This is a genomic window from Streptomyces chisholmiae, from assembly GCF_031845445.1.
Classification (GTDB): domain Bacteria; phylum Actinomycetota; class Actinomycetes; order Streptomycetales; family Streptomycetaceae; genus Streptomyces; species Streptomyces chisholmiae.
Map to the genome: position 1 here is coordinate 1 of NZ_JAVREO010000031.1, position 44,513 is coordinate 44,513.

General features: G+C 71.9%; 45 protein-coding genes and 2 pseudogenes. 28 read left to right on the top strand and 19 right to left on the bottom strand.

Annotated elements, in window-relative coordinates:
- The 5 genes from RM844_RS30825 to RM844_RS30845 all read right to left on the bottom strand — a co-directional run.
- A partial coding sequence (locus RM844_RS30825) for a helix-turn-helix domain-containing protein (protein ID WP_311670740.1) occupies positions 1-484 on the bottom strand: 484 nt, incomplete at its 3' end.
- Positions 481-804 (bottom strand): hypothetical protein, encoded by a 324-nt coding sequence (locus RM844_RS30830; protein WP_311670741.1) that lies wholly within the window; start codon positions 802-804, stop codon positions 481-483. The genes RM844_RS30830 and RM844_RS30825, both read right to left, overlap by 4 nt.
- Positions 804-1,262: an NUDIX domain-containing protein gene (locus RM844_RS30835; protein ID WP_311670742.1), complete on the bottom strand. Its 459-nt coding sequence runs from the start codon at positions 1,260-1,262 to the stop codon at positions 804-806. The genes RM844_RS30830 and RM844_RS30835 overlap by 1 nt, the downstream gene beginning before the upstream one ends.
- Before the next feature lie 30 nt (positions 1,263-1,292).
- Entirely contained in the window at positions 1,293-1,721 is a 429-nt protein-coding gene (locus RM844_RS30840; protein WP_311670743.1) for a DUF7848 domain-containing protein, read from the bottom strand.
- Positions 1,722-1,873: 152 nt separating this feature from the next.
- On the bottom strand, positions 1,874-2,395 hold the full coding sequence (locus RM844_RS30845; RefSeq protein ID WP_311670744.1) for an ATP-binding protein: 522 nt from the start codon (positions 2,393-2,395) through the stop codon (positions 1,874-1,876).
- A gap of 229 nt (positions 2,396-2,624) precedes the next feature.
- Between RM844_RS30845 and RM844_RS30850 the strand changes: the two genes are divergently transcribed.
- The 5 genes and pseudogenes from RM844_RS30850 (at position 2,625) to RM844_RS30870 (ending at position 5,064) form a co-directional block, all read left to right on the top strand.
- A complete protein-coding gene (locus RM844_RS30850) occupies positions 2,625-3,479 on the top strand; it encodes a helix-turn-helix domain-containing protein (RefSeq protein ID WP_311670745.1) in 855 nt (284 codons plus the stop codon).
- Positions 3,480-3,491: 12 nt separating this feature from the next.
- Positions 3,492-3,704: a DUF397 domain-containing protein gene (locus RM844_RS30855; RefSeq protein WP_311670781.1), complete on the top strand. Its 213-nt coding sequence runs from the start codon at positions 3,492-3,494 to the stop codon at positions 3,702-3,704.
- Positions 3,705-3,787: 83 nt separating this feature from the next.
- On the top strand, positions 3,788-4,138 hold the full coding sequence (locus RM844_RS30860) for a hypothetical protein (protein WP_311670746.1): 351 nt from the start codon (positions 3,788-3,790) through the stop codon (positions 4,136-4,138).
- A gap of 52 nt (positions 4,139-4,190) precedes the next feature.
- A pseudogene (locus RM844_RS30865) lies at positions 4,191-4,672 on the top strand (hypothetical protein).
- A 125-nt stretch (positions 4,673-4,797) separates the two neighbouring features.
- Complete coding sequence (locus RM844_RS30870; RefSeq protein ID WP_311670747.1) at positions 4,798-5,064, top strand: hypothetical protein; 267 nt, start codon at positions 4,798-4,800, stop codon at positions 5,062-5,064.
- A 156-nt stretch (positions 5,065-5,220) separates the two neighbouring features.
- On the opposite strand, the gene RM844_RS30875 is transcribed toward RM844_RS30870, so the two are convergent.
- A complete protein-coding gene (locus RM844_RS30875) occupies positions 5,221-6,057 on the bottom strand; it encodes an enoyl-CoA hydratase/isomerase family protein (RefSeq protein ID WP_311670748.1) in 837 nt (278 codons plus the stop codon).
- A gap of 130 nt (positions 6,058-6,187) precedes the next feature.
- On the opposite strand from RM844_RS30875, the gene RM844_RS30880 reads away from it, so the two are divergent.
- From RM844_RS30880 to RM844_RS30905, 6 genes are all read left to right on the top strand, one after another.
- Positions 6,188-6,556 (top strand): winged helix-turn-helix transcriptional regulator, encoded by a 369-nt coding sequence (locus tag RM844_RS30880; protein ID WP_311670749.1) that lies wholly within the window; start codon positions 6,188-6,190, stop codon positions 6,554-6,556.
- Positions 6,557-6,655: 99 nt separating this feature from the next.
- Entirely contained in the window at positions 6,656-7,627 is a 972-nt protein-coding gene (locus RM844_RS30885) for an ABC transporter ATP-binding protein (RefSeq protein ID WP_311670750.1), read from the top strand.
- Positions 7,627-8,391 (top strand): ABC transporter permease, encoded by a 765-nt coding sequence (locus tag RM844_RS30890; protein WP_311670751.1) that lies wholly within the window; start codon positions 7,627-7,629, stop codon positions 8,389-8,391. The genes RM844_RS30885 and RM844_RS30890 overlap by 1 nt, the downstream gene beginning before the upstream one ends.
- Positions 8,392-8,499: 108 nt before the next feature.
- Complete coding sequence (locus RM844_RS30895; protein ID WP_311670752.1) at positions 8,500-9,753, top strand: sensor histidine kinase; 1,254 nt, start codon at positions 8,500-8,502, stop codon at positions 9,751-9,753.
- Positions 9,750-10,370, top strand: a complete 621-nt coding sequence (locus RM844_RS30900; RefSeq protein ID WP_311670753.1) for a response regulator transcription factor — start codon at positions 9,750-9,752, stop codon at positions 10,368-10,370. Before RM844_RS30895 ends, RM844_RS30900 begins: the two co-directional genes overlap by 4 nt.
- Before the next feature lie 121 nt (positions 10,371-10,491).
- Entirely contained in the window at positions 10,492-11,355 is an 864-nt protein-coding gene (locus tag RM844_RS30905; RefSeq protein ID WP_311670754.1) for an aminoglycoside phosphotransferase family protein, read from the top strand.
- 92 nt (positions 11,356-11,447) lie between these two features.
- On the opposite strand, the gene RM844_RS30910 is transcribed toward RM844_RS30905, so the two are convergent.
- The 6 genes from RM844_RS30910 to RM844_RS30935 all read right to left on the bottom strand — a co-directional run bounded on the left by RM844_RS30910 (position 11,448) and on the right by RM844_RS30935 (position 16,082).
- The gene (locus RM844_RS30910) at positions 11,448-12,272 is read right to left on the bottom strand and encodes a hypothetical protein (protein ID WP_311670755.1); all 825 of its coding nucleotides are present in this window, start codon (positions 12,270-12,272) and stop codon (positions 11,448-11,450) included.
- 161 nt (positions 12,273-12,433) lie between these two features.
- Positions 12,434-12,889 (bottom strand): NUDIX domain-containing protein, encoded by a 456-nt coding sequence (locus RM844_RS30915; RefSeq protein ID WP_311670756.1) that lies wholly within the window; start codon positions 12,887-12,889, stop codon positions 12,434-12,436.
- A 296-nt stretch (positions 12,890-13,185) separates the two neighbouring features.
- Positions 13,186-14,031: a helix-turn-helix domain-containing protein gene (locus tag RM844_RS30920; protein ID WP_311670757.1), complete on the bottom strand. Its 846-nt coding sequence runs from the start codon at positions 14,029-14,031 to the stop codon at positions 13,186-13,188.
- Positions 14,031-14,561, bottom strand: a complete 531-nt coding sequence (locus tag RM844_RS33660) for a DUF6879 family protein (RefSeq protein ID WP_394814635.1) — start codon at positions 14,559-14,561, stop codon at positions 14,031-14,033. Before RM844_RS33660 ends, RM844_RS30920 begins: the two co-directional genes overlap by 1 nt.
- Entirely contained in the window at positions 14,527-14,793 is a 267-nt protein-coding gene (locus RM844_RS30930; protein WP_311670759.1) for a hypothetical protein, read from the bottom strand. The genes RM844_RS33660 and RM844_RS30930 overlap by 35 nt, the downstream gene beginning before the upstream one ends.
- Before the next feature lie 176 nt (positions 14,794-14,969).
- The gene (locus RM844_RS30935; protein WP_311670760.1) at positions 14,970-16,082 is read right to left on the bottom strand and encodes a LacI family DNA-binding transcriptional regulator; all 1,113 of its coding nucleotides are present in this window, start codon (positions 16,080-16,082) and stop codon (positions 14,970-14,972) included.
- Positions 16,083-16,220: 138 nt separating this feature from the next.
- On the opposite strand from RM844_RS30935, the gene RM844_RS30940 reads away from it, so the two are divergent.
- The 3 genes from RM844_RS30940 to RM844_RS30950 all read left to right on the top strand — a co-directional run bounded on the left by RM844_RS30940 (position 16,221) and on the right by RM844_RS30950 (position 19,235).
- Entirely contained in the window at positions 16,221-17,099 is an 879-nt protein-coding gene (locus RM844_RS30940) for an ABC transporter permease (RefSeq protein WP_311670761.1), read from the top strand.
- 154 nt (positions 17,100-17,253) lie between these two features.
- Positions 17,254-18,291, top strand: a complete 1,038-nt coding sequence (locus RM844_RS30945; protein WP_311670762.1) for an ABC transporter substrate-binding protein — start codon at positions 17,254-17,256, stop codon at positions 18,289-18,291.
- Positions 18,292-18,470: 179 nt separating this feature from the next.
- Positions 18,471-19,235: an ABC transporter ATP-binding protein gene (locus tag RM844_RS30950; RefSeq protein ID WP_311670782.1), complete on the top strand. Its 765-nt coding sequence runs from the start codon at positions 18,471-18,473 to the stop codon at positions 19,233-19,235.
- A gap of 76 nt (positions 19,236-19,311) precedes the next feature.
- On the opposite strand, the gene RM844_RS30955 is transcribed toward RM844_RS30950, so the two are convergent.
- Positions 19,312-20,403 carry an endo-1,4-beta-xylanase gene (locus tag RM844_RS30955; RefSeq protein WP_311670763.1) on the bottom strand — a complete coding sequence of 364 codons (1,092 nt, stop codon included), beginning with the start codon at positions 20,401-20,403 and terminating at the stop codon, positions 19,312-19,314.
- 148 nt (positions 20,404-20,551) lie between these two features.
- On the opposite strand from RM844_RS30955, the gene RM844_RS30960 reads away from it, so the two are divergent.
- The 6 genes from RM844_RS30960 to RM844_RS30985 all read left to right on the top strand — a co-directional run bounded on the left by RM844_RS30960 (position 20,552) and on the right by RM844_RS30985 (position 28,227).
- Positions 20,552-21,568, top strand: a complete 1,017-nt coding sequence (locus RM844_RS30960; protein ID WP_311670764.1) for a LacI family DNA-binding transcriptional regulator — start codon at positions 20,552-20,554, stop codon at positions 21,566-21,568.
- 181 nt (positions 21,569-21,749) lie between these two features.
- Entirely contained in the window at positions 21,750-23,054 is a 1,305-nt protein-coding gene (locus RM844_RS30965) for an ABC transporter substrate-binding protein (RefSeq protein WP_311670765.1), read from the top strand.
- 10 nt (positions 23,055-23,064) lie between these two features.
- On the top strand, positions 23,065-23,967 hold the full coding sequence (locus tag RM844_RS30970) for a carbohydrate ABC transporter permease (protein WP_311670766.1): 903 nt from the start codon (positions 23,065-23,067) through the stop codon (positions 23,965-23,967).
- A complete protein-coding gene (locus RM844_RS30975) occupies positions 23,964-24,863 on the top strand; it encodes a carbohydrate ABC transporter permease (RefSeq protein WP_394814636.1) in 900 nt (299 codons plus the stop codon). The genes RM844_RS30970 and RM844_RS30975 overlap by 4 nt, the downstream gene beginning before the upstream one ends.
- A gap of 56 nt (positions 24,864-24,919) precedes the next feature.
- Complete coding sequence (locus RM844_RS30980) at positions 24,920-27,211, top strand: beta-xylosidase/alpha-l-arabinosidase (RefSeq protein ID WP_311670767.1); 2,292 nt, start codon at positions 24,920-24,922, stop codon at positions 27,209-27,211.
- A 104-nt stretch (positions 27,212-27,315) separates the two neighbouring features.
- Entirely contained in the window at positions 27,316-28,227 is a 912-nt protein-coding gene (locus tag RM844_RS30985) for an oxidoreductase (RefSeq protein WP_311670768.1), read from the top strand.
- Between the two features lie 18 nt (positions 28,228-28,245).
- On the opposite strand, the gene RM844_RS30990 is transcribed toward RM844_RS30985, so the two are convergent.
- The gene (locus RM844_RS30990) at positions 28,246-29,241 is read right to left on the bottom strand and encodes an ArsR/SmtB family transcription factor (RefSeq protein WP_311670769.1); all 996 of its coding nucleotides are present in this window, start codon (positions 29,239-29,241) and stop codon (positions 28,246-28,248) included.
- 584 nt (positions 29,242-29,825) lie between these two features.
- Here RM844_RS30990 and RM844_RS30995 point away from each other — a divergent pair.
- The 4 genes from RM844_RS30995 to RM844_RS31010 all read left to right on the top strand — a co-directional run bounded on the left by RM844_RS30995 (position 29,826) and on the right by RM844_RS31010 (position 33,050).
- A complete protein-coding gene (locus RM844_RS30995) occupies positions 29,826-30,464 on the top strand; it encodes a DUF4178 domain-containing protein (protein WP_311670770.1) in 639 nt (212 codons plus the stop codon).
- Positions 30,461-30,892: a DUF4247 domain-containing protein gene (locus tag RM844_RS31000; protein WP_311670771.1), complete on the top strand. Its 432-nt coding sequence runs from the start codon at positions 30,461-30,463 to the stop codon at positions 30,890-30,892. Before RM844_RS30995 ends, RM844_RS31000 begins: the two co-directional genes overlap by 4 nt.
- 170 nt (positions 30,893-31,062) lie before the next feature.
- Positions 31,063-31,500, top strand: coding sequence for a DUF350 domain-containing protein (locus tag RM844_RS31005; RefSeq protein WP_311670772.1), 438 nt, complete (start codon positions 31,063-31,065; stop codon positions 31,498-31,500).
- The gene (locus tag RM844_RS31010) at positions 31,497-33,050 is read left to right on the top strand and encodes a polyamine aminopropyltransferase (RefSeq protein WP_311670773.1); all 1,554 of its coding nucleotides are present in this window, start codon (positions 31,497-31,499) and stop codon (positions 33,048-33,050) included. Before RM844_RS31005 ends, RM844_RS31010 begins: the two co-directional genes overlap by 4 nt.
- 36 nt (positions 33,051-33,086) lie before the next feature.
- Here the strand turns inward: RM844_RS31010 and RM844_RS33665 are convergent, their stop codons facing one another.
- Positions 33,087-34,118, bottom strand: a complete 1,032-nt coding sequence (locus RM844_RS33665; protein ID WP_394814637.1) for an RtcB family protein — start codon at positions 34,116-34,118, stop codon at positions 33,087-33,089.
- A gap of 390 nt (positions 34,119-34,508) precedes the next feature.
- Positions 34,509-35,312, bottom strand: a pseudogene (locus RM844_RS31020) (RtcB family protein); the annotation flags it as partial.
- 416 nt (positions 35,313-35,728) lie between these two features.
- Between RM844_RS31020 and RM844_RS31025 the strand changes: the two are divergent.
- Genes RM844_RS31025 through RM844_RS31040 form a run of 4 tightly spaced genes read left to right on the top strand, consistent with a single transcriptional unit; the run spans position 35,729 to position 41,092 of the window.
- A complete protein-coding gene (locus RM844_RS31025; RefSeq protein ID WP_311670774.1) occupies positions 35,729-36,379 on the top strand; it encodes a DUF6879 family protein in 651 nt (216 codons plus the stop codon).
- Complete coding sequence (locus RM844_RS31030) at positions 36,315-38,843, top strand: ATP-binding protein (RefSeq protein ID WP_311670775.1); 2,529 nt, start codon at positions 36,315-36,317, stop codon at positions 38,841-38,843. Before RM844_RS31025 ends, RM844_RS31030 begins: the two co-directional genes overlap by 65 nt.
- Before the next feature lie 54 nt (positions 38,844-38,897).
- Positions 38,898-39,632 (top strand): response regulator transcription factor, encoded by a 735-nt coding sequence (locus tag RM844_RS31035; protein WP_311670776.1) that lies wholly within the window; start codon positions 38,898-38,900, stop codon positions 39,630-39,632.
- The gene (locus tag RM844_RS31040) at positions 39,629-41,092 is read left to right on the top strand and encodes a sensor histidine kinase (RefSeq protein ID WP_311670777.1); all 1,464 of its coding nucleotides are present in this window, start codon (positions 39,629-39,631) and stop codon (positions 41,090-41,092) included. Before RM844_RS31035 ends, RM844_RS31040 begins: the two co-directional genes overlap by 4 nt.
- Before the next feature lie 124 nt (positions 41,093-41,216).
- Here the strand turns inward: RM844_RS31040 and RM844_RS31045 are convergent, their stop codons facing one another.
- Genes RM844_RS31045 through RM844_RS31055 form a run of 3 tightly spaced genes read right to left on the bottom strand, consistent with a single transcriptional unit; the run spans position 41,217 to position 44,301 of the window.
- Positions 41,217-42,731, bottom strand: a complete 1,515-nt coding sequence (locus RM844_RS31045) for a CotH kinase family protein (RefSeq protein WP_311670778.1) — start codon at positions 42,729-42,731, stop codon at positions 41,217-41,219.
- A 2-nt stretch (positions 42,732-42,733) separates the two neighbouring features.
- Positions 42,734-43,420 carry a DUF4956 domain-containing protein gene (locus RM844_RS31050; RefSeq protein WP_311670779.1) on the bottom strand — a complete coding sequence of 229 codons (687 nt, stop codon included), beginning with the start codon at positions 43,418-43,420 and terminating at the stop codon, positions 42,734-42,736.
- 53 nt (positions 43,421-43,473) lie between these two features.
- Positions 43,474-44,301 carry a polyphosphate polymerase domain-containing protein gene (locus RM844_RS31055; protein ID WP_311670780.1) on the bottom strand — a complete coding sequence of 276 codons (828 nt, stop codon included), beginning with the start codon at positions 44,299-44,301 and terminating at the stop codon, positions 43,474-43,476.
- Positions 44,302-44,513 lie beyond the last annotated feature (212 nt).

The window sequence follows — 44,513 nt, forward strand, 5'->3', positions numbered from 1 at the left end:
CGGTTCGGGTGCGGTGGAGGACGGCTTCGTCGAGGAGGAGTTCGGTGGGGGGTGGGCTTGGGGTGGGTGGGGGTGGTGGGGCGTTGGGGGTGAGTGCGGCGTTGTATTCGGGGGTGCGGAGGGGGTGGGGGATGTGGTGGTTGGTGTAGTGGCGGTGGGTGGTGGCTTGTTGGTGGCAGGCGGTGAGGCGGGTGTGGTGGTCGGGGGTGTGGTCGGTGAGCCAGGTGTCGGGTGGGGTGTTGAGGAGGTGGGTGAGGTGGTCGAGTTGGTGGTGGTGTTGGTAGAGGTGGAGGAGGGCGGGGAGGTGGCGTTGGTGGGTGTGGATGGTGCCGGTTTCGATGCGGCTGAGGGTGGCGGTGGAGATGCCGGCGTGGGGGGCGACTTGGTCGAGGCGGAGGTGGCGGGTTCTGCGGAGGGTGCGGAGGTGGGCGCCGATGACGAGGGCGCTGGCGGGTGTGCGGGTCGAGGTGCGGGTGGTTGTCATGGGGTCCAGCGGTGTCCGATGAGGGTGCGGGGTCGGTAGCCGGCGGCGGCGGTGGTGGTTTGGTGGGGGTAGAGGTGCTCGGCGAAGCCGGTGGCGTGGGTGTAGTCCCAGGTCATGGCGTGGAGTTGGGCCAGGCAGGCGCCGCAGGCGTAGAGGGGTGCGTGGGCGCCGTCGGTGCTGAGCGCGCCGATCCAGGTGACCGGGGCGATCTGGTGGCCGCAGTAGAACCAGCAGGCGCCCAGCACCCAGTCACCGGCGGCCCGCCCTGGGTGGGGGAGGTCGAGTTCCCACCCCTGGTCAGGTCCGGTGGTGTGGTTCATCAGAGGAAGGCGGCCTCGGGCCGGTCGGCGTTGATCAGCAGCGGGAGGCGTCGGCGTTGTCCGGCGGCGATGATCGCGTACTGGTACAGGCCGGGCGGTTCGTGGAGTTCCCGCATCGGCACCCAGCTGGCCCCCTCGGCGGGATCGACGCCGGGTACGTCGGGGAGGATGTCGCCGTCCAGGACGTAGGTCAGGCCGTTGAGGGTGCCGTGTTCGTCGGTGGTCGGGGTGCACAGGAAGTACTCGGTCAACGCCCGCTCGCAGCCGGTCTGTTCACGCAACAGTTCGCGGGCGGCCAGGATCAGGCACCGCCCGGGGGTGACCTGCCCGTGCGGCAGGACCCACCCCTCGCCCCCGTCGTCCTTCCGCCCCCGCACCATCAGCATGTGGTTGGTGTGGGTACTGGCCAGGATGTGGAACGTGACGGGCAACGCGGCCCGCAGAATCTTCGTGTGCATCACGCAACGCCTTTCGTTAAGAAGGGATAGCTAGTTCAAGGTGGCGGGCAACAGCCCGGACAGCGCGGTCAGCAGACACATCAACCCGACGAACGCCGGCCCCGCCGCCTGGTCGAGGAAGGCCGCGACCGGCCCCGCCGCCGCCTGCCCTTCGGCCTCCGGGTCGGCGTCCGGCCGCCGCACCACCCGCCAGTGCCGCTCGATCCGCGACAGGAACCGCGTGTGCTCTGGCAGCTGTTGGGTGTGCTGCAACGCCCACACCGCAACGGGCAACGGATCGTTGTCGAACAACGGAGACGCGGCGCCGCAGCCCAGACACTCCACGCCATAGATCGCCTCCGGCGCACCCACACCCCGCTCCTCACACAACACCCAGTCCGCGCCCTTGACGATCGAGACCCGTTCCACCGCATCGGCAAGCTGCGACGGGGGTTGCCGTATCTGGTTTCGTGTAGGCATTCCGTTCTCCTGACAAATCGCAAACCGGCTACGGGTCTTGCCTACGCCTCGGGGCGGAGTTGGTCCGCGCGGAGACCGACAACCCCACGTGCGGGGCACCGTCCGATACGAGGGTCATCAGCTGTGCGGAGGTGATGAGTTCGCGTCGCTCGTCATCCCGTGAACCGAAGACGAGGACAAACCCAGCCCCGCTTTTGACCAACCGAATCCGTAACCCCGGTGTCGCGCCAGGTCTCCCGGTCAACAGCTCTCCCCTGGTGGCGGACTTCCTGTTCGTAGACATGCGAGGGCGGCATCGGAACGTCAAGGCTGAAGTGCACCCGTTTCCCGCCGCCGCACGTGGGGCTGAACCCCCAGGAGGCGGAGAGCGCCCTCACCAGGGCAAGACCGCGCCCGGATTCGTCCCCCAGGCCAGGGGTGGCCAGCTTCAGCGAACCTGCCCCCCGGTCGGTGACCCCCACGGTGAGCAGGCCGTCGGATACGTCCACTTCGACCAGGCAGCGTTGCGACTCCGGTGAATGGAGAACCGAATTCGTCACCAGCTCCGAGGTCAGGAGTTCGGCGATGCCGGCGATATCCTCGCCACAACTCCAGGCAAGTACGGCCTCGCGAACCGCCTTTCGAGCCTTGCCCGGCGATTCGATGCCTGCCGGGAAGTGGAATGTGCGACTCATGATTAGCACGCGTGCCCCCTTCCAGGACCACGAGCCCCGCAGCGCGCCTCGACCCGCGACCGGGCACGCCGAGTTGACCACCCGCCACTCTGCGTGGACGAGTGGCTACAAGGTAATGCTGCGCGCACTCATCCCGCAAGTCCTCATCTTGCACATGTGCAGATCTGGGAGGCTGGTGGCTGTGACTCGTTGGACACGGCAGACTGGAGAAGGACAAGTGGGAGGACGGATGGCCAGCACGTTCCGGAGCCGACGGCTCGGGGCTGATCTGCGAAATCTGCGTGACAGCGCCAAGTTCAGCTCGGAGTGGGTCGCGCAGGAGATGGGCTTCTCGCGCCCGAAGCTCAACCGGATCGAGGGCGGCGAGGTCCGTGTCTCGCAGAACGATCTGAAGGCGCTGCTGCACCTGTACAAGGTGGAAGACGAGCGGGTGATCAACGCCTACCTTGTCGAGGCCCGGGAGGCGTTCAAGCCGGGCTGGTGGCGGGCTTACCAGGACGCCATCCCGCGCTCGTACGCGGACTTCATCACGCTGGAGGCCCAGGCCACCGAGATCAAGAACTGGGAACCAATCCTGATTCCCGGTCTGCTTCAGACCGAGACGTACACCAGGGCGGTGATCCAGGCCAACCCGGCGATCCTGCCGCCGACCGACATGGACGAGTTGGTGAAGGTCCTGCGCGAGCGACAGGCCATCCTGCGCCGTGAGCTACCGGACCAGCCGCCCCGACTCTGGGCGATCGTCGGCGAGTCGGCCGTGCGTCAGGCGGTGGGTGGCGTCGAGGTGATGCGTGCGCAACTCACTCATCTGGGCGAACTCACCGAGCACCCGCACATCGTTCTCCAGGTCCTGCCGCACGGCGCCGGTGCCCATGCGGGACTCACCGGCGCTTTCGTGGTGTTCGGCCTCCCACGGAACCCCGACGTGGTCAGCGTGGAGAACATGACCGGAACGCTCTACATGGACCAGCCGGGGGAACGCCAAAGCTACAGCGACGCGTTCGACCATCTCAGGGCAGCGGCCCTGAACCCGGCGGACTCCCTCGCGCTCATCCAGCGCGCGGCGAAGGAAATGCAGGAATAGGAAGGCGAATTGATGATACCCGGAGACGGTATCGGGCAGTGGCGGAAGAGCAGCTACAGCGGAGGAAACGGTAACTGTCTGGAGGTCGCGCCGCTCGCCGGCGACGGCGGCCGGGCGGTGCGCGACTCGAAGGCCCCCGCAGGGCCCGTGTTGATGTTCAGCAACTCCCAGTGGGCAGCGCTCGTTGGGCTGGCCAAAGGCCAGGAGGCCGGGTCGGACAGCTGAGACGTGTTGTCGGGCTCCGGCGCTTACGCCGGGGTCCGGTCCTCCTGCTGGACCACGGAGATCTCGGCACACGAGGAGTTCGCATGACGGACGAGCCAGGGCGCGTCTTTCGGGACGCGTGGATCGCTGGTGTGAAGGAACACTTCCCGGGGGAGCCGAAGCCCGGCTACGTCGCGCCGTGGGAGGACATGCCCGACTGGGAGCGGGAGGCCGCGGCGGCGGTGTACCAGCAGATCCGGCAGTTCGTGGAGATCAGCGCGGGTGGTGCCACGAAGCTGACCCGGGAACAGAAGGGCAGGTTCGTGGCGATCTGCTGGACCGCGCAGATCCACCGGCACTTCGAGGCGCCGAAGCCGAGCTATGTCGCGGACTGGGACGCGCTCCCGGAATGGCAACGGGCGACCGACATCGGCATCTTCGAAGCGATCGAGTAACGCGGCCGGGGCCGTGCCGGTCCGCCCGGCATGAACGAGGGAGGGAACACCCATGGCAACGCTGGCCGTGACGGGGCACATGGATCTGACGGAGTCCACGGTGGTGCTGGTGCGTGCGGCGCTGCGGGGGCTGTTGGCCGGGCACGAGCCGGGCGATCTGGTGGGGGTGTCCTGCATCGCCGCGGGGGCGGACTCCCTCTTCGCGGAGGCGGTGTTGGCGGTGGGGGGTCGGCTCGTCGTGGTGGTGCCCGGCCGGGACTACCGGGAGCGGAAGGTCAAGCCGCAGGACGCGGCGCGGTACGACCGGCTGGTCGAGGCCGCCGCCGAGGTGTACACCGTGCCGGTTGACCGGGCCGGCCGGGAGGGCTACGAGGCCGCCGCCGGGAACTCCTGGCCCGGGCCGACCAGTTGGTCGCCGTCTGGGACGGCGTCCCGTCCACCGGCAGGGGCGGCACCGCCGACACCGTCACCGCCGCCCGCACCCCCGGCATCCCGGTACACGTCATCTGGCCCGAAGGCGCCGCCCGACAGTGACCCCCAGCGGACCGGCCGCCGCCGGCCAGCACACGGCGTGCGACCGAGCCCACCCCTCCCGTCGCCCCTGGGCGGCGGCAGCGGTGACGGTCGCCTGCCCGGTCCGGTACGAGAGAGGAGTTCGCATGAACGCGGAGGAAGCCCGGCAGGTGGATGCCGTGTTGCGGCGTCTGGGGCTCCCTGGCGTGGTGGCGCCGGAAGATCCGGCGGACCCGGGGGGCGAGTGGCGGGTGTACGACCAGGCCGACCCCGAGACGCGCACGGAGACCACGGCTGACGCGCTGGTGGGCCTCGCCACGGCGTATCCGGGGGAAGCGCCCCCGTCCGGGTCGGCGCGGGGCGATCAGCGGGGCCCTACCCGTGGCTTCGTGCTGCCGCCCACGGACGGCTGACCGGGCGGGACCAGCCCGCCAGTCAGGCCGCCGGCCGGAACTCCTGGCCCGAGCCGCCCCGTTGGTCGCCGGCCAAGACAGGGCCCCGGCCACCGGCAGGGCCGGCACCGCCTGCACCGCCGTCACCGCCGGCCGGCACCGGCGACCGGTGCCGACTCATCGGGGCACGGCGCCGCGCATCAGGCCCTCAAGGTCACGTTCGCCCGCGGGCGTCTGCGCCCCGTCGCGCAGTCCTTGGGCTATCAGTCGCTGGACGGCGGGCAACGCGATCTGCGTGGCCCACGCCTCGTCCTCTCGGCGAAGTCCGTCTGTGAGGTCGTCGGCGGGCAACGCGCGCTTGGCCGCTTCGACGACGCCATCGGGCAGGGCGGCGATATCGCGGGCGACACGGTCGACATACGCGTCGAGTTGGTCGGCCGGCAGCGCCCTGTTGATCCAGCCGTAGGACGCCGCGGTCTCGGCGTCGAAGAGGTCGGCGGTGAGGACCACCTCCAGCGCGCGGTTGCGGCCCACGCGGTCGCGGAGGTACTGCGTTCCGCCGCCGCCGGGGACGATGCCCATGAGCGCCTCGATCTGGCCGATTCCGGCGGTCTCGGCCGCGGCGAATGCCATGTCCGCCGCGGCGACGAACTCCGCCCCGCCACCGCGGGCCTTCCCGGCGAGTTTGACGATGGTCACCTGGGGCTGGTGGCGGAGCAGCTCGCCCACGGCCTGGAACACGTTGAGGTCCGCCGGCGCCGACGCGGCGAGCTGCCGCAGATCGTCCATCCGCTCCGCGATGCCCATGTCCACGTGGGCGAGGAAGAACTCGGGGTCGGCGCTGGAGAAGACGATCACCCGGACCGAGGAGTCGCCCCGCAGGGCGTCCAGCGCCGTGCGCAGCTCGCGCATCATCGTCACGTCGAGCACGTTCACCGGCGGGTTGTCGAGGACGATCCGGGCGACGCCGTCCGCGCTGCTCACGTGCAGCGTCGAGTAGACAGGGGTGGTCAAGGGACTCTCCATCAGTTACCGATAGATGTGTAGGTTCGCTCTGCATACCTACCGTCGGCGACGCCCCTGGCACCGTCAAGAACGCACTCTGGGAGAACCAAGGAACATGAGGGATACCGGCCCGCACGGAATGACCGAGGGAACATCCGTTACCTTCCGGGCGAACTGCCCCAGTCGGCCGATCCTCGACCAGATAGCCGACAAGTGGTCGATGATGGTCATGGCGCTGTTGGAACGGCCCATGCGGTTCAACGAGTTGAAGCGCCGTCTGGAAGGCGTGACGCAACGCGTCCTCACGCAGACGCTGCGCCGCCTGGAGCGCAACGGAATGATCGAGCGGAAGGTACTGCCGACCTCACCGGTCGGCGTCGAGTACTCGCTCACGGCGTTGGGTGAGTCCCTGCGCGAGCCGTTCGGGCAGTTGTACCGCTGGACCGTCGAGCACAGCGAGGAGATCCAGAACTGCCAGCGGGCGTACGACAGCAGGACCGCCCCCTAGCCGGTGTCGGGGTCCACCGATCGGTGGATGCGGGTATCAACCGAGGTCAGAGCGGTACGGTCGATGTGGCGGGGCGCGGTGCGCTCGTAGCGTCGCGGGGTGACCGCATTGGAAGTACGACATCTGCACAAGCGCTACGGTCGGCACGTCGCCGTCGAGGACGTCTCCTTCACCGTCGAGGAGGGGGAGATCTTCGGCATCATCGGGCCCAACGGGGCCGGTAAGACGACGACCGTCGAGAGCATCGCCGGCCTGCGCACGCCCGACTCGGGGTCGATCTCCGTGTTGGGGCTGGACCCGATCAGGGACCGGGCGGAGGTGCGTGAGCGGCTCGGCGTGCAGTTGCAGGAGAGCGGCTTCCCGGACGCGATCAGGGTCAGCGAAGCCCTGGAGCTGTACGGCTCCTTCTACCGGAACCCGGCCGACTGGCGCGAGCTGGTGGAACTGCTCGGGCTGACCGAGAAGCGCGACACGCGCTACCAGGCGCTCTCGGGCGGGCAGAAGCAGCGGCTGTCGATCGCGCTCGCCCTGGTCGGCAGTCCGCGGGTCGCGATCCTCGACGAGCTGACGACGGGGCTGGACCCGCAGGCCAGGCGCGACACCTGGAGCCTCATCGAGCGGGTGCGGGACACGGGGGTCACGATCCTCCTGGTCACGCACTTCATGGACGAGGCGGAGCGGCTCTGCGACCGGATCGCCGTGATCGACGGTGGCCGGGTCGCCGCGGTGGACACGCCCGAGGGGTTGATCGCGCGGTCGAGTCCGGTGCGGCAGGTCAGGTTCCGGCTGAGTCAGCCGCTGGACCAGCGGGTCCTGACCGAGTTGCCCGACGTGATCGATGTCGAGATCGTCAAGGGCCGCTGGCTGGTCACCGGCCGGGGACAGCTGCTGAGCAGCGTGGCGGGGGCCCTGGCCAGGGCACGGGTGGTGGCGGAGGACCTCCGCGTGGACCAACACAACCTCGACGACGCGTTCGTGGCCTTCACGGGGCGCGCCCCGGAGTCCGCGGCGTCCCCGGAACCCCAGGCAGCTCCGGAGTCCCCGGAAGCCTCCGAGCGGAGGGACGACTGATGGGTGCGCTTCTGAAGATGGTCAAGGTCGAGACGAGGCTGTTCCTCCGCGACCCCGGCTCCGTCACCTTCGGTGTGCTGTTCCCGGCGGGGCTCCTGCTCGGGCTGGGCGCCGTCCCGGCGCTCAGGGAGCCGTCGCCGGAGACCGGCGACCTGCGGTCCATCGACGTCTGGGCGCCGACCGCGTTGGTGTTCGGGATGGTGATGATCGCCGTGCAGCACATCCCGGCGGTGATCGCCACCTACCGGGAACGCGGCATCCTGCGCCGGCTTTCGACCACTCCCGCGCATCCGCGGAACGTCCTGCTGGCACAGATGATCGTCGCGTTCGCCTCGGTGGTGGTCGCCGCGGTCCTCATGGTCTGCTGCGCGTGGGCGGTGCTGGACATCGCGCCGCCCGAGCGGCCCGTGCGGTTCGTCGTCGCCTTCCTCGTCGGCTACGCGGCGCTGCTGGGGATCGGCATGATCTCCGCGGCCGTGGCCCGCACGAGCGGTGCCGCGAACCAGATCGGCACCCTGCTGTTCGTCGCGCTGATGTTCTTCGGCGGGGCGTTCCTGCCGCGTTTCCTCATGCCCGACGTGCTGCGCTGGGTCGGCGACTTCGTACCGCCCGGGCTACAGACGCTCACCTCGGCGTGGTCAGCCGAGGCGGGTGAGCTGACCGCCACCGCCGCTGGCCAGCCCTTCTGGGCGCAGATTGCCATAATGGCGGGTATCGCGGTCGTCGCGAGCGCGGTCGCGACGAAGCTCTTCCGCTGGGAGTAGATGCCGATGACGCGGGATGCCTGGGCCGGTGTGCGCCCGAGTTCCGGGACGCCCGCGTCCGCCGGCGCGGAAGGCGCGGAGGGCGCTGGGGTCCCGCACCGCCCCCGGTTGGCCTGGAAAGAGGTCGGGCGGCGGGACTGGGACCTGTTGCAGTTGGTCACTCCGTGGCTGCTGCTGACCGTCTCGACGGCGATCTACTTCGCGTGGGTCCTCCCCCGCTCCGGTGAACGCTTCTGGCCCGCGGGCGCGTCCGTCCTGGGGCTGGTCGCGGTCTCGGTGCTGTGGGTGCTGTTCGGCCACACGCTGCCCGCCAGGAGGCGGACACCGCGGCCCGGGTCGGCGGGCGTCTTCCTCGTCGGGCTGCTGGCGCTGTGCGTCCTCCTCATGACGTACTCCGACACCTTCCTCGTCTTCACCATCGCGGGCTTCTTCCACGCCTGCCTGCTCCGGCCGTGGCCGTTGGGGGTGCTCGGGGTGCTGGCCACCTCCGTGGCCCTGAACGGCGCGACGATGGGCGTGTGGGCCGACCCGGCGCCGGACAAGCTCGCGGGGTTCCTGCTGATCGTCACCGTTCAGACCGCGGCGATCGGGGCGGGCGTCCTGCTGACGGCGCGCAGCGAGCCGGAGGAACGCCGGCGCGAGGAACTCGTCGCGCGCCTGGAGGCGGCGCTGCACGAGAACGCCGGGCTGCACGCGCAACTGGTCGCCCAGGCACGGGAGTCCGGGGTGCAGGACGAGCGGCAGCGGTTGGCCGGCGAGATCCACGACACGCTGGCCCAGGGGCTCGCCGGCATCATCACCCAGCTCCAGGCGGCGGAGCGGTCCGCGCGGCTGCGCGGCGAGACGGACGAGCACGTCACGCGGGCGCTGCGGCTCGCGCGCAGCAGCCTGACCGAGGCCAGGCGGTCCGTGCGGGCGCTCGCTCCCCGGGAGCTGGGGCGGGCGCACCTCCCCGACGCGCTGCGCACGTTGACCGAGCGGTGGGCGGCGGACCAGGGGATCAGCGCGCGGGTGGAGGTCACCGGCCCCCGGGAGCCGCTGAGCCCGGCGATCGAGGTGTCGCTCTTCCGGGTGGCGCAGGAGTCGCTGACCAACGTGGCGAAGCACGCGGCGGCTTCCCGCGTCGGGGTCACGCTGTCGTACGCGGGCCCCGAGGTGCTGTTGGACGTACGGGACGACGGGCGCGGGTTCGTGGAGGGAGTCGGCACCGGCTTCGGCCTGACGAGCATGCGCCAGCGCGTCAGAGGGGTCGGCGGTCACGTGGCGGTGCAGAGCGCGCCGGGTGAGGGGACATCCGTCAGTGCGCGCGTTCCGGCGATCGCCCCCGGGGGCACGCGAGCGAAGGGGGAGACCGACCGGTGATCCGACTCGTCATCGTCGACGACCATCCGATCGTGCGGGGCGGTCTGCGCGACACCTTCGCGGACGCCGAGGACATCGTCGTGGTCGGTGAGGCCGGGGACGGCGCCGAGGGCATCGAGCGTGCCCGGTCACTGGCCGCGGACGTCGTGCTCATGGACCTGCGGATGCCCACGATGGACGGCGTCGCCGCGACCGCTGCCCTGCGCGAACGGGCCCCGGACGTACGCGTGTTGGTCCTGACCACCTTCGACAGCGAGAGCGACGTGCTGCCGGCGATCGAGGCGGGGGCCATCGGGTACCTGCTGAAGGACGCGCTGCCCGACGAGCTGACGCACGCCGTCCGCGCGGCCGCCCGGGGCGAGTCGGTGCTGGCGCCGTCGGTGACACAGCACCTCATGGGGCAGGTGCGGCGGCCCGGCGCGGGCACGCTGACCGACCGGGAGAAGCAGGTGCTGCAACTGGTCGCGAACGGCAGCTCGAACCGGGAGGCCGCCGCGGCGCTGTTCATCGGCGAAGCGAGTATCAAGACCCATCTGCAACACATCTACGGCAAGCTCGGCGTGCGCGACCGGGCCTCGGCGGTGGCCGAGGGCTACCGCCGTCGCCTGCTCACCTGACGCCTACCTGCCGGCCGCCTGGCTGGCCGACGGGCTGGGCGCGCGGCCGGCGCGCGGCCGACGCGCGTCCGGCGCGGTAATGCGGGAGACCGGGCGGCGGCCGGTGTGCCACGTTGGGCGCATGGAGATGCCCCACGTCACGCGGGCGACGGCGGCCGCGACCTCGGTCGCCGCGTCGCAAGGCCTGCCGGTCAGCGACGCCGTCGTCCTGCACAACTCGAACAAGCTGGCGCTGCGGCTCACGCCGGGCGACGTCTTCGCCCGCGTCGCCCCGGTGGGAGAGGAGGTCGCGCGGTTCGAGATCGAGCTGGCCCAGCGGCTCGCCGAGGTGGGAGCGCCGGTCTGCCCCCTGGAACCCCGGGTGCCGCCACGGGTGTTCACCCGCGACGGCTTCGCGGTGACGCTGTGGACCTACTGCGAGCCGGTGACGCCACACCTCTCACCGGCCGACTACGCCAGGGCGTTGGAGCTGCTGCACGCCGGCATGCGCGAGGTCGATCTGCCGAGCCCCCGGTTCACCGACCGGATCACGGAAGCGGAGGAGATCGTCGCCGACCCGGCGCGCTCGCCGGAACTCGCCCACGCGGAACGGGACTTCCTCGGCGGCAGACTGGCCGGCCTGCGCCGGGAGATCGAGGAGCGCGGCGCCCCGGAGCAGCTGCTCCACGGCGAACCGCACCCGGGCAACGTGCTCGGCACCCGCGACGGCCCGCTCTTCATCGACCTGGAGACGTGCTGCCGCGGCCCCGTCGAGTTCGACCTCGCCCACGTCCCCGAGGCGGTCCCCGCGCACTACCCGGACATCGACCAGGGGCTGCTGGACGCCTGCCGCCAACTCGTCCTCGCGATGGTCGCGGCCTGGCGCTGGGACCGCGACGACGCCTTCCCGAACGGGCGGCGCTTCGGAGACGAGCTGCTGCGCGCGCTGCACGACGGCCCACCCTGGCCGACCCTCGACGCGCTGACCAGGCGACTGGGGCGGTAACCGACGCCGAAGGCGGGCAGGACGCGGCGATCGACCGTCCGGGGGCCCGGCCGCGGCCGGGCGTGCCGGAGAGCCGTGCGGAAGACAACCGGCTACGCGGTCAGACCGGGGTCGAAGTAGTCCGGTGCTCGGAACAAGCCGGTGAATGTCCCGGGGCCGTGTCGGCCATCCAGCCATGCCCCCAGCGTCGTTGTGTCACCACTGATGATGGCGGTGAGTAATCGTGTGTGACATTCGTGTTCCTCCCCCGGTGCGAACTCCCCGAGGAAGTGCGTGTACCGGCGGTTGACGCCCGTTTCGTAGTCGCGGAGGGCTGCGGCATATCGCGTCCTCTCCACGCTCTCCGGGATGTCCACCACGCGACTGCTGTCCTCTTCGGTCAGCGTCCCCGTCATATCCCGGAAGGCGAGTGCGCCGAGCACGTCCGCAGGTTCCGTGATGCCGAAGAGCGCGGCCGTCCGCCGGGTGATGAGACGTGCTTCCCGGTCGCACGCGCCTTCCATGATGATTCCCAGATTGCGCGTGTGACGGCTTCCGCTCTCGTCGGCAGCTGAGTATGACTGTCCGGTCGCACGGCGGTAGTTGATTCCGTACTGCGTACGGACGGGTGCCCCCGCCACTTCCACGTACCGCCGACGCGATCCGTAGTGGAGACAGTCATGGGCGTACGCGCGCAACAGGTCGAGAAGGGCCAACGCCGGGCTTTCGGGACTCCGGAGTTCCATGGGGCCTTGCATGGTGATGATGGCGACCATCTGAAGGTGCCGGTACCCCTGGTCGGGATGGTGGAATCCGCCGAAAGCACCAGCCCGCGAGGAATCACAACCGACCAGGACGCGGCCGAACGGCAGCATCTGCGACAGCCCGTAGCCCGCATATCGCTGCTTGGCGCACTCGACGCCAGACAGCAGGGGCACGGTGTCGATTCCGTCAGCCGTCCATCGACTGAGTGTTTCCGGGAGCGAACGGAACACGTGAGCGGGATGTTGTCCAGTGAGCGAGGAGGCGTCGGCGCGCAAGGCGGCCAGGGCAGCCAGTGCTCGCACACCCGTGACGGACTCGTTCGGGGTAAGTCCCGTCAGGCCAGAGGAGCCTGCTTGATGAGCTGGATGTGGGACTCCTGCATCCCATCCGGGAGTGTGTCCGGCCGGAACCACTTCGCCTCCAGAATCTCGAAGCCGTCAATCTTGAGATCTCCACCCACGTGCAGCGCCTCGTACGCGATTTCCACTCGGAGTTTGTAGCCGCTGGCCACCTGAACAAGTCGCCCCGGCACCACGTCAAGGCCGGTTTCCTCCCGCACCTCACGCACGATGGTCAGCGGGAACTCCTCGCCCTTGACCGCATATCCGGTGGGCAGACCCCAGGGGCGATCCGCAGGCCACATACGGTGTTTGAGGAGCAGCACTTCCCCTGCCTCATTCCGCACCACCCCGGTGACGCCCACCATGAATTTCGCGTGTGCGATCCAGAGGACACGCCACTGCAGCGGACCACGAATGAGCTTCCACAGGCGGGCAACGATCCGTTTCATACACACCTTCATGGTCGGGCAAGCATCAGGAGACTCGCGGTAGCTGGTTCAACGGGAGACGTGGGGAGTGGGTCACGCCTTGGTCCGCCGACACGAAGTCACGAGTCACCGTCGACGGCAGCGGCAGCGGCAGCGGCAGCGGCAGGTGAAGGCAACGCGGTCAGGCCGGGGTGGAAGCAGCTGATGAAAGGCTCACGGCTCGCTCACACCGACTCCTCCGCGTCGCCTCGCCCACGACAACGCTAAGCGCCTTCGGGCCGCGTCCCCCAGCCGATTGCGCCGGATTGCGGGCGAGTTCAGGTGAGCGAGTCCCGCGCCTCCCGGATCAGGGCGCGCGCCTGTTCACCGTAGACGGCCATCCCGGCGAGCCTGGTGTAGGTGTCCGCGTATGCCCTGACCTCACTGGGCTGCGTCAACGTCAGGTAGCCCGACACCAGCTCCACATTGACTTGCGTGTTGTCATAGATCCAGAAGTTCTCGACCGGCAGTTGCGGCCGTTGCCGGGCAACCGGGACGACACCGATGCTGACGTTTGGCAAAGAACTCAAGGTGACCAGATGCCCTAGCTGTTCTTCCTGCGCTTCGGGATTGCTGAGCGTGTTTCTCAGCACTGGCTCTTCGATCAGGAAAGCGAACACCCGCTGCCCCTCACGTAGCACTCGGGTGCGCTCCATTCGGGCCGCCACCGCGCCGGCAACGTCATCCACCGTCATCCGCTGTCGTTGGATCGCCCGTAGCACATCCTCGGTGTACTGGTGGGTCTGGAGGAGTCCGGGGAGGGCCCACACGCTGTACGAGCGGAAACGTCGCGTGCGCTGGTACAGCGGCAGCCGCTCCTCTTGGGACCGTTTGAGTCCCGCCCGTTCCAACCGGCGCCAAGTCAGCCATGCCCCCTCCGCGACCCGAAGCGAGGCGATCAGATCAGCGGCCTGGTCCTCGGCACCACACGCGCGGCACCACGACCGGATGTCTTCCTCGCTCGGTTGCGTCTTCGCGGTCGAGATGCGAGACACCTTGGAGGGATGCCAACCACACAGGGCGGCGAGATCCTTACCGTCCAGTCCGGCGTCCCTGACCAACTCGCGCAGGCGGTTGGCCAGGACCCGCCTGGCCTCGCGGACGCTCGACGATGCTGACTGCACTAGATCGGCTTGTACTCCTCGTGCGGCGTCGCCCGCTCCCAGACCGCGCTGAACGCGACACCGCACCAACCGGCCAAAGCCGGGTCGGCAACGTACTCACGCTCCAGGAGTACACCGTCCCCGCTGAAGTGGTGGAAAAGCACCAACTCGCCGTCGAATACCCAGTAGTCCACCGCAGGCACCGCGAGGTCCTTGGCCTGGCGTCGCGGTAGCCAACGGACATCCTCACCGGCGGCGACATTGGTCGTCGCGTAGTCGTACTCCCATCGGACGTACTCGGTCAGCGGCTCCGAGACCACACGGGCGCGACGGACCGAGACCCCGCGTGAAACGGCTGCCTGTACTACGTCGTGCCATCCCTCCCACCAGTTCACGCGGTTGTCCGACGTGAACGTGCGACGCCCCGCGCGCCATGCGAGGAAGTCGGGGTCGGTACTCGCGTACTGATCCCGAACCTCCAGGTGGAACGCGGTTCGCCGCGCACGAGACAACGGCTCACGTGCCGGAGGCCTCATCGGCACCACCCCCATCCGCTCTGGGAATGTACTTGATCATTACCTTGGGCAACCGAACGATCGCTTCGTGGTCCGGGATGTCCGTGCCGTGACCGGGAATCGAACCAGCATCCTGGCACGCCTTCACCTCCTCTTCGGAAGCCCGGTAGGACTGGATCAGCAGGTCGCCACTGTCCTCGTCCAGCCAGATGGTAGGTGAGTCGTCCTTGCCGGTGTTCGGGATGATCCCCAGGAAGCGCAGGCGCACGATCTCTCCCCGTGTCGCTCCGATGGCAGCCGATGACCTGAGAGTCACCCGCCAGGACCACCCGGTCAAGAGTCCCTGAGTTGGATCAATCGTGATGGGTGGCCGATGGAGGCGGTGCGTCAACCCCCGGCGCCCAACCTCCCAGCCGGGGCGCCCCTCCGCGCTCCCCCGGCAGTTCACGGGCGCCGACCGGCCGCCCCGCCCGGTGGGCGGGTGCCGGCGGCCGGGGGGCAGGAGGCGCGGAGGAGGACCTGGCCCGGGACGCAGATGTCGCCGGTGTGGGGGGCCGTGGCGTCCAGCGCGAGATCGGCCGCCCGGCGGCCGATCTCGGCCAACGGGAAGTGCACGGTGGTGAGTTGCGGGGTGACGTCGGCGGCGGTCGCGATGTCGTTGAAGCCGGTGACGGCGATGTCCCGGCCGGGGTCGATCCCGCCGTCCCGCAGCGCGGTCATCGCGCCGACCGCCATGAAGTCGTTGCCCGCGCAGAGCACGTCCACGTCGGCGATCCGGCCGGACTCGACCAGGCGCCGGGTGGCGCGGTAGCCGCCCGCGCGGTCGAAGGTGTCGCTGGCCACCACGGTGATCTCGCCGCCCCGGGAGGCCAGCCCGCGCCGCAGGCCCTCCGTGCGCTCGGCGACCGTCGCGAGGCTGGCGGCGCCGGTGACGACCGCGGCCCGTCGGTAGCCCCGGTCGGCGACGGCGGCGCCCAGCTCGCGGGCGCCGGTTGCGTTGTCGGGGCGCACCGCGCCGACCCCGCCGACCGGCTGGCTGAGGAACAGCGCCCGGCCGCCGGCCTCCGTGAACTGCCGCAGCTCGGCGAGGAGTTCCCCGGTGTGCGGGTTCCCCTCGATGCGGCTGCCGCAGACCAGGATGGCGCGCGGCCGCTGGCCGCGTATGGTGCGCACCGAGGTCAGCTCCCGTGCGCTGTCCCGCGCGGTGATCGCGATGGTGACGATCACACCGTGGTCGTGGGCGGAGGCGGCGACGCCCTCGGCGATGGCCGAGAAGTACGGGTCGTCGATGGTGCTGACCAGCAGGGCCAGCACCGGCGCGGTGCCGCGCGCCATGGCCTGCGCGGAGAGGTCGGTGCGGTAGTTCAACTCCCGGGCCGCGCGCAGCACCCGCTCCCGGTGGTCCTGCCCGACCCTGCGAGCGCTGTCGTTGAGCACCCGGGAGGCCGTGGCCAGGGAGACCCCGGCGCGGGCGGCCACATCCGTGAGCGTCGGGTTGCCGCTGGAGGCGCGCGCCCTCGGCTTCCGCCTGTCCTGACCGGTCCGCTGCAAGGGCATTGACCCTCCACCTACGCCAACTTAACATCACCGAAACGGGAAAGCGCTATCCCACGTTCTGCCAGCCCCACCGGGAAAGCGCTGTCCGAGCATAGCGAGGCTTCCCCCATCGTCCCCGAAGTGCGACGTGAGGTCCGCGTGACTCAAGCAACCCGACAGCAGGCCACGGCCCCACCAACCGGCCAGAACCCCCGGGACTCCCAGGACTTCCAGGGCTCCGACCGGACCCGGTGGCGCGGACGTCGCCCCCGACGCGGCCTCGTGGTGGCGGCCCTCTACCCGGCCACCTTCCTCACCCTGCTGGTGGTGGCGTGGTTCCTGGTCACCGCCACCGGCCTGGTCGAGCCCTATGTCATCCCCTCCCCCGGCGACACCTGGCAGGCGTTCGTCGACTACCCCGACTACCTCTGGACGCACACCCTGGTGACCACCCGCGAAACGCTCGTCGGGTTCCTGATCGCCGCGCTGGTCGGAGTCCTGGTCGCCGTCCTGATGGTGTATTCGGCCACGTTGGAGAAAACGTTCTACCCGCTGATCCTCTTCGCCCAGGTCATCCCGAAGATCGCGATCGCGCCGCTGTTCGTGGTGTGGCTCGGCTTCGGTGACGGCCCGAAGATCCTGGTCGCGGTGCTGATGGCGTTCTTCCCCGTGGTGATCTCCGGCATCAGCGGCCTGCGTTCGGTCGATCCGGAACTCCTGGAGCTGACCTCCACCATGGGCGCGTCCCGGGTGCGGACCTTCCTCAAGGTGCGCCTTCCGGCGGCGCTGCCCGAGCTGCTGTCGGGCCTCAAGGTGGCCGCCACGCTGGCGGTGACCGGCGCGGTGGTCGGCGAGTTCGTCGGCGCCAACTCCGGTCTCGGCTACGTGATCCTCCAGGCCAACGGCAACATCGACACGGCCATGCTGTTCGCCGCGCTGATCATCATGTCCGCCCTCGGGGTGCTGCTCTTCGCGGTCATCCAGGTCGCGGAGATGTTCCTCATCCCCTGGCACGCCTCGCGCCGCAACCGCGGCTGAGGCACGGCCGGCGCGCCCGGCGGCGCGCACCCCATCCCGGCCCGCCCCCACCCGCGCAGCGCCACCCGCACCACCTCGGCCCATTCCGCGCACACCGAACGGCACGTCCGCGCACGCCCCCCAGCACATCCCGCATCGAAGCGAAGGATGACGCATGCCCAGTCGCACGTCCGCCCGACCGGCGCGCTCCACCCTCACCGCCCTCGTCGCCGGGGCCGGTGCCCTGGCCCTGGCCGCCTGCGGAGGCGGCGGCGGGGAGCCGGCGGCCGGCGAGGGTGACCAGGTCACCCTCCAACTCAACTGGTATCCCTACGGCGAGCACGCCCCCTTCTACTACGGCGTGGCGGAGGGCATCTTCGAGGAGCACGGCATCGCCCTCAGCATCGAGGCCGGGCAGGGCTCGGCGCGCACCGTGCAGGCCGTCGGCCAGCGGGACTTCGACTTCGGCTGGGCGGACACCCCGGCGGTGCTGGCCAACGTCGACGCGGGCGTGGACGTCCGGTCGGTGGGCGCCTTCCTCCAGTCCACGCCGTCGGCGGTGCAGGTGTTCAGCGAGACCGGCATCGAGGAGCCGGCGGACCTGCGGGGCCGGACGATCGCGGTCTCCGCCGGGGACGCGGTCTCGCTCACCTTCCCGCTGTACCTGAACGCGGTCGGGCTCGCCGAGGGCGACCTCGAACAGCAGAACCTGGACTCCGCGGGGAAGAACGCGGCGATGCTCAGCGGGCAAGTCGACGGCCTGATCGGCTTCGCCCACGACCAGGGGCCCACCATCGCCGACCGGAGCGGCAAGGAGATCACCTACCTGCGGTACACCGACGCCGGGCTGAACTTCTTCAGCAACGGCCTGATCGCGCACTCCGCCACCATCGCGGACGACCCGGACCTGGTGCAGCGGATGGTGGACGCCACCTCGGAGGCGTTCGCGGCGGCCCAGGAGTCGCCCGACGCGGCGGTCGCCGCCATGGACAGCGGGGACCCGCAGCTGCCGAGCGCGGAGGTGCTGCTCGCCCAGTGGGAGGCGACCATCCCGCTGCTCAGCACGGAGAACAGCGCCGGCCAGCCGCCGGGGCACACCACCGAGGCGGACTGGCGGGGCACCATCGAGGTGCTGGCCGAGGCGGGGCTGATCGAGGAGCCGCGGGAGACGGACGTCTACTTCGACGGGTCGTTCACGACGGGGGGTGCGTGACCGTGCTCGCCCGAGCCGCCCGCTCCGTCCGGGCCGCGCGGACCGCCAGGACGGCCGCGCGGGCCGAGGCGGCCGCGCAGGCCGCGGAGGCGCAGGCCGCGCGGCGCCCGAAGCCCGCGCGCGGCGCCGAGGTCGCGGAGGCCGCCGGCAGCGACGGCCGGCCGGCGGCGGCCGGCCCGATGGTCGAGCTGCGCGGCGTCGACGTCACCTTCGCGACCAGGGCCCGCCCGGTGCACGCGCTCAGCGGCATCGAACTCAGCATCGCGCCCGGCGAGTTCCTCAGCATCGCCGGGCCGTCCGGGTGCGGTAAGTCGACCCTGCTGCGGGTGGTCGCCGGGCTCACCGCGCCGAGCGCCGGCGCGGTGACGCTCCGCGGCACCCCGGTGCGCGGGCCGCGCCGGGACGTCGGCTTCGTCTTCCAGCGCGCCGCGCTGCTGGAGTGGCGGACCGCGCGCGGCAACATCCTCTTCCAGGCCGAGATGCGCGGCCTGCCGAAGGCGTGGGCCCGGCGGCGGGCCGACGAGCTGATCGAGATGACCGGCCTGACCGGCTTCGAGAACGCCATGCCCTACGAGCTCTCCGGCGGCATGCAGCAGCGGGTGTCGCTCTGCCGGGCGCTGCTGCACGAGCCGGACGTGCTGCTGATGGACGAGCCGTTCGGCGCGCTGGACGCGCTGACCAGGGAGCAGATGAACCGGGAGCTGCGGCGGGTCTGGGAGGCCACCGGCATGACGGTGGTGCTGGTCACCCACTCGGTGGCGGAGGCCGTGTACCTGGCGTCCCGGTCGGTGGTGATGGGGCCGCGCCCGGGGCGGGTGGTCGAGGAGTTCGCCATCGACCTGCCGGCCCGGCGGGACTACGCGCGCACCCTGGAGAGCGCCGAGTTCCAGCGGGTGACCGGCCGCATCCGGGAGCTGCTGGGCGCCAGCGGCGCCGCCGACTGACGGCCGGGCGGCCCGGCCCCGGCACAGGGAGGGATGCCGCGGGGCCGGGCCGCCGGGTGGGGGGCGGTGGCCGGGGTCAGCTGGCGCCGAAGCCCTCCATGATGCCGGTGTAGGCCGGCTTGGGCTGGTAGTTGTCGTCCCAGGGCAGCGCCGCGCCCTGGCCGGGGAAGGTGCCGGGCACCCAGGAGTCGGCGTCGCCGAAGCCCCAGACGGTGACGCCGGTGCAGCCGGTCACGGCCACGCAGGCGCCGATCACGTCCCGGTACTGCTGGGCCTGCCGGTCCAGCTTGGCCTGGTCGGCCGGCATGTCCATCCGGACGTCCAGCTCGGTGATGACGACCTCAAGGCCGAGGTCGGCGAACCGCTGGAGGTTGGCCTGGATGTCGGAGGCCGAGTACTGGTCCAGGATCAGGTGCGACTGGAAGCCGACGCAGTCGATCGGCACGCCCTCGCTGAGCAGCTGGGAGACCCGCTGGTACAGCGCGTCGCTCTTGGCGCCGGTGTGCTCGGTGCTGTAGTCGTTGATGCACAGCTTGGCGCTGGGGTCGGCCGCCTCCGCGTAGTGGAAGGCGTCGGCGATGTAGTCCTCGCCGAGGGTGTTCAGGAAGACGGACTGGCGCAGCGAGCCGTCGTCGTTGAACACCTCGTTGACCACGTCCCAGTAGGCGATCTCGCCGGCGTACCGGCCGGCCACGTTGTTGATGTGGTCCTGGATCACCTGGTCGAGCTGGTCGGCGTTGAAGCCGCCGTTGGCGACCCAGCTCGGGAGCTGGCTGTGCCAGACCAGGGTGTGGCCCCAGACCTGCTGGTCGTTGGCCGCGGCGAAGTCCATCAGCCGGTCGGCGGCGGCGAAGTTGTACTGCCCCTGCGACGGCTGGATGGCGTCCCACTTCATCACGTTCTCCGCGGTGACGCTGGAGAACTCGGAGGACGCGATGCCGGTGTAGGTGCCGTCGCTGAGCCGGCCGTCGGCGATGGCCGTGCCCATGAACCGGCCGGTGGCCTCGGCGGCCTCGCGGAGCGTGGCGGCCTCGGGCGCGACCTCGGGCGCGACCTCGACCGTGCTGTCCGTGGCTGTGGCGGTTCCCGTCTCCTGGGCCTGTGCGTTGACGAGCAGCCCGCCGGAGAGCAAGGCTCCGGCTGTGACGGCGATCGCGGCTCTGCGCACCAGGGGAGTCATAGGGTGTGCCCCTTTCGTTGTCATGCCCCCGCAGGCTGACGGCTCTGTTTCTAAGGGTCACTTGGGTGACCGTCAACCCTTCCGGAATAATGTCGAAAAACTTCCGGAGCACGAGAACCAACGAAGAGGTACCACCATGGCAGCGGAACGCAAGGTCACGATCACGGCCATAGCGCGGGAGGCCGGGGTGTCGGTGCCCACGGTATCGCGGGTGGTCAACGGCCGTTCCGACGTCGCGCCCGAGACCCGCGCCCGGGTGGAGGAGCTGCTGCGCCAGTACGGCTACCGGCGCCGGGCGCACGCGCCGGGCGACCGGGCGGCGCTGGTGGACCTGGTCTTCAACGACCTGGACAGCCCGTGGGCGGTGGAGATCATCCGGGGCGTCGAGGAGGTGGCGCACGCGGCCGGGGTCGGCACGGTGGTCTCCGCGATCCACGACCGGGCCGGCGCCGCCCGGCAGTGGATGACCAACCTGCGGGCCCGCGCCTCGGACGGCGTGATCATGGTGACCAGCGTGCTGGAGCCGCTGCTGCACAAGGAGTTGCACCGGCTCGGGGTGCCGATCGTGGTGGTGGACCCGGCGGGCGCCCCGCCGTTGGAGGCGCCGACGGTGGGCGCGACCAACTGGGCCGGCGGGCTGGCCGCCACCGAGCACCTGCTCTCGCTGGGGCACCGGCGGATCGGCTTCATCGCCGGGCCGCCCCGGCTGCTGTGCAGCCGGGCCAGGCTGGACGGCTACCGGGCCGCGCTGGAGGGCGCCGGGCTGCCGGTGGCCGAGGAGCTGATGGTGCCGGGCGACTTCTACCACGAGGCCGGGTTCACCGGCTGCGAGCGGCTGATGGAGCTGGCCGAGCCGCCGACCGCGCTGTTCGCGGCGAGCGACCAGATGGCGATGGGCGCGATGGAGGCGCTGCGCCGGCGCGGGCTGCGGGTGCCGCAGGAGGTCAGCATCGTCGGTTTCGACGACCTTCCGGAAATGCGGTGGTCGGCGCCGCCGTTGACCACGGTGCGGCAGCCGCTGGCCGAGATGGGCAAGGTCGCGGCGCGGACCGTGCTGCGCCAGGCCAGGGGCGAGGAGATCGACACGCCCCGGCTCGAACTGGCCACGGAGCTGGTGGTCAGGGCCTCGACGGCGCCGCCGCCGGCCCGCTGAGCGCGGCGGCCGGCCGGCAACGGCCGCCGGCCGCACGCCACTTCGCTCGCCCGGCCGGCGCGGTCTCCGTTTGACGACGATGGCCGGAAAGTCCGTCCGCACCGTTGACGAACCCGCATCACGGCCGTAACTTGCCATGCCATCCACCGATAATTATCGGCGATTTTCCGGAAGGTGTGCGATGCGAAGCCCCAACCTGAGACCACGACTTCGGGTCCTGGCGACCTCCGCCGCCTGCGTCGTGGCGGCCTCCACCCTGGCGGCCTGCGGCAGCGACGGGCCCGGCGGCCGTTCGGACAGCCTGGAGGTCTGGGTCTACCAGGACGGATCGACCGTGATCCAGGAGGAGCTGGTCGAGCGGTTCAACGAGACCTCCGACATCCAGGTCAACCTGACGCAGATACCGGGCGACAACTACCAGGACCGGATGCGGACCGCGATGGGCAGCCCCAACGCCCCCGACATCTTCTTCAACTGGGGCGGCGGCAGCATCGCCGACTTCGTCGAGGAGGACATGCTGATCGACCTCACCGACGAGCTGGCCGCCGACCCGGAGTTCGGGGACGCGTTCATCCCCTCGATCCTGGACAGCGGCGCGGTCGACGGGCGCCACTACGGCGTGCCGATGCGCGGCGTGCAGCCGGTCATCCTCTTCTACAACCAGGTGCTCTTCGACGAGGCCGGCGTCGAGCCGCCGGCCACCCTGGACGACCTGTTCGACCTGGTGGACACCTTCCAGCAGCGGGACATCACCCCGGCCGTGCTGGCCGGCGGCGACCCGTGGACCGAACTCATGTGGCTGGAGTACCTGCTGGACCGGCAGGGCGGCTCCGAGATCTTCGACGCCGCCCGCAACGGCGACGCCGAGGCCTGGTCCGACCCGGCCGTGCTGGCCGCCGCCGAACGCGCCGCCGAGCTGGTGGAAGCGGGCGCCTTCGGCAACAACTTCCGCTCGGTCAGCTACACCACCGACGGCGCCTCCACCTTCTTCGCCCAGGGCGAGGCCGCCATGCACCTGATGGGCAGCTGGGAGTACTCCAACCAGCTGACCAACCAGCCCGAGTTCGCCGAGAACGAGCTGGCCTGGGCGACCTTCCCGGTCATCGACGGCGGCGCCGGCGACCCGGCCGCGCTGGTCGGCAACCCGACCAACTACTGGTCGGTGAACGCCCAGGTCGAGGGCGACAAGCTGGACGCCGCCCTGGAGTTCCTGAAGCTGCACGCCGGCGAGGAGTACGCCAGCTCGCTGATCGCCAACGGCGACATCCCGGCCACCGCCGGCGTCGAGAGCCTGCTGGACGACGCGCCCGCCCCTGAGTACGCCCGCTTCCAGTACGAGATGGTGCGGGACGCCCCCAGCTTCACCCTCTCCTGGGACCAGGCGCTGCGCTCCAACCAGGCCACGCCGATGCTCGACAACATCGAGAAGCTGTTCAGCGGCCAACTCGACGCCGAGCAGTTCGTCGAAGCGATGCGGAACCTGTAGGGCCACGCACGTGAAGCGCGAGACGACCCACTCCCCGCGCGTCGGGCGCCCAGGCATCGCCTGGGCGCTCCCGGCCGTCATTTTCTTCTTCCTGTTCGCCGCCGCCCCCATGGTGGTCGTCGGCTACCTGTCCCTCACCGACTGGGACGGCCTGCGCGACCCGTCCTGGGTCGGCATGGACAACTGGTCCCGCCTCTGGAACGACGACGGGATGCGCAACGCCATCTGGCTCAGCCTGCTGCTGACCGCGCTGACCTGGATCACCCAGACGCCCATCGTGCTGCTGCTCGGCGTCTGGGCCGCCGGCCGGCAGAAGAACCGGGCGGTGCTGTCGGCGATCTTCTTCGTGCCGCTGCTGGCGTCCTCGGTGGCGCTCGCCCTGCTGTGGAAGACCATCTTCGACCCCAACCTGGGGCTGGCCGCCGACGTCGCCGACTGGTTCAACCTGGAGAGCTCCGACCTCCTCGGCTCCGAGACCGGCGCCTTCGCCGCCATCCTGTTCGTCACCGGCTGGCAGTTCGTGCCCTTCCACACCCTGATCTACCAGGGCGGCGCCCGGCAGATCCCGCAGTCCCTCTACGACGCGGCGTCCCTGGACGGCGCCGGCACCGTGCGGCAGTTCTTCCACATCACCCTGCCGCAGCTGCGGAACACCATCATCACCTCCACCGTGCTGATGGTGGTCGGCGCGCTGACCTACTTCGACACCGTGCTCATCCTCACCAGGGGCGGCCCCGGGGACGCCACCTCGATCGTGCCCTACCTGATGTACGAGACCGGCTTCCGGGCCTTCGACCTCGGCTACGCCAGCGCGGTGGCCGCCGCCCTGGTCATCGTCGCCACCGGCGTCTCGCTGCTGCTGGTGCGGCTGACCGGGTTCACCAAGATGCACAGCACCCGGGAGGGCATGTGAGCGCCGACACCGACCTCCGCCCGGCGCCGGAGAAGACCGCGCCGCCCTCCCCGCCGCGCGCCGCCCGCCGCCCGTTCCGGCTGCCCCGGGCCAACTACCCGGCCGGCGTCGGGGCGTTCGTCTGGCTGCTCATCGTGCTGGTGCCGCTGTACATCCTGGTGGTCTCCACCCTCCAGACCCGGCAGGAGTACCTGGAGAACGGCGCGCTGTCGCTGCCCTCCAGCATCTCCTTCGACAGCTACCGGCAGGTGCTGGAGGGGGACTTCCCGCGCTACCTGCTCAACACGCTGGTCGTCACGGCCGCCTGCGCCGCGCTGGTGCTGGTGCTCGCGGTCTCCGTCAGCTACAGCATCGTGCGCACCAGGTCGCGGCTCTCCCAGCGGGCGTTCCAGCTGTTCCTGCTCGGGCTGGCCATCCCGTCCCAGGCGGTGATCATCCCGATCTACCTGATCATCACCGAACTACAGCTCTACGACACGCTGTTGGCGGTCATCCTGCCCACCGCCGCGTTCTCCCTACCGGTGAGCGTGCTGATCCTGGTGGGCACCATGCGGGACATCTCGGAGGAGCTGTACGAGTCCATGGCGCTGGACGGCGCCAAGTCCGTGCGGATGCTCTTCCAGCTGGTCATCCCCATGTCCAGGTCGGGCATCTCCACCGCGGGGGTGTTCTCGGCGCTCAGCGCCTGGAACGGCTTCCTGTTCCCGCTGATCCTCACCCAGTCCCCGGAGAACCGGGTCCTCACCCTCGGCCTGTCCGACTACGTCGGCGAGTTCCGGGTGGACATCCCGGCGCTGCTGGCCGCCGTCGTGCTGTCCATCGTGCCGATCTTCACCGCCTACCTCTTCGCCCGGCGCCAGTTGATCAACGGACTGATGGGGGTGGGCGGCAAATGACGCGCCAGTCGGGGGCCGGACCCAAACCGCCCAGCGAGATACGGAGTTCACGTCCCATGAACCACCCCTGGCAGGACCCCGACCGCACCCCGCTGGCCCGCGCCGAGGCGCTGCTGGCCCAGCTGACGCTGGAGGAGAAGCTGGCCCAGCTGGGCAGCATCTGGCCGGGCTCCGACACCGGCGCCGAGGACACCGACGTCGCCCCGCTGCAACACCAGGTCAGCAACGGCCAGCCCGACCTGGCCGACCTGCTGCCGCACGGCCTGGGCCAGCTGACCCGGCCGTTCGGCACGCTGCCGGTCGACCCGACCGAGAAGGCCAAGCTGCTGGCCGAGGACCAGCGGCGGATCGTGGCCGCCGGCCGCTTCGGCATCCCCGCGCTCGCCCACGAGGAGTGCCTGACCGGCTTCACCGCCTGGCAGGCCACCATCTTCCCCACCCCGCTCGCCTGGGGCGCCACCTTCCACCCCGAACTGGTCGAGCACGCCGCCCGGTTGATCGGCGAGTCGATGCGCTCGGTCGGCATCCACCAGGGCCTGTCCCCGGTCCTCGACGTGGCCAGGGACCCCCGCTGGGGCCGCACCGAGGAGACCATCGGCGAGGACCCCTACCTGGTCGCCACCGTGGCGACCGGCTACGTGCGGGGCCTGGAGTCCGCCGGCGTGGTCGCCACCCTCAAGCACTTCGTCGGCTACTCCGCCTCGCACGCCGGTCGCAACCACGCGCCGGTCGCGATCGGCCCGCGCGAGCTGGCCGACCTGCTGCTGCCGCCGTTCGAACTGGCGCTGCGGGACGGCGGCGCCCGCTCCGTGATGGCCGCCTACAACGACCTGGACGGGGTGCCGGCCAGCGCCGACCCCGAGCTGCTGACCGGGCTGCTGCGCGAGGAGTGGGGCTTCACCGGCACCGTCGTCTCCGACTACTTCGGGATCTCCTTCCTGGAGGTCAACCACGGGGTGGCCGGCTCCCCCGGCGAGGCGGCGGCGCTCGCGCTGGCCGCCGGCGTGGACGTCGAGCTGCCCGCCCAGCGCGCCTACGGCCCGCCCCTGCTGGCCGCGGTGCGCGCCGGGGAGGTGGCCGAGGAACTGGTGGACCGCTCGGTGCTGCGGGTCCTCACCCAGAAGGCCGAACTCGGCCTGCTGGACGCCGACTACAGCCCCGAGCCGGCCGCCGTCTGTGACGGCGAGCGGGTCGACCTCGACCCGCCGGCCATGCGCGCCGTCGCCCGCCAGCTGGCCGAGGAGTCGGTGATCCTGCTGGCCAACCGGGACGGCGCGCTGCCGCTGGCGGACACCGCCCGGATCGCGGTGGCCGGGCCGCTGGCCGACGCGGTGGCGCCGCTGCTCGGCTGCTACACCTTCCCCCGCCATGTCGGCGTCCAGCACCCGGAGTTGCCGCTGGGCGTGGCCGTGCCCACGCTCTTCGAGGCGCTCGCCGCCGAGCTGCCCACGGCCCGGGTGACCCGGGCCACCAGCGCCGCCGAGACCGCCGGGGCCGACGTGGTGGTGGCCGTCGTCGGCGACCGCTCCGGGCTCTTCGGCCGCGGCACCTCCGGCGAGGGCTGCGACGCCGCCGACCTCGAACTGCCGGACGGTCAGGGCGCGTTGCTCGACGAGCTGGTGGCCGGCGAGGTGCCGGTGGTGCTGGTCGCGCTCACCGGCCGGCCCTACGCGCTGGGCCGCTGGGCGGACCGGCTGGCCGGCGTCGTGCAGGCGTTCTTCCCCGGCGAGGAGGGCGCCGGCGCCGTCGCCGGCGTCCTCTCCGGCCGGCTCAACCCGTCCGGCCGGCTGCCGATCGGCGTGCCCCGCGGCTCCGGCGGCCAGCCCGCCAACTACCTGGCGCCGCCGCTCGGCCAGGCCGGCGAGGCCAGCAACCTCGACCCCACCCCGCTCTACCCGTTCGGCCACGGCATCGGCTACACCGACTTCGCCTGGACCGACCCGGCCGTCTCGGCGGCCACCGTCGCCACCGACGGCGAGGTCACGGTCGCACTGACCGTCACCAACACCGGGGACCGGGACGGCACCGAGGTGGTGCAGCTCTACCTGCACGACCCGGTGGCCCGCATCGCCCGGCCGGTCAACCGGCTGGTCGGCTACGCCAGGGTGCCGCTGGCCGCCGGCGCCTCGGCCCGGGTCAGCTTCGCCTTCCACGCCGACCTCGCCGGCTACACCCCGACCCCGGGCCGCCGGATCGTCGACCCGGGCGCGCTGGAACTGCGGCTCGGCGCCTCCGTCGCGGACCTGCGGCACACCCTGCCGCTGACCGTCACCGGCCCGGAACGCCGCCTCGGCCACGACCGGCGGATGACCTGCCCCGCCACCATCACCCCGGCGACCGGGGCCTGACCGGCCCCCGCTTGCCGGGCCGCCCCGGGGCGCGCGTCCGCGCCCCGGGGCGGCCGCCGGCGACGCGGCTCGCACGCCACCGGGGGGCGGCCTACCCTGGGGCCATGCGTTGGACGGCACGGGACATCCCCGACCTCAAGGGCCGCACCTCGGTGGTCACCGGTGCCAACAGCGGGCTCGGCTACGTCACCGCGCGCGAGCTGGCCCGGCGCGGCGCCCGGGTGGTGCTCGCCTGCCGCAGCCAGCGGCGCGGCGACGCGGCGTTCAACCGCCTGCTCGACGAGGTGCCCGAGGCCCGCGCCGAGCTGCGGCTGCTCGACCTGGCCGACCTGGCCTCGGTCCGCGCCTTCGCCGCCGCCTGGGGCGACACCCCGCTCCACCTGCTGGTCAACAACGCCGGCCTGATGGCCGTCCCCCGGGCGACCACGGCCGACGGCTTCGAGTCCCAGTTCGGCGTCAACCACCTGGGGCACTTCGCCCTCACCGGACTGCTGCTCCCCGCCCTGCGCGCCGCGCGCGGCGCCCGGGTGGTGACCGTCTCCAGCTTCCTCCACCTGCTCGGCAACATCGACATCCACGACCTCAACGCCCGGCGCGACTACCGGCGTTGGCTCGCCTACGGCCGGTCCAAGACCGCCAACCTGCTCTTCACCCACGAGCTGGCCCGCCGCGCCGCCGCCCTCGACCTGCTGGCCGCCGCCGTGCACCCCGGCTACGCGGACACCCAACTCCAGCTCCAGGCCGCCCGGCTGGAGCGCAGCGCGGTGAAGGAACGGATCGCCAGGGCGGGCAACCGGCTGCTCGCCGCCCCACCGGAGGCCGGCGCCATGCCCACCCTCTACGCGGCCACCGCGCCCGGCGTCACCGCCGACTCGTTCACCGGGCCCGGCACCCTGCGCGGCCGCGCGGGCCACGCCCTCCGCGCGCCCTGGACCGTCAACGACGCGATCGCCAGGCGCCTCTGGCTGGCCTCCGAGGAGCTGACCGGCGTCCACTACGCCGGCCTGCCGGCCTGACCGGCCGCCCGGCGACGGTCACTCCGGCCGGGCGCCGCCCGCGCCCGGCGCGCCCCGGCCGGCCGGCAGCAGGGCGCGGCCCGCCGGCGTCACCGTGTGCAGCACCCCGTTGCCCCGCCGCAGCGACAACACCAGGCCCGACTCCCGCAGCACCTTGGTGTGCTGACTGGCCGAGCCGGGCGAGATGCCCAACCTGCTGGCCAACTCCCCCGTCGTGGCACCACCGTTCGCCACCCAGGCCAGCACCCGGGCCCTGGTCGGCCCCAACAGCCGCCCCAGCGCCGCCGGTTCAGCCGGCGGCAGCTCCTCGTGCGCCACCGGGTAGACCAGCACCGGCGGCAGGCCGTCGTCCGCCGGCATCACCGGCGTCCGCCAGCAGAAGAACGACGGCACCAGCAACAGCCCACGCCCGCCCAGCCGCACCTCCCGATCCACCGGATACGCCGCCTCCAACACCGGCGGGTTCCACCGCAACACCGGCCGCAACCCGGCCAGCAGCGCCTCCGCCCCGCCCCGCGCCAACTGCCGGGCCCGCGCCGCCAACTCGGCGTCCACCAGCGCGGACACCGCCGGCCACACCGACGGCACCCCCACCGCCAGCCGGTGGTAGCGGTCCAGGTCGTCGGTGAGCCGACGCAGCGCCGCCGGCTCACCGGCCGCCAGCCCGCGCAGCCACCCCGGGCCCCGCGAACCGGCCGGCAGCCGGGCCAGCTCGACCCGCAGCCGGGCCGCCGGCGTGGCCCGCACCGCCTCCAGCGCCGGCCGCCAACCCCGCTCGGACTCGGCCGGGTTGAGGAAGTCGGGGAAGTAGCCCTGCCGGGGGATCAGCGCCCGCAGGCTCTCCGGCACCGCCTCCACCGAGCTGACCGACCGCCGCCAGGCGGCGTAGACCCCCGGCCCCTTGGTGTCCCGCAGCCGGCGCACACTGAGCACCGTCTCCCACAGCGGGTCCGCCGCCGTCGCCAGCCGGACCCGACCCAGATCCCTCGCCGTGAACCGCACCCGCAGCCGCATGGTCAAGCCTCCCGTCGCGCCATGCCGGCGAACGGCGGCCAGCCGGGAACCCGTCGGCCCCGGCCGCCGACCCGCCCCCGAGGCACGGCGGCTCGTGACTACCCGACGGTTTTAGCCTACGCCGAAACCGGTTGGCCCCGGCGGGCCGCTGACGCCACCCTGGGCCGAGCGGTCCGCCAGGACCGCGGGGGAAACGGCGCCTGACCAGCGCCGGGGGCCAGCCGTTGGCGTGGCGGGCGGAAGACCCCTTCCCTGCCCGCGCGCCGACGGCCCGCCTCACCGTCAGGACGCCCCACGCCCGACGGCGTCCGGAACCAGCCACGCCGCCCCCGGCTCAGCCAACCGCGCGGCAACGCGCCGACCCACCGTTTCCGGCCACGCCCCAGCCCCGCCCATCACGCCCCGCGACGGACCGTCAACCCAGTGCGCGGGCCCGGTCGGCGGCCGCCGGCCAAGCCGGACAACACGCGGACTCGCCGTGCGATACTGGCCTGTTCGGTGTCATACTCTGCGCCGAACGCACGCACGAACAGACACACGGCCGGCCGGGCGGACGCTCGGTCAGGCGCGACGGGGGCGAGTCAATGGGTGTTGTCATAGTGGTCTGCCTGATACTGGGGGCGGCCATCGCGCTGGCGATCGCCGTCGTACTGCGCGGCCGCCGAGCCCAACAGGCCCGGTCCGCGCCGCGCCCCCCGCGGGACCCGTTCGCCGCCGAGGGCGAGACCGGCGGCGACCCGCGGACGCTGCGCGCCGGCGACCTCGTCGAGTACCTCGGCGAACGCCTCTTCGTACGCGGCTCGCTGCGGCTGACCGAGGGCGGCTTCAGCTGGTCCGAGCACTTCGTCGACCCGATGGACGAGACGGCCGGCCCCGGCGCCGGCCACCGGTGGATCTCCGTCGAGGAGGACCCCGACCTGACCGTCATGTTCTGGACCGAGTACCAGGGCGAGACCGAACTCCTCCCCAACCAGAAGACGTTGACGGTGGACGGCGTCACCTACCACCGCACCGAGCACGGCACCGCCGGCTACCGCTCCGAGGGCACCACCGGCCTCGGCGACACCGGCCGCGTCGAGTACGCCGACTTCGAGGGCCCCGGCGGCCGGGGCCTGGCCTTCGAGCGGTTCCCCGGCGCCGACGGCCGAGGCCGCTGGGAGGTCTCCCTCGGCGAACGCGTACCGCGCGGCACGCTGGTGATCTACCCGGGGAGCGACGCGTGACCAGTCACACCCCAAGCCGCCGCCAACGGCGCGCCGCGGTCCCCGCGTTGACCCTGGCCATCGGCCTGCTGCTGGCCGCCTGCGGCGGCGACAGCTCGCCCGACGCGCCCCGCCGCTGGATCGCCGACACCTACCAGCGCGGCACCGGCAGCGACATCTACCTGGACTCGGCCAACGGGCCCAGCCGGGTCGCCGACGCCATCGACGACGAGACCTCGGCCGAGGACCGGATCACCAGCAACGGCGAGGTCTTCCTCCGCTACGACGACGCGATCGTCGCCGTCACCCCGCAACTGCCGGGCGGCAGCCGGATCGAGATCGAGGACTACCGCCGGGGCGTCCAACGCTGGCACTCCTCCGTCGGCCACCGCTGGTCCGCCTCCCAGGGCGACAGCTTCCGCGGCGGCGGGCCCGGCTCCGGCAAGTAACACCGGCGACGGCCCAGCCCACCCCACCCGTGCCGGGGCACCGCCCCGACCGCCGCACCACCCGCACCACCCGCACCACCCCGACCGCACCCTCCTCGGGCGCGTTCTCATCGAGCGACAAGCGCGGCTCCCGGTCGACCGACCACCGCGCCCCACCAGAAAGGTAGATCGTGGGGGACATATTCCAGTCCGCCGGCGAGGCCCTCCTCTACGGCCTGATCGGCTTCCTCGTGATGGGTCTCGGCTTCGTGGCCCTCGACCTGGTCACCCCGCGGCGCCTCGCCGACGTCGTGTGGCGGGAACGCAACCGCGGCGCCGCCGTCGTGCTCGGCGGGCAGATGCTGGGCGTCGGCCTGGTCGTCACCAAGGCCATCGGCGCCAGCGAGTCCGAGGACGGCCTCGGCTACGGCCTGCTCAGCACCGGCGTCTACGGCGTCGTCGGCGTGCTCCTGATGACCGCCGTCTTCGCCCTCGTCGGACTGCTCGCCCCCGGCCCGATGGGCGCCGCGATCTTCGAGGACCGCGACGAGCGCCCGCACCCCGCGGCCTGGGTCCAGGCCGTGACCTACGTCGGCACCGGACTGATGGTCGGCGCGGCCCTCTCGTGATCCCGCGCCCACGGCTGGCGCGGTTCCTCCTGCTGCTGACGGTCTTCCTCTGCGCCGCCTGCGGCCTGGTCTACGAGTTGGCCCTGGTCGCCCTCGGCGGCTACCTGATCGGCAACTCCGTCTTCCAGACCTCACTGGTGCTCTCCGTGATGGTCTTCGCCATGGGCGTGGGCTCGCTGCTGGCCAAGCCGCTGCGAGCCCGCGCCGTCGGCGCCTTCGCCCTGGTCGAGGGGCTGTTGGCGCTGGTCGGCGGGTTCTCCGTGCTGCTGCTCTACGTGCTCTTCGCCTGGGTCGGCATCTACACCGAGGCGATGGTCGTCGTCGCCTTCGTCGTCGGCGTGCTGATCGGCGCCGAGATCCCGCTGCTGATGACCATGCTGCAGCGGATCAGACGCCAGGAGGCGGGCGGCGCCGTCGCCGACATGTTCGCCGTCGACTACCTCGGCGCCCTGATCGGCGGACTCTGCTTCCCGCTGCTGCTGCTCCCCACCTTCGGGCAATTGCGCGGCGCGCTGGTGGTCGGCGCGGTCAACGCCGTCGTCGGCATGGCCGTGGTGCTGTGGATCTTCCGCCGCCAGACCCGGCGGATGGTGCGCGGCGCGCTGCTCGCCACCATGGCCGTGATCCTCACCCTGCTCACCGGCGCGTACGTGTTCGCCGACGACATCGAGATCACCGCCCGGCAGCGGCTCTACCGCGACCCGATCATGCTCGCCGAACGCACCCCGTACCAGGAGATCGTGGTCACCCGCTCGCTGGCCTTCACCGGCGACCGCGACCTGCGGCTCTTCCTCAACGGCGACCTCCAGTTCTCCTCCGTCGACGAGTACCGCTACCACGAGTCGCTCACCCACCCGGCACTCGCCGGCCCCCACCAGCGGGTCCTCGTGCTGGGCGGCGGCGACGGGCTGGCACTGCGCGAGATCCTCCGCTACCCGGACGTCGAGGAGGTCACCCTCGTCGAACTCGACCCGGCCATGACCGACCTCGGCACCGGCTACCAGCCGCTGCGCGACCTCAACGACGACGCCTTCCACGACGAGCGGGTGACCGTCGTCCACGACGACGCGTTCAACTGGCTCCGCGACGCGCCCGGCCCCTACGACGCGGTGCTGATCGACTTCCCCGACCCGGACGACACGTCCACCGCCAAGCTGTACTCGGTGGAGTTCTACAGCATGCTGGCCCAGGTCCTGGCCCCGGACGGCCGCGCGGTCATCCAGTCCGGCTCCCCGTTCTTCGCGCCCCGCAGCTACTGGTCCATCGCGTCCAGCGTCACCGAGGCCGGCCTGGCCACCGTCCCCTACCAGGTCGATGTCCCCAGCTTCGGCAACTGGGGCTTCGTCCTCGCCACCCTCCCCGACACCGCCACCCCACCCACCCTCCGCCTCCCCGACAACGCGCCGCCGCTGCGCTTCCTCTCCCCCGAGGTCCTCCAGGCCGCCCAGGTCTTCCCCCCGGACCGCCAACGCCCCACCGACATCCGCCCCAACACCCTGATGAACCCGGTCGTCATCGACTACGCGCGGGACGAGTGGCAGTACAACTGAGCGGGCGCCGGGGCCCGAAGGCCCCGACGCCGGTGGTCAGCCCTTGACGCAGACGACCTGGCGGAGCTCGGCGACGACCTCGACGAGGTCGGCCTGGCGCTCGATGACCTGCTCGATCGGCTTGTACGCGCCGGGGATCTCGTCCACCACGCCGGAGTCCTTGCGGCACTCCACGCCCCGGGTCTGCTCCTCCAGGTCCCGCGTGGTGAACCGCCGCTTGGCCGCCGTGCGGCTCATCCGGCGCCCCGCCCCGTGCGAGGCGGACTGGAAGGACGCGTCGTTCCCCAGCCCGCGCACGATGTAGGAACGGGTGCCCATGGAGCCCGGCACGATCCCGTACTCCCCCGCGCCGGCGCGAATCGCGCCCTTGCGGGTGACCAGCAGGTCCATGCCCTCGTAGCGCTCCTCCGCCACGTAGTTGTGGTGACAGTTTCCGGTCAGGATGTTGTCGGCCAGCGTGAACGCGTGGGTGTTGTCGACGACAGCGCAGAAGACCTCCTCGACGACAGCGGTCCGGCGAACCTCGCGAACGGTCCAGCCACGCCGCTCGACGGCCTCCCGATTCGCCGACCACCGGGTGCGATGCGCCTCGTGGACGAAGAAGTCCGCGGTCAGATCCGCCCGTGAGATGCCCATGACGTGCATGGCCGTGACCGTCCGTCCGAAGCCGCGCCGCGTCTTGGTGCGGATCGGCAGCGTCCAGATACCCAACGCGTCGCAGACGGCCTTCACGAACTCGAGGTCCCCGCGACGCGCGGACCAGATCGCGGGCCGGCCCGTCTTGCCGACCTCACCGTCCGCGGCGAAGTAACCTGCCAACCAGCCGTAGAGCTCGTCCCGCGCGTTGTCGAGGGAGGGATACTCCGTCTTCCACTCGCGGGGCAATCCGCCGAGCCGCCGGTAGCGCTTCACCTCCCCGCTGGCCAGCAACTCCGGCGTCACCTCGGCGTTCGGAACGTGCTCCTTCTCGCCGCGTGCCGGGTCGTACCGGTAGTAGTAGGTGCGGAGCGCCCCGCCCTCGGTGTCGAAGAACGGCAGCATGGCCTCGTCCTTGTCGCCGTAGAACATCGCGCGGGCAAGCCCGCCTCGCGCCAGCGCGGTGCCGTCACCGAACACGAATCCCCGCGCGATGCCCGACGGTGCCGGGCTGAGCCCCGCCTCACGGCGCGGGAACGCGTAGTCGAGCCGATCACCGACCCGCAGTTCCCGAGTGATCGCCTCGGTCCGGTTGTGCGCGACCTTGGCGCGGAGGAGCCAGCGGTGCTCAGCCGTGGCACGGATCGTCTTCCGCTCGCCGTAACGACCGACCACGACCTCGTACAACCGCTGCTCACCGAACGACTCGACCGGCGCCTTCACCCACTCGCCGCCGGTGGTGAGCAGTTCGTGCCGAGCTCCGGCGAGATCCCGAATCGGCCGCACCCCGTCCTTCGTGAGCACTTCCGTCTCCCCCGCGAAGCACGAAATGACCTCGTCGAAACGGGGCTTGGCCTTGCGGAACTCCTTCCGGACCACGTCCCGCAGCAGCGCCATCATCACGGCCCGGTTGTGGCGGGCGTACTCCTGCGCCCAGAACAGGTCGTTGCGGTAGGCGGCCATCTGCGGGGTGTCCGAGACGAAGACCGCGAGGTCCCGGTCGACCAGGTCCTGGTTGTACGGCAGGCCGCGGGCCACCCCGATGTGGTGGTCCGCCAGCTCCTTGCCGATGTTGCGGGAGCCGGAGTGCAGCATCAGCCAGACGACGCCGTCGGTGTCGACGCAGACCTCGACGAAGTGGTTGCCCGAGCCGAGCGAGCCCATCTGCCGCGCCGCCCGCTCCCGCCGGAAGGACACGGCGTCGGCCACCCCGTCGAACCGCCCCCAGAACGCGTCCCAGCCGGTGGTGCGGACGTCGAACAGCCGGGTGGGGTCGACCGGTTCGTCGTGCATGCCGCGACCGACCGGGATGGCCTCCTCGATCTTCGACCGCAGCCGGGACAGGTCGGCCGGCAGGTCCTCCTGGGTGAGCGAGGTGCGGACCGCGGACATCCCGCAGCCGATGTCGACGCCGACCGCCGCCGGGCAGACCGCGCCCTCCATGGCGATCACCGAGCCGACGGTCGCGCCCTTGCCGTAGTGCACGTCGGGCATGACGGCCAGGCCGCGCACCCAGGGCAGCGTGGTGACGTTGCGCAGCTGGCGCATGGCGCCCTCTTCGACCTGCGCCGGGTCCGCCCACATCCGGATCGGTACCAGCGCACCGGGCAGTTCGGTGTAACCCATGGTGTTCCCCCTGACTGACTGAACCCGCGTGGCGCCTCGGGAGGCCACACGCCCCCGCCCACAACCGGCCCTCGAAGGCCGGCGGCGCCCTGACCGACACCACTCCGTCGGTGACTCATTGTGACCCCAAGGGGACAGTCCCCCACAACGGGTTTTCACCGCCCGGGGTGCACGTCCTCCGGAACGACGACGGCGCACGCCACCCGCACGTGCGCCCCACGGCACCCAACTCACGCCCCAGGAGCTGAGTTTCTGAACAAGGACGCCTACCATAAAGACACTGAGGTGAGGGACCCGCGGGTAGCCAACCCGAACGGCCACTCCCCAACTCCCCGCCGGCGTGCGGCTGGCCGCGGACGAGCGGTTGGTCGTCATTCCGGGAAACATGCTCCGTGCGGCGAAAGATGACATTCCTGATGCCTGACCTTGAGGTTCCCCAGCTCGATCCGGATCTCGGCACCCGGTTGAGCGTCTCCGACTACCGGGCCGACTTCCGCGAGGTGCGTGCCGGCGTCGAGGGGCGGGACTCGTGGAAGTTGGAGCGCGCGCAGCACTTCGAGGAGACCAGGGACGGCAGCCGGCAGGCGTTGCGCGAGGGGGACTGGGAGCGGGCGCTGGCGCTTCTCGAAGAGGACCGCGAGAATCTGGCCCGAATGGCCGCCGAGGACGAACGCAAGCGTTCCTTCTTTCATCGCGTGCGGATCGTCGAGGAGCCGCTGAGCTTTTATGTCCAGTGGGAGTTGCACGCGTTGCGACTGGCCGCCGAGCAGGGTGGGCGCGTGCGGGTGGTGACCGAGCCGCGGGTGCGGCGGTTCGAGGCGGAGGGGCCGCTGCCGGAGCTCGTGGTGCTGGGCGGGCGGGTGCTCTACCGGGTCTGCTACACCCCGGAGGGGGTGCCGGACGGCGGAGTCCGGTTCACCGAGCCGGGTGTGGTGGCCGCGTGGGAGGGGTTCATCCGGCGGCTCTACGAGCAGGGCGAGGATGTCACGGCGTACTTCGCCCGTGAGGTGGCGCCGCTTCCGGCGCCGACCCTGCCCCTCGGAGGGCCGGCTCATCACCCGGCCTGAGGACCCGGCGCCGGCGCCGGGCGGGACCAGATCCGGGCTCTCCGGCGCGGCCCGGGACGTGGTGCAGGCGGGGAGCGTGCGGGGCGGGGTGCACTTCCACGCGCCCGGGCCGGCGGCGGCCGGCGGGGACAGCGGCCCGGTCCCCCGCCAACTCCCCAGCGGCATCCGTGGCTTCGTCAACCGCGTGCCCGAGTTGGCGCAGCTGGACGAGATCCTGGCCGGGGACGGCGAGTCGTCGTTCGATGTGCCCGTCTGCCTGATCACCGGTACGGCAGGTGGCGGAAAGACGTCGCTGGCGTTGCGCTGGGCGCACCAGGTGCGGGAGCGGTTCCCCGACGGCCAGCTGCACATCAACCTGCGCGGCTACGACCCGGGCGAGCCGGTCACCGCAGGGGAGGCGCTGCACCGCTTCCTGAGCGCGCTGGGGGTGCGGCCGGAGCAGGTGCCGGCGGAGCCGGACGCCGCCGCGGCGCTCTACCGCTCGCTGCTGGCCGGCCGTCGGATGTTGATCCTGCTGGACAACGCGGCGACGATCGCCCAGGTCCGGCCGCTGCTGCCGGGCACGGCCGGCTGCCTGACCCTGATCACCAGCCGCAGTCGCCTGCCGGGCCTGGCGATAAGGGACGGCGCGCGGCGGATCACGCTGGGCACGCTGCCCGCGCCGGAGGCGGTCGCGCTGCTGCGGGCGGTGACGGCGGAGGAACGGCCGCGGGACACCGACGCGGAGTTGGCCGAGTTGGCCCGGCTCTGCGCCTACCTGCCGCTGGCGCTGCGGATCGCGGCGGAGCGGGCGGCGAGCCGGCCGCATCTGTCGTTGGCGGAGCTGATCGCCGAGTTGCGCGACGAGTCGGCGCTGTGGGACGCGTTGAGCACCGGGGACGACGAGGAGGCGGAGGCGGTGCGGACGGTGTTCGCCTGGTCGTATCGGGCGCTGCCGCCGGCCGCCGCCCGGTTGTTCCGACTGCTGGGGCTGCACCCGACGCCCCAGTTCGCGTTAAGTGCGGCGGGTGCGCTCGCCGGGCTGTCACCGGCGCGGGCCCGGCAGTTGCTCGACGTGCTGGTCGGCGCCCACCTGTTGGAGCAGTGCGCGCCGGACCGCTACGAGTTCCACGACCTGCTGCGGGCCTACGCCATGGACCAGGCCAGGCGGGCGGAGCCGGTCGCGGAGCGAGAGGCCGCGGAGCGACGGTTGGTGGAGTGGTCTCTGCGGCGGGCGGACGCGGCGGCCCGGTGGATCAGTCCGACGGAGCGGCGGTTGGTGCCCGAGGCGGAGTCGGCGGAGGTGCTGTTCGAGCACTATGACGCGGCGGTCGACTTCGCGGAGCGGGAGTTCCCCAACCTGCTGGCGACCGTTCAGTTGGCCGCCCGGCTGGGCTGGCACGAGCGGGGTTGGCGGCTGGCGGCGGTGCTGTGGGCGGCGCAGCCGCCGTCGTCCGCCACGGTGGAGTGGCTGGCGGCGGGCCGGACCGGCCTGGAGTTGGCCCGGGCCGCCGGCGACCGGGCCGGCGAGGCGCGGTTGCTGACGGATCTGGGGATGGCCGCGGTTCGGCTGAACGACCTGGCGGAGGGCGCCCGTTGCCATCAGTCGGCGTTGGAGCTGTGGCAGGGGCTGGCGGATCGGGCGGGCGTCGCCGGCTCGTTGAACCTGCTGGGGCTGGTGCATCTGCGCCGTCGGGAGCTGACCCGGGCCGGTGAGCGTTTCGAGCGGGCCAGGGAGACGTTTCTGGAGTTGGGTGACGCGCACCGGGCGGCCACCGCGTTGGCCAACCTGGCCTCGGTCCGGCTGCGGGCGGGTGAGCTGGCGCGGGCGGCGGAGGCCGCGGAGCTGGCGCTGGAAGAGCACCGGGCGCTGTCCGACCCGCGGGGCGCGGGGAACGCGTTGCGGCTGGTGAGCGAGGTGCGGCGGGAGCGGGGCGAGACGGGGCCGGCGTTGGAGGCCGCCCGGCGGGCGGTGGAGATCGCGCTGGAGCTGCGGTCCCGGCCGTTGGAGGGGTACTGGCTGCTGACCCTGGGCGCGGCGCAGCTCGCCGCCGGGCAGCCGGCGGAGGCGCTGGTCTCCTGCCAGCGGTCGGCGAGTCTGCATCGGCGGCTCGGGGACCGGGGGCGGGAGGCGCTGGCCTGGCAGGGTTCCGGTGCGGCGTACCAGGCGCTGGGGCGGCCGGCCGAGGCGGCCGACTTCCACCGGCGGGCGGTGGCCGCGCACCGGGAGTTGGCGGACGACTGGCACACCGTGCTGGCTCTGGAGGCGCTCGGCACCGCGCTCAGCGAGGCCGAGGCGCTCGGCGAGGTGGAGGCGCTCGACGAGGCGGACGCGGACGGGAGTGGCGGCGAGCGGGCGGACGGCGGCGGGGCGGGGCGGGCGCACTGGGCGGCGGCCCTGCGGTTGCTGGGGGCGCCAGGGGACCCGCGGGGGGCGGCGCTTCGGGCGCGGTTGGCGGGGCGGTTGGCGGGGTCGGCGCGCTGAGCCGGGGGCGGGGGCTTCCGTGCGTCCGCCGGTCCGGTGCGTCAGGATCGCGGTATGCACCCGCACGCGAGCAACCACGGGCCGGCCGGTGGCGGGCCCCGCGTCCTGATCGTCGAGGACGAGCCGAACATCCTCGAACTGCTCACCGCCTCGCTCGACCTGAGTGGTTTCCGCACCCGCGGCGCGGCCGACGCGCGGGCCGCGGTGGCGGCGTTGGAGACGTTCGAGCCGGACATCGCGGTGGTGGACGTGACGCTGCCGGGGCGCAGCGGGCTGGTGCTGGTCGCGGATCTGCGGGCGGTGCTGCCGGGCCTGCCGGTGCTGTTCCTCACCGCCCGGGACACCGTGCAGGACCGGCTGGCCGGCTTCCGGGCCGGCGCGGACGACTACGTCACCAAGCCGTTCAGCCTGGAGGAGGTGGTGTTCCGGCTGAACGCCATCCTGCGACGGGTCGGCGCGGCGGGCGGCGCGGCGGCGCCGGAGCCGCTGGGCTACGCGGACCTGGAGCTGGACGAGGAGGCGCACCAGGTGTGGCGCGGCGGCCGGCCGGTGCGGCTGTCGCCGACCGAGTTCGCGCTGCTGCGCTACCTGTTGCTGAACGCGGGCCGGGTGGTCAGCAAGTCGCAGATCCTGGACCGGGTCTGGGGCGGGGAGGCCAGCGACACCCGGGTGGTGGAGACCTATGTGAGCTATCTGCGGCGCAAGATCGACTCGCGGGGGCCGGCGCTGATCCAGACCGTGCGGGGCGTCGGCTACAGCCTGCGGCACGCGGAGGTGGAGCGGCGGTGACGGCCCGTCGACCGCGGCTCTGGCCGCGCGGGCTGGGAGCCCGGCTGACCGTGACGCTGCTCGCGCTGGCGGCGCTCAGCCTCGTCGCGTTCGGCGCGGCCGGCACGTTGTTGCTGCGGCACTGGCTGACCGACGAGGTGGACCAGCGGCTGACCAGCCTGGGCGGGGTCCCGGGCGAGGAGCTGCCGCCGCGCCCGGAGCCGGGCCAGCCGCCGCCGTTCCCCACCGACCTGCGGACCTTCGCGTTGGACGCGGAAGGGGAGGTGCGTCGGGTGGTGGGCCGGACGGCGGACGACGACAGCCTGCCCGACCTGTCAGGCTGGTCGCCGACCGAGTTGCGGGCCCGGGCCGGCGAGCCGTTCACCGCGCCGAGCACGGTCGGGGACGGCTCCTGGCGGGTGCTGACGGGGCTGGCGCCGGACGGCGGGGTGCGGGTGGTGGCGCAGTCGCTGGCGGACGTGGAGAGCACGCTGGGCCGGCTGTTGCTGATCGAGACGGTGGTGGGGCTGGCGGCGCTGGCCGCGTTGGGCGCCGGGGCGGTGGCCACGGTCCGGTTGCAGTTGCGGCCGCTACGGGAGATCGAGCGGACGGCGCAGGCGATCGCCGGCGGCGAGCTGGACCGGCGGGTGCCGGACCAGGACCCGGCCACCGAGACGGGCCGGCTGGGCGCCGCGCTGAACACGATGCTCGCCGAGTTGGCCCAGGCGCTGCGCGAACGCGACGCGTCCGCCGAGACCACCCGGCGGTTCGTCGCGGACGCCTCGCACGAGCTGCGCACGCCGCTCTCCTCGATCGTCGGATTCGCGGCGCTCTACCGGCAGGGCCGCCGGCAGGGCGTGGTGGTCGAGGACGCCCGGACGGAGCGCTGGATGTCGCGGATCGAGGAGGAGGCGGAGCGGATGGGCAGCATGGTGGACCACCTGCTGATCCTGTCCCGCTTCGACGAGACGCCGCATCTCCAGCCGTCGGACGTGGAGTTGGGGGAGCTGGCGGAGCTGGTGGTGCAGTCGGCGCGGGTTCGGGCGCCGGACTCGCGGATCGAACTGCGGGTGCCGGAGCCGGTGTTCGCGGTGGCGGACCGGGAACGGGTCCGCCAGGTGTTGGAGAACCTGGTGGGCAACGCGCTCACCCACGGCCCGCCCGGCACCCCGGTGTGGGTGGCGGTGGAGCGCACCGACCGGCCGCCGGCGCCGGGCCCCGCGGTGGTGGGGGCGCTGCCGCCGGGTGTCGCCGAGGTGGCCGTGATCACGGTGCGGGACGCCGGCCCCGGCATCGCCGGGGACGAACTGCCGCGGCTCTTCGACCGGTTCTACCGGGCGAGCGCGCCCCGGGGGCGCGGCGGGGCGGGGTTGGGGCTGGCGATCAGCGCCGCGTTCGTCGCGGCGCACGACGGATACCTGACGGTCTCCTCGACGGTGGGGCGGGGGTCGGTCTTCACGGTGGTGCTGCCGCTGGGCTGAGCGGAGGTGGCCCCGGCGCCGGCCCGTGGGCTCGGGCCGGTGCCGGGGCGGTGCCGCCGGTGGTGGTGCGGGTCGGTGCCGGGGCGGTGCCGCCGGTGGTGGTGCGGGTCGGTGCCGGGGCGGGTCAGCCCGTGGCGGTGCCGTCCGTCGCCTCGCGCCCGGCGCCGCCGGGGCGGAGGGTGCTCTCCGCGGCCGGGGTCTCGGCGACGGCGGCGAGCTGCTCGGCGAGCTGTTCGCCGGCCTCGGCGGCGCCCTCGTCGCCGGCCCGTTCGGCCTGGGCGACCACCGAGTCGAGGATCTCCTGGGCGGTGCCGTCGGCGATCAGCTCCTGGTACAGCTCGGCGTAGGCCGCCTCGTACCGCGCGGTGAACTCGTCGTCGGCGAGGAAGCGTTCCTTCAACGCGCCGCTGCCGCCCAGTCCTCCGCCCGTTCCCTGGCCGCCCCCCGGCGGCTCCATGCCCCCGGGGAGCTGCCCGCCGCCGGGGACCTGACCGTCCTCGGGGAACGTCTCCTCGTCGCCGGCCGCGCCACCGGGACCGGCGCCGAAGCCACCGCCCAGGCCGCCGAAGGACAGGTTGAGGTCCCAGGAGAGCACGGTGAACCGTTCCTCCTCGGTGTCGTACCAGAGGTAGTAGTTGTTGCCCGGGCCGTCCATCGCGTCGTTGTTGGCGAGCAGGGACTGGGTCGCCAGGTAGCGGGCGAAGGAGTCGACGTCGAGGTACTCCGGCAGCCGCGCGGCGAACTCCTCGTCGTCGGCCTCCGCCACGAAGCGCAGCAGCGCGGTCACCGGCGTGAGGTCGTGCCCGCCGTCGTCGTTGACCTGCCGGAACGCGTCCTCGTAGGCGGTCGGGTCGTCCCCGAGGTAGTCGAAGGACCCGCCGGCGCGCGCCTTGTAGAGCACGCCCTCGCCCAGCTCGGCCGCCCACGGCTCGTCCGGGGATTCCAACAGCAGCCGGGGCACGGCGTCCCCGCCGTTGACCGAGACGGAGGTGAACGTGTGGTCCTGCGTGGTCTGTCCGTCGGCCGCGGTCAGCGAGAGGGCCAGCGCCTCGTTCAGCGCCGTCGCCGAGGTGGACGTTCCCGGGCGCAGAGCGATCTCGGTGTGTCCCTGGTAGGCACGTCCGGTCTGGAACTCGTCGAAACTGATCAGCCAGGGCAGGTTCTCCGGCTCTTCCTCGGAGAGGGTGGTGCCCCCGGGGCCCATCCCACCCGGCCCTTCGCCGCCCGGCCCCACACCGGACGAGTCCCCGGACGACCGCAGGCTCATCAGCGTGGAGTTGCCCTTCAGCCGCAGGCCCACGTCCTGCACGGTGGTCCCGTCGATGACGATGTCGGCCTGGATGTACTCCTTCTCGCCCTCCTCCCGGAAGACCCGCAGCGCCTCCGCGTACTCGTCCTCGTTGAAGGTCAGCTCGACGCGGTGCTCCCCGCCGTCGAACAGGTCGCCCTCGCCCTCGATGTTCTGGGTCACCGTCTCCTGGCTGACCAGCCGGGAGCTGACATAGGGCCGGACCCGGAACTCGCCCACGGCCACGGTGAGCACCAGGACGGCGGCGCAGGCCAGCGTCACCAGCCTCCAGTGGCGGCGCAGCCGAGTCGGCAGCAGGTGCCGGACGCGCCGGCCGTTCCGCCCGCGCACGGTCACAGGTCCGTCTGGTCGTAGCCGGTCAGCACGGCGACCTTCTGGCCGGCGGTCACCTCGCGCAGCGCGCTGACCAGTTGGGCCGGCCGCACGTTCTTCTTCAGCCGGGCGGTGTAGGCCAGCTCCAGCAGCGAGCCGGCGCGCACCGACTCGGTGCTGATCAGCTCGTGCTCGTCGGTGTGGCGGAGCAGCACGTCGTCCAGGGCCGGACCGTGGTCGTGGCCGTCCGCCGGCACCTGGACCTTGACGACCTGGCGCTGGACCTGGAGGGCGAACCAGTTGAACCGGTGCATCAGCAGGATGACCAGGCAGATCAGCACGGTGGCGATGCCGGCCAGGGCGTAGAACCGGGTGCCGCAGGCCATGCCGAGGGCCATCACCAGGAAGATGAAGCCGACGTCCCTGGTCTCCTTGACGGCGTTCCGGAACCGGACCACGGAGAGCGCGCCGACCAGTGCGAAGGCCCGGGCGATGTTGGAGCCCACCACCAGCATGATCAGCGCGATCAGCATGCCGAGGATGATCAGGGTGTGCACGTAGCTCTGGCTGTAGGAGATGTTGCGGTGGGTGGCCCGGTAGGTCCAGGCGACGACCAGGCTGGTGACGAAGGCGAGGCTGAGCGCGACCGTCACGTCCATCGCGCTGAAGGTGCCGGACAGGTCGGTGATGCCGAAGTCGAGTTCCATGGGGGTGGGTTCTCCGCTGGGGTGGTGGGGACGGGGTACGGGGACGGCGCCGGTCAGGCGGCCGGCTGCTCCACCGGGGGCGGGGCGGCGGCCGGCGCGGGCGCCTCCGACGCGTGCTCGGGGACGTGGAAGACCGAACGCGGCGCCCGGCCGAACGCCTCGACGCTCTGGCAGTACTTGGACACCCGCTGTACCTGGAGCCCGTGGCGAGCGGCCAGGTCGGTGATCCAGTAGGGCGCCCGCTCGTTGGCCTTGACCTCCATCACCACCAGGTGCGGGCTGATGATGTAGCGGCTCTCCGTGTCGGCGCGCAGATCCAGGTCGCGGTCCCGGCCTCGCACCCGGTAGTCGAAGGTGACGCGCAGTCCAAGGTCGGAGTCGACGCCCACATAGGGCTCACGGCGGTAGCCGGTCATCGCGGTGGGACGCAGGTCGAGCCGGGTGACCAGCTCCAGCACCTCGTCCACGAAGCTCTGGTCCGCGTCCGGGTGCGTGATCCGCTGCCGCTGGTCGCAGAGTCGCCGGGCCAGGTGGTACGGCAGCAGCACCCGACGCTTCTGGGTGACCCGGTTCACCCGCTGCTTGATCTCAAGGGAGACCGGGGTGTCGTCCGGCGCCGGGCCCAGCGGACCGTAGCGGCGGATGCGCAGCTTGCGCCGGAACCGCAGGCCCTCGATCTTCTCCCAGTAGAAACGGAGGCCCTGGGTGTCGTAGTACAGGCTCCAGACGCCGTAGCCGCGCGCCCCGCTGTTGCCGTCCGCCCGCATCCGGGCGGCTACCTCGCGGCGGATCTCGGCTACCTGGTCGACCGGCACCAGGTACTTCAGCTCGTAGCGGTTGAAGGCGTGCAGCCCGCCGCCGGACGTGCGTGCCGCTGTCATGTCGGCTCCTCCTTACCTCGGGGTCGGGTGACCACGAGGGAAAGAGAACGTGACGGAGGTGGGAGAAGCCGCAGAACTTCCTGAGAGAACCCTGGGAAAATCGGCCACCCTCCGAGCCGGGTCGCTCACCGAGAGCGAGAATCCGGGTGTCTGGGTGTGATGGCGGTGACAGGTCGTTGGTCCTGTACGGGGTGGGTTAGGAGGGGGGTGGG

Excerpts from the sequence above, each read along its gene's own strand:
- RM844_RS30965 (WP_311670765.1), top strand. The coding sequence starts at position 21,750 with ATGCGAAGCCCCAACCTGAGACCACGACTTCGGGTCCTGGCGACCTCC.
- RM844_RS30845 (WP_311670744.1), bottom strand. The coding sequence starts at position 2,395 with ATGAGTCGCACATTCCACTTCCCGGCAGGCATCGAATCGCCGGGCAAG.
- RM844_RS31035 (WP_311670776.1), top strand. The coding sequence starts at position 38,898 with ATGCACCCGCACGCGAGCAACCACGGGCCGGCCGGTGGCGGGCCCCGC.
- RM844_RS30935 (WP_311670760.1), bottom strand. The coding sequence starts at position 16,082 with ATGCCCTTGCAGCGGACCGGTCAGGACAGGCGGAAGCCGAGGGCGCGC.
- RM844_RS30995 (WP_311670770.1), top strand. The coding sequence starts at position 29,826 with ATGGGTGTTGTCATAGTGGTCTGCCTGATACTGGGGGCGGCCATCGCG.
- RM844_RS30870 (WP_311670747.1), top strand. The coding sequence starts at position 4,798 with ATGAACGCGGAGGAAGCCCGGCAGGTGGATGCCGTGTTGCGGCGTCTG.
- RM844_RS30985 (WP_311670768.1), top strand. The coding sequence starts at position 27,316 with ATGCGTTGGACGGCACGGGACATCCCCGACCTCAAGGGCCGCACCTCG.
- RM844_RS31025 (WP_311670774.1), top strand. The coding sequence starts at position 35,729 with ATGCCTGACCTTGAGGTTCCCCAGCTCGATCCGGATCTCGGCACCCGG.
- RM844_RS31050 (WP_311670779.1), bottom strand. The coding sequence starts at position 43,420 with ATGGAACTCGACTTCGGCATCACCGACCTGTCCGGCACCTTCAGCGCG.
- RM844_RS30945 (WP_311670762.1), top strand. The coding sequence starts at position 17,254 with ATGCCCAGTCGCACGTCCGCCCGACCGGCGCGCTCCACCCTCACCGCC.
- RM844_RS30860 (WP_311670746.1), top strand. The coding sequence starts at position 3,788 with ATGACGGACGAGCCAGGGCGCGTCTTTCGGGACGCGTGGATCGCTGGT.
- RM844_RS30840 (WP_311670743.1), bottom strand. The coding sequence starts at position 1,721 with ATGCCTACACGAAACCAGATACGGCAACCCCCGTCGCAGCTTGCCGAT.
- RM844_RS30905 (WP_311670754.1), top strand. The coding sequence starts at position 10,492 with ATGGAGATGCCCCACGTCACGCGGGCGACGGCGGCCGCGACCTCGGTC.
- RM844_RS30915 (WP_311670756.1), bottom strand. The coding sequence starts at position 12,889 with ATGAAACGGATCGTTGCCCGCCTGTGGAAGCTCATTCGTGGTCCGCTG.
- RM844_RS30960 (WP_311670764.1), top strand. The coding sequence starts at position 20,552 with ATGGCAGCGGAACGCAAGGTCACGATCACGGCCATAGCGCGGGAGGCC.
- RM844_RS31055 (WP_311670780.1), bottom strand. The coding sequence starts at position 44,301 with ATGACAGCGGCACGCACGTCCGGCGGCGGGCTGCACGCCTTCAACCGC.
- RM844_RS30835 (WP_311670742.1), bottom strand. The coding sequence starts at position 1,262 with ATGCACACGAAGATTCTGCGGGCCGCGTTGCCCGTCACGTTCCACATC.
- RM844_RS30850 (WP_311670745.1), top strand. The coding sequence starts at position 2,625 with ATGGCCAGCACGTTCCGGAGCCGACGGCTCGGGGCTGATCTGCGAAAT.
- RM844_RS30855 (WP_311670781.1), top strand. The coding sequence starts at position 3,492 with ATGATACCCGGAGACGGTATCGGGCAGTGGCGGAAGAGCAGCTACAGC.
- RM844_RS30830 (WP_311670741.1), bottom strand. The coding sequence starts at position 804 with ATGAACCACACCACCGGACCTGACCAGGGGTGGGAACTCGACCTCCCC.
- RM844_RS33665 (WP_394814637.1), bottom strand. The coding sequence starts at position 34,118 with ATGTTCTACGGCGACAAGGACGAGGCCATGCTGCCGTTCTTCGACACC.
- RM844_RS30980 (WP_311670767.1), top strand. The coding sequence starts at position 24,920 with ATGAACCACCCCTGGCAGGACCCCGACCGCACCCCGCTGGCCCGCGCC.
- RM844_RS30890 (WP_311670751.1), top strand. The coding sequence starts at position 7,627 with ATGGGTGCGCTTCTGAAGATGGTCAAGGTCGAGACGAGGCTGTTCCTC.
- RM844_RS30950 (WP_311670782.1), top strand. The coding sequence starts at position 18,471 with ATGGTCGAGCTGCGCGGCGTCGACGTCACCTTCGCGACCAGGGCCCGC.
- RM844_RS33660 (WP_394814635.1), bottom strand. The coding sequence starts at position 14,561 with ATGGGGGTGGTGCCGATGAGGCCTCCGGCACGTGAGCCGTTGTCTCGT.
- RM844_RS30990 (WP_311670769.1), bottom strand. The coding sequence starts at position 29,241 with ATGCGGCTGCGGGTGCGGTTCACGGCGAGGGATCTGGGTCGGGTCCGG.
- RM844_RS30880 (WP_311670749.1), top strand. The coding sequence starts at position 6,188 with ATGACCGAGGGAACATCCGTTACCTTCCGGGCGAACTGCCCCAGTCGG.